A 57287-nucleotide genomic window follows, 5' to 3' on the forward strand; every position below is an offset into this window, starting at 1 on the left:
GCGAGCGCAGCTCGCGATGCGCCGCGTGGGCGGCGCTCGGTCTCGTCGGCGCAGAAAACGCTGTGGCGAACACAAAAAAACCCTGAGCAGGCAGGCCTGCACAGGGTTCTCCCTAGCAGCAGAATTACTTCTGCTTGACGCCTTCCAGGCTGATATCCAGATCCAGCGTCTGCGAAGTCGGGCCTGGACCTTTGATGCCGAAGTCGTTCAGGTTCAGCGTGGTCTTGGCGTTGAAACCGGCGCGCTCGCCGCCCCATGGATCTTTGCCTTCGCCATTGAAGGTGGCCTTGAAGGTCACCGGCTTGGTCACGCCGTGCAGGGTCAGGTCACCGGTGACATCAGCGGTCTTCTCGCCGGTGGACTTGACGCTGGTGGAGACGAATTTGGCATCCGGGTACTTGCTGACATCCAGGAAGTCCTTGCTGGCGATGTGCTTGTCACGCTCGGCATGGTTGGACCACAGGCTGGCGGTTTTCAGGTCAACGTTGATCTTGCTGGCCTCAGGCTTGGCGCTGTCCCAGCTGAAGTCGCCACTGAAGTCCTTGAACGTGCCGTGGATGAAGCTGTAGCCCAAGTGGCTGATCTTCCAGTCGACGAACGCGTGCTGGCCTTCCTTGTCGATCTTGTACTCGGCGGCCATGGCCTGGCCTGCGGACAACAGGGCGGTACCGAGGGCCAGGGCGGCAAAAGTCTTTTTCAACATCCTTACTTCCTTCCTTTGCAATTGAGGTTGAGAATCAAGCTTTGCGGCCCAGCATGCGCTTGAGGGTCGCGTCACGGTCGATGAAATGGTGCTTCAAGGCAGCCAGGGCATGCAATACGGCGAAGATCACCAAACCCCAGGCCAACCACAAGTGGATCACCCCGGCCACATCGGCCTGGTCGGGCAGGTCGCTGATCAGCGCCGGCACTTCGAACAGACCGAATACCGGAATGCCAACGCCGTCGGCGGTGGAGATCAGGTAGCCGGCGATCATCACTGCGAACAATCCCAGGTACAGCGCCAGGTGACCCAACTTGGCGGCAACGCGGGTGAAGGCGCCATGGCTGGCAGGTGCTGGCGGAGCCGGGCTGATGAATCGCCAAAGCACACGCAACACCATCACCGCCAGCAAGGTCAGGCCTATGCTTTTGTGCAGATCGGGGCCCGCCTTTCGCCAGGGGTCATAGTAGTCGAGACCGACCATCCACAAGCCCAGGCCAAACAACCCGAATACAGCGAGTGCAACCGCCCAGTGCAGGGCGATGCTGACCGCACCATAACGTGAAGGTGAATTGCGCAATTGCATGATGAGCGTGTTTCCCCGTGAAAGCTGTGCACAGACTAACGCCAAACGTATCGAAATAAAGCTTAAAAAATTGCTTCGGATAATCGAGAAATCCGATAGTTAGTGTGTGTGCTTCCTATTAAGGAAACGTTAACGATAGTCGGGGAATTAAACGCTGTCACGGTTGCGCCGGCATGGCGACGGCATGCGCCGCCGCCATGAGGCGCTGACCGCTGATCAGTTGGCCTTGGCTTGCGTATTGGCCGCCGGTTTTTTCGCAGGCTCGGTCTTGACCGTGGCCTTCTTCGGCTGCGCTGGCTTATGCGCAGGTTTCGCCGCAGGTTTGTGCGCAGGTGCAGGCTTGGCTGCAGGCGTCTTGGCCGAGGCAGTCTTGGCCGGCGCTTGCTTGACCACGGCCGCCGGCGCAGGGGCCGGAGCAGGCGCCGCTACTGGTGCTGGGGCTGGGGCTGAAGCCGGGGCCGGGGCCGGGGCCGCCTGCTCAGCCTGGGTCAGCACCGCTGGCTTCGCTTCAGCTTTGTCGGCGCTCCCGAACAGGCGCGAGAAGAACCCGCCACTGTCCTTCTTCGCCGCCACCGCACCCGTCGCAGCAGCTGCCGCGACGGCCGTGGCGCTGACCGGGTCGAACGACTTGCCGGCCAGCAGCTCCTGCACTTGTCCGGCGGCGCGCTGACCGCTGCGCAAGGCGCCTTCGAGCGTCCCTGGATACATCGCGTCGGTGTGTTCCCCGGCGAAGGCTACGCGTTGCACCGGCCGCTCCCAGAGGCGCCAGTACTTGCTGATCTGGCCCGGGCCATAGGCCAGATAGGCGCCGCCGGTGCCGGCGTCGACGCTGTAGCGCTTGACCTCATAGCCCGTGAAGGCACCGCGGGCCTGTGGATAGAAGGCGTGCAGGCGGATCAGCACCTGATCGACCATTTGCTTGTCGCCGAAGGCCTGCAGCAGCCGCGCGTTGTCACCAGACAGGTTGACTACCACGTTGGCGCCCCCCTTGAGCGCAGGTTCGATCCACAGCATGCCAAGCCCGGTATTGCTGAAGATCTCGCCCGACATGCGCGCCCGGCTTTCCCAAACCGGCTGCTTGAACTTCAGCATCAGCTGGTCGCGCCAGCCGTAGTTGGTCCCGCGCAGCGCCGCCACATGCTTGGTGTCGAGCATCGGGCTCATCTGGATCTTGGCCAGCGCCCGCAGCGGAACCGCCACCACTGCATAATCGGCCTTGTAGTCAGTGGTACCGGCCTTGACCGTTACCCCGTCCTTGTCCTGCACGATGGCCGTGACCGGTGCGCTGGTCTTGATGGTCTTCAACTGCTTGACGAACGCCTGGGCCAGCACCGGGCTGCCGCCTGGCAGTCGCGCGGCACGCAGGTCGCGGTCGCTGACGCCGCGATAGACACGGCTCTGCTGGGCGAAATACAGCAGCGAGAGGCGGGACGGCTCATCGTAGCGGGTACGGATCTGCTGGTTGATCAGCTGGCGGGCAGTGGCCGGCAGCTGCAGTTTGTCGAGCCAGCTGGACACGTTGATCTGGTCGAGCGCGAACAGCGTACTGGTCGCCTGCGGGTTGAGCGGGTCGTCGATCGAGCGGGCCAGGTCGTCGAGGGTCTTCTCATAACGCTTGAGCGCTTCAGCGGTCGCCGGTTGCTTGGTCGCCAGATCGCTGGCACTGAAGTACTCGCCGTCGATCAGGTAGCTCGGGGTGCGCACGAATTCTGGCGCGGGCAGCGTCTCAAGCTTGAAGCGGTCGATGTACTGATTGAGCACCGGCTGCACCTTGGCGTTGCCGATCCACTCGCTGGTGGCCAGGCCCGAACGCCCGCCCATGCCTGACTTGGCCTCCAGCAAAGTGACCTGCCAGCCCTTGCTCTGCAGTTCGTAGGCTGCGGTGAGGCCCGCCAGTCCACCGCCTACCACGATTGCCTCAGGTGTCTTGTCCTTCGCCAGCGCGGCGCCGCTGGACACACCGATCAATACCAACGCGCACAGGCGCACCCAAGCAGCAGCCATGTCGGCGAACTCCGAGTTGAAATTACGGGGATGGGAGAGGCAAGGCTGCCCCTGGAGACGATGCGTTAAGAATACGTCAGGTCTCAGGACCCTGCCACCACAGTGATATCAAGTGCTTCACGCAACTGGCATTTTTACCAGTAGCCAGGCCTATTGCCACCAAGCGAAGCTAGCGGAGGTCGTCGATAAAACCGACAGAAGGAGCTGCGCATGACCTATGAAGAGCATTTCGATCAGGTGGTGCCGCAGTTTTTGCACCCCAGGCAGACCATGACGACGCCGTCGGGTTTGCAGATATCGGCCAATGGCACCTGCTGGATCAGACAACGGGAGGCGGCGACGGGCGAGTCAGGCGCGGAACTGGTGATTAACGAGCACAGCGATGTGCAAATCAGCTTCAGCCATGAGATCGCCAGCCTGCGCCTTGAATACTACGTGCAAAGCCAATGGCCTGTTGCTCAGCAACCGCTGCCGGAGGGGCAAAAAACCGGTATGAGCGTGGCCGCTGAGCGGCGCAGTGTCTATTGGCTGACCCTCTCGGGCAGTGGATTCACCGACTTCAAGCCCGGCCCGCTCGCCAGCGAGCCTTCTCACCAGGTGCTGGCCGGGCCATTTCGCCGCTTGACCATCTCCACTTCCGAGGCCGGCAGTGTGCATGTGCGCAAGCTGCAATGGACGCGCACCAATCGCCATTGACGCACTGGCGGTTGTCCTGCCCCCTGGCATTGCTTAGGCTTACGCGGTCAACGCACGCTGCAAAGCCAGGAGAAGTACCGATGGGCCTCAACGATCAGTGGATGCAACGCGACCTCAAGGTCCTGTGGCACCCCTGCACCCAGATGAAAGACCACGAACAACTGCCGCTGATACCGATCCGCCGCGGTGAGGGCGTGTGGCTCGAGGACTTCGACGGCAAGCGCTACCTGGATGCCGTCAGTAGCTGGTGGGTCAATGTGTTCGGCCACGCCAATCCGCGCATCAACCAGCGCATCAAGGACCAGGTCGACCAGCTGGAGCACGTGATCCTGGCCGGCTTCAGCCATCAGCCGGTGATCGAGCTGTCCGAACGCCTGGTGGCCATGACCCCAGCCGGGCTCGATCGGGTGTTCTACGCCGACAACGGCTCCTCGTGCATCGAGGTGGCGCTGAAGATGAGCTTTCACTACTGGCAGAACATCGGCAAGCCGGCCAAGAAACGCTTCGTCACCCTGAGCAACAGCTACCACGGTGAAACCATCGCGGCAATGTCGGTGGGCGATGTGCCGCTGTTCACCGAGACTTACAAAGCGTTGCTGCTGGACACCATCAAGGTGCCCAGCCCCGACTGCTACCTGCGCCCGGAGGGCATGAGCTGGGAGGAGCACTCGCGCAACATGTTCGCCGCCATGGAGCAAACCCTGGCCGAGCACCACGAAAGCCTTGCGGCGGTGATCGTCGAGCCGCTGATCCAGGGCGCCGGTGGCATGCGCATGTATCACCCGGTCTATCTCAAGCTCCTGCGCGAAGCCTGCGATCGCTATGACGTGCACCTGATCCACGACGAAATCGCCGTGGGCTTCGGCCGCACCGGCACGATGTTCGCGTGCGAGCAAGCCGGCATCCGCCCGGACTTCCTGTGCCTGTCCAAGGCACTGACCGGTGGCTACCTGCCGCTGGCAGCGTGCCTGACCACCGACAAGGTGTACCAGGCTTTTTACGACGATTACCCGACCCTGCGCGCGTTTCTGCATTCGCACAGCTACACCGGCAACCCACTGGCTTGCGCGGCGGCCCTGGCGACCCTGGATATCTTCGAGCAAGACAACGTGATCGAGGCCAACAAGGCCCTGTCGGCGCGCATGGCCAGTGCCACTGCCCATCTGAGCGAGCATGCCCACGTCGCCGAGATCCGCCAGACCGGCATGGCCCTGGCCATCGAGATGGTCAAGGACAAAGCCGGCAAGGTCGCCTACCCCTGGCAGGAGCGCCGCGGCCTGAAGGTCTTCGAGCATGCGCTGAGCCGCGGCGCATTGCTGCGCCCGCTGGGCAGCGTGGTGTACTTCCTGCCGCCCTACGTGATCACCCCGGAGCAGATCGACTTTCTGGCCGAGGTTGCCAGCGAAGGCATCGACATTGCCACCCGCGACAGTGTCAGCGTGGCAGTACCAGCCGATTTCCACCCCGACTTCCGCGATCCGGGCTGAATCCAGCGCAAACGCCAGTCCCCGTAAGGGACCCTGCCCATTTCACATGCCGAGCTGAACCATGAGACTGTCCCGCTTTTTCATCGACGCGCCCCTGAGCCTGGGTGAACATGACCTGCCTGAAGCCCAGGCCCACTACATTGGCCGTGTCCTGCGCATGGCCCCTGACGATGCCGTGCAACTGTTCGACGGCAGCGGTCAGGAATACCTCGGCCGGTTGCTCGAAGTCGGCAAGAAGACCGTGCGCGTCAGCCTCGACCAAGCCCTCCCCGGCCAGCCGGACTCACCCCTGCACGTCCACCTGGGCCAGGGTCTGTCGCGCGGCGAGCGCATGGACTGGGCCATTCAGAAAGCCACCGAGCTCGGCGTCGATGCGATTACCCCCATCGTCAGCGAGCGCTGTGAAGTCAGGTTGAAAGACGAGCGCGCCGACAAGCGCCTGGCACACTGGCGCCAGGTGGCGATCAGTGCCTGCGAACAGTGCGGCCGCTCGACCCTGCCGCAAATTCATCCGCCAGTGACTCTGGCCGAATGGCTCGAGCGCAGCGACGCCGACCTCAAGCTGGTGCTGCACCCGGTCGCCGAGCCACTGACCAGCCATGCCAGGCCGACGACGCTGGCGTTCCTGATCGGCCCCGAGGGCGGTTTGAGCGAGGCCGAAGTGCAACAGGCCAAGGCCGCGGGCTTCCATGCAGCACGGCTGGGTCCGCGGGTGTTGCGCACCGAAACCGCACCGGTGGTGGCGCTCGCGGTGGCCCAGCAGTTGTGGGGCGATTTCTAACGCACGTACAGTGAAACCGCCACGAAGTGCATGAGGCTGCCGGCGATGACGAACAGGTGCCAGATGCCATGGGCGTGGCGAAGGCGGCTGTCCAGCGCGAAGAAAATGATGCCGATGGTGTACAACACGCCACCGCCGGCTAGCCAGATGAAGCCGGCGCTGCCCAGCTTGTGCAGCAGCGGCCCGACCGCCACCAGCACGATCCAGCCCATCACGGCGTAGATGACGATCGAGAGAATGCGCGCCTCGGAGCGTGGCTTGATCTCCTGCAGCATGCCGATCACCGCCAGGCCCCACACCACGCCGAACAGGCTCCAGCCCCACGGTCCGCGCAGGCTGACCAGGCAGAACGGTGTGTAGCTTCCGGCAATGAGCAGGTAGATGGACAAGTGATCGAGCTTGCGCATGATCACTTTCGCCCGCCCGCGGGTGCTGTGATAGAGGGTGGAGGTGCTGTACAGCAGCATCAAGGTGCCGCCATAGATGGAAAAGCTGACGATTTTCCAGGGATCGCCCTGCAACCCGGCACTGACGATCAGCCAGCTGGCCCCGATACAGGCCAGCACAGCGCCCACCAGGTGGGTCCAGGCATTGAAACGTTCACCGTAGTACATGGAAAAGCAGACCGCGCGAGGCGCGGCAAGTTTCAAGCGGCGAGCTGCAGCTGCCGCTCAGAGCTGCTGCTGGCGTACCAGTCTTTCCAGGCCGGCCAGGTCGGGGACGCGGGCAACCTGCTCGCCGACCTGCACGGCAGCCAGCTCCAGGCTCGCCAGCGGCACATCGACGTAATTGAGCTGGCTGTCCAGCTTGCACGAACGCGGGATGTCCTGCAGCAGTACCGCCAGGTAGCGCAGCCCGGTGTCACCGAGTGCGTTGAGCACCACGATGCGCGCGCGCTCACCGCACGCTGTCACGCCGCCGCAGGCCGCCTCGAAGCCAATCAGCGGCAGCCGTTGCTGGCGCCAGTCGATCCAGCCCAGGTGCCAGGCCGGATCGCCCGGTTCGCAATGCAGGTTACGCTGGCCGATCAACTCGACCACGGCGACATTCGGCAGCACCAGCGTGCGGTCGCCCAGCGGCAACAGCAGCCCCGTCAGACTGCTGCGTTGTCCGGCGATCAGCTCAAGCATGGATCTGGCTCCAGTGGGCGATGCTCTGCAACAGCACCGACTCCTGATAAGGTTTGCCCAGGTAGTCGTTGACCCCGATGGCCATGGCCCGGTCGCGGTGCTTCTGCCCGGTGCGCGAGGTGATCATGATGATCGGCAGGTCTTGCAGGCGCGGGTCTTGACGGATGCGCGTGGCAACCTCGAAGCCGTCCATGCGCGGCATTTCAATGTCCAGCAACAGCACGTCGGGCCGGTGTTCCTGCAACTGGGCCATGGCATCGACCCCGTCCTTGGCGGTCAGTACGCTCATGCCGTGGCGCTCCAGCAGGCGGCTGGTGACCTTGCGCACGGTCACCGAGTCGTCCACGACCATCACCAAGGCCGCGCGGCGCGGTGCCGGGCCAAGCAGGCCGCGCTGCGGAGCGTTGCCGCCTGGCAACCGTGCCAAGCGCCGCTGTTGACCGCGCAGCTGGCCCAGCAGGTCGAGAATCAGCACCACCCGCCCGTCACCGAGCAAGGTCGCCCCGGATAACCCGGCCACCGCAGCGAACTGCGGCCCCAGGCTCTTCACCACGATCTCCCGGCTCTGCGACAGGCTGTCGACCTGAATGGCGAAGGACTGCTCCTGCGAATGCACCAGCAGCACCGGCAGCGGTACGCTTTGCCCCAGCAATACAGGGCGCGGCGAGCCCTGCAGCAATTCGCCGAGGTAGCGCAGTTCATAAGCATGGCCGGCATACACATAGCGAGGAACAGCCTGCTCATAGCAGGCAGCCAGCTCCGCTGGCGGTACCCGCACGATACCCTCGATGGTATTCAGGCCGATGGCGTACTGCTCCTCGCCAAGGTGGACCATCAAGGCGCGGTTGATCGACACGGTGAACGGCAGGCGAATCAGAAAGCGCGCCCCCTTGCCCTGGGCAGACTCGATGGTCATCGAGCCGCCCAACTGCTTGACCTCTTCATGGACCACGTCCATGCCCAGGCCGCGTCCGGAAATCTGCGTGATCTTCTGCGCGGTGGAGAAGCCAGGACGCAGGATGAACTGCAGAATCTCGTGATCGCTCAGCTGCGCCTGCGGGTCCAGCAAGCCGCGTTTGATCGCCTTGCGCCGTACCGCCTCCAGGGGCACGCCCGCGCCGTCATCGGACATTTCGATGACGATGTCGGCACCCTCATGAAGCAGGTTCAGATGAATCGTGCCCTGCTCCGGCTTGCCAGCGGCCAGGCGCACATCGCGCGCCTCCAGACCGTGGTCGACGGCATTGCGCAACATGTGTTCAAGGGGCGCGACCATGCGTTCGAGCACGCTGCGGTCCAACTCGCCCTCGGCATTGCCGACCACCAGTTCGACCTGCTTGCCCAGCTCGCTGGCGACTTGGCGCACCACGCGCTGCAAACGCGGCACCAGGCGTTCGAACGGCACCATCAAGGTGGCGGTCAAGCCTTCCTGCAACTGGCTGTTGACCCGCGCCTGCTGCTGCAACAGGCTGTAGGCCTCCTGGGCGCGCTGGGTCAGCGTTTCCTTCAGATCGAGCAGGTCCGACGCGGACTCGAACAGGCCTCGCGACAGCTGTTGCAGTTGGGAATGGCGGTCCATCTCCAGCGGATCGAAGTCCTCATAGGCATCGCCTTCGAGCGCCTGGCGGCTGCTGACGCGCCCTTGGGTCTCGATGTCCAGGCGCAGCAACTGATCGCGCATGCGCTCCAGGGTCGTTTCCATCTCGTTGAGGGCGAACTGGGCGTCGTTGACCTGCTGCTCGATACGCCCGCGAATCACCGAATGCTCGCCGGCCAGGTTACCCAGGTCGTCAAGCAGCTCGGCATCGACCTTGACCATGTCGCCGGGGGCACGCTCTGGCGCCGTCGCCGGCACCTCGACGGCTGATGCCTCGAGGGTCGGCTGGCCGGCGGCGCTGTCGGTCAGGGCGGCGCTGCTGAAATTGCGAATGTAGTCGATCAGCGCCGTGGCAGCGTGCAACGGCTGGCCCAGGCGCACGGCATCGAGCATGTGCGCCAGGCGGTCGTGACAGTTCTGCAGCAAGGCGAACAACGCCGGGCTGGGCGGTAGGCGCCCAGCGGCGAGCAGCTCGTAGAGAAACTCCAGTTCATGGGCCAGGTCGCCGATTGCGGCGATCTCGACCATGCGCGCACCGCCTTTGAGGGTATGCAGGTCGCGCAGCAGGTTGTCGACCTCGGCGCCATTGCGTGGCTCGGCCTGCCAGCGCGCCAGGGACTCGGCGGCGCTTTCGACGATGTCGGAGCTTTCTTCGAGAAAGACCTCCAGCAGCTCTCGATCGCCCGGGCTTTGCGCCTCTTCATCTTCATCGGCCAAGTCAGTGAGCGGGGTCACGCCATCACGGCTGACCACGCCCATGGCGTCGCCGGCCAAGGCGCCCTCCAACAGGCCGCGCAAGGCGTCCAGGCAATCCTGCCGGGGGCTGACCTGCTGTCCGGCGGCCACTTGGTCGAGCATGTCGAGCAGGGCTTCATGGGCGAGTTGCGCCACGTTGAAAAATGGCGTGCTGGCGCCCAGGCTTCCCTCTTCGACTGCACCATAGAGGTCCAGCAATGCCTCACACACGGCGTCCATCTGCCACAAATCGGCCAGATGCGCGGCGTGACCGAGGTGGGTCAATTCGTCGAGCAGGCTGTCCAAGGCATCGCGCTGGTGCGGCTGCTGCTGCCAACGTGCCAGCAGCGATTCAGCGTTCGACAGGCTATCCATTGCCTCGGCCAGAAACCGGGCGGTCAGCTGCGGATCGCGCTTGCCCTGACGCGCAGCCTGCGGCTCGGCATGCAGGCTGGCCAGGCGCAGGTCCACGGCTTGGCTGACCTGCTCGATCAACTGCGCGGCGCCAGCGATGGCCGCCAGCGGGGTGCTGGCCAGCTGCTCCAGGCCACGGCAAAACAGCGCATGTGCACTGTGCAACCAGTGCAGTTCTGTGTCTTGCAGGGGTAGCTGGTGGTCCCGGTACTCACGCACCAGGCGATCGAAGGCCGTGGCCAGTTCGGCGATCGGCATGACACCGGCCATCGCCGCGCTGCCCTTGAGGGTGTGCAAGGCCCGTTGCAGCTCGTCGCTGACCTCGCTGCCCTGGCCGTCGGCGCCGTGCAGAAAGGCAGCCAGGCTGGCGAGGTGCTCTTGCGCCTCGGTGCTGAAAATGTCCAGCAGCTGCGGGTCGAGCCGATCGTCGTCGCCGCCCTCACTGCCTGGCTGTGGATCGAGTGGATCGCCAGGGCAGCTGCGCACGCCGAGCGCGACCAGGCTATTGCGCGCGAGGTCGAGAAAACGCTGAGCGTCAGCCAAGGGGTCAGCCACTCGCCACTGCAGGTAACATTCAGCGGCACTGAGCGCGTCGCCCAGGTGGTCGAGCTCTGCTGTCGGCGGCTGCAGTTGGGGCTGTTGCAGCCAGCCCTGCACATAGTCTGCACAACCGGCGAAGACCTCGGCGGCGGCCGGCAGCATCAGCATGGCCAAGGCCCCGCGCACTTGCAGCAACAGCCCAGGCAGCGGTTGCAGGTGCTGGCGCGGCCAGCCCGATTCCAGGCAATCGCCGGTGAGGTCCTTGGCCTGCTGCAATACCACCAGGCATTCATTCAGCACCAGCTGGCGGATCTCGCCGAGATCGGAGCCGGGCATCGGCCCCTGCGCGCTTTCTTCGAGCGGCAGGACCATGCCGTTGAGGGTGGCCTCCACGTACAACAGCGCGCCGGCGACATCCATCAGCACCGCGTCGGCGACCACCCGCTCGCCCTGCGCCAGGGCTTGCAGCGCCAGCACCTGATCGATGATCACTCGGCGCGGCTGCTGAAATCCCAGCACCGCCAAGGTGTCGGCAACGTGGCGCAGCGGCGCGAGCAACTCATCCAGGTCTTCGTTGTGCTGGCGATCGCCGCGCACGAACTGATCCAGACGCTCCTTGATTCGCATCAGGTCGTCGCACAGGGCAGTGATCACCGAGCGCAGGGCATCCCGGCCGGGCCCGGCTTGCATCTGCTCGCGCCAGTTACCCAGCGACAGATCGAGATTCGCCAGGTCCGCGGCGCCGGCCAAGCCCTGCGTGGCGTCGCTGATCAGGCTGGCCTGGGCCAACGGCTCGACGCCGCGGCAGGCACGCAGTTGGTTGAGCAGCGGCAGCATCACCAACGGCAGGTCGTGGCGAGCACCGCGCAAACGCTCCAGGTACGCAGGCAACTGCTCAAGGCCACGAAACAGCGGCCCCAGGCAGTCGCCACGCGGGCTGACCTGGCCATCGGCCAACGCCTTGGCCAGCAGTTCCAGCTCTTCGGCCAGGCGCGTGGCACCGCGTAGCTGCAGCATGCGCAAGCAGCCGTGCACCTGGTGCAGGTTATCCACAACGAAGGCCAGCATCGACACATCGCCAGTATCGCCAGCAAAGCGCTCCAGGGCCTGACGGGCCTGGCTCAGGCAGTCGAAAATCGCCGCGCGGGTCCAGGCCAGGGCCACGGTATCGTGGCGCTCGGGGCTTATTACGGCTGAAGCCATGGGGTCATCCTCAACTGCGCTCGGCAGGGGCCGGCAGGGTGAAGCCCGAGACCGAGCGCCGCATCTCGCTGGCCATGCGTGCCAGATGGCGGATGCTGTCGGCGGTAGCGCCGGAGCCTGCAGAGGTCTGCGCGGTGATCTGCTGGATCACCGCCATGGTGTGGGAAATCTGCCCTGCCGAAGACGTCTGCAGCTGGGCAGCATCAGAGATGCTGTGGATAAGTTCAGCCAGGTTCTGCGACACCCCTTCGATCTCGGCCAGGGCTACCCCGGCATCCTGCGCCAGCCGCGCACCGCGCACCACTTCGGCGGTGGTCTGCTCCATGGAGATCACCGCTTCGTTGGTGTCTGCCTGGATGGTGCGCACCAGGGCCTCGATCTGCCGGGTGGCTGACGACGAACGTTCGGCCAGGCGTTGCACCTCGTCGGCGACCACGGCGAAACCTCGTCCGGCCTCGCCCGCCAACGATGCCTGAATCGCCGCATTGAGGGCGAGGATGTTGGTCTGGTCGGCAATGTCGTCGATCAGGCTGACGATGTCGCCGATTTCCTGGGAAGACTCGCCCAGGCGCTTGATCCGCTTGGCGGTGTCCTGGATCTGCTCGCGAATGTTGTCCATCCCGTCGATGGTGTTGTGCACCACCTCGTTACCTTTGTTGGCGATGGCCACCGAGCGCTCGGCGACCTTGGCCGACTCATAGGCGTGGGCAGAAACCCGGTCGATCGATTCGACCATGTCACCGACCGCCTCGGAAGCCTCGCTGATCTGTTCGGCCTGATGCTCCGACGCCTTGGCCAACTGGCGCGCGGTGTTCTGCGTGTCCTGCACGGCCGCCGCGACCTGCTCGGCACTATGATTGATGGTGGCCACCAGATCGCGCAATTGGTCGACCGAGTAGTTGATCGAATCGGCGATGGCCCCGGTGAAGTCCTCGGTCACCGACACGGTGACGGTCAGGTCACCATCGGCCAACTCTTCGATCTCATCGAGCAGGCGCATGATCGCCTGCTGATTGCGTTCGTTCTTTTCGGCGGTTTCGCGCAACTGCCGGTGGGTGGTGCGTACCATCACCAGGCCGATCAGGATGATCGAAGCCAGCGCCAGCAGGCCCAGCGCATAACCACCCGCGGTATCCAGCGTGCGCCCCCCGGCCAGGTTCTCGAAACCGTTGGCCAGGTGCGAAGCCTCGTCGAGCAGGGTCTGCGACAGGCTGAAGATGTTGCCCGCCGCCTCTCTTACGCGGAACAGCTCGGGCGAGGTTTCGAGAATTTCGTCGACCGAGCCAGAGACGAACTGGAACAGCTCGGCGATCTCCGCCAGTCGTGCACGGGCATCGGCATCCTCGACGCGGGTCACCTGGATCGCCGGGTTGCCGCCGAGCATGCCCTCGAGCACCTGGCCGAAGCGGCTGGCGTCGCGGCCGAAGGTGTCGGCCGCCTGGGCCGCGCTGTCATCGCCGGCCAACACCGTGTTGACCGAGCCGAGAATGCGTTCGGCCAGCAGCAACTGGCGCTGGGCGACCACCACCTGGTTGGCCGGGGCACCGCTTTGCAGCAGAATTTCGACCACTTTCTCGTATTCGACCTGTAACTGCGGCACGGTCTCGGCCAGGGTCGCCGCGACCTGGTGCAACGACAGCACGGTCTGCTCGCTGGCAACGATGGTATCGGTGTTCTTGCGCAGGTTTTCCCAGTCCTGGCCGACCGCTTGCATTTCGTCGCGTACCGCAGCCGGCGCGGCCGGCAGGCCCGTGGACGGGTCGCCTTCACACAGGTAGCTCCAGCGCCGTTCGAAGTCGTTGCGCGCATCGGCCAGCAGCTTGAACGCCAGCGCCTTGCCTGCCGCCGCTTCGGTGGCGTTCTTGGCGATGCGCTGGGACAACACGCGCAACTCGCCGGCGTGGCCGATGTATTGCTTGTCGTGGTTGGCCTGGGTGTTGAGGTAGGCGAAGTTGGCGAACAGCAGGATGATCGACAGGATCAGGATCACGAACAGCACGGTGATCTGCACGATGCTGCGCGTGCGCGGGGTCATGCTGGCGGGGGCGACGGGGATGGCCGGCTGGTTCACGTTGCAGAGTCCTATAGCGCCACGTCAAGAAACCCCGGCGCCTGGGCCAGGGCGAAGGGGCTGAAGATCGCCCAGTTGCGCTCGCGCGGGAAATGCCCCTGCACGTAGCGCGTGGCGGCTCGCAGTAACGGCTGCGGCGGCGCCAGTTGCAGGCTGCTGAGGTCGAAATGCTGCAGGCCCAGCACCTCGTCGACCAACAGGCCGACGAACAGGTCTTCATGGTCGAGCACCAGTACCCGGCGCTGTTTGCCAGGCGCCGCCGGACCTAGACCGAAAAAACTGCTCAGGTCCATCACCGGCAACAGCCGACCGCGCAGGTTGGCCACGCCACAGACCCACGGCTGGACGCCCGGCACCCGGCTGCTGCGCGGTTCACGCAACACCTCGGCGACCTCACCCATGGGCGCGACGAACCATTGCCCGGCGATGCGAAAACCAATGCCGCTCCACTGCTGCAGGCGAGTGTCCTGGGGCGGCTGGTCGGCGACCAGCAGGCGGCAGCGCCGGTCGATGTCCAGCAACAGCTCGAAGGCGGTCAGCGACGCGCCTTGCGGGCGCGTGGTCAAGCGCCCAGCACCTCTTTGAGCTTGGCGATCAGCGCGTCTTCTTCCACCGGCTTGGTGAGGAAGTCCCGCGCACCTTGGCGAGTGGCCCAGATGCGGTCGGTTTCCTGGTCCTTGGTGGTCACCACCACCACGGGAATGGCGCTGGTTTCCGGGTCTTTGCTCAACTGGCGAGTGGCCTGGAAGCCGTTCATGCCGGGCATCACGATGTCCATCAGTACCGCGTCGGGGCGTTCCTGGCGGGCCAGGGCGACACCGTCGGCACCATTGTTGGCCTTGAGCACCTGGTGACCATGCTTCTCCAGCCATCCGGTCAATCTGTACATCTCTGTCGGCGAGTCGTCGACAATCAGAACTCGGGCCATGCTGTTTCCCCATCAGGCAATTGAGGCCGCGCCAGCGTAGCGCGGTCAGGGTGCGGATTGTTCGGGCACGGCGAAACCGGGCACGTGGGCCCTGATCGCGTCGAGCAGTTCTTGCTTGCTGAATGGTTTGGTCAGGAACTGATCGGAACCGACCACCCGGCCGCGAGCCTTGTCGAACAGGCCATCGCGCGAGGACAGCAGAATCACCGGAATGTCCTGGTAGGCACTGTTGTGCTTGATCACCGCGCAGGTTTGATAGCCGTCAAGACGCGGCATGAGTACGTCGACGAAAATGATCTGCGGCTGGTGATCGACGATCTTGGCCAGGGCATCGAAGCCATCACTGGCGGTGATCACCTCGCAGCCCGCTTCGCCGAGCAACATCTGCGCGGTGCGGCGGATCGTGCGGGAATCGTCGATCACCATCACCTTCAGAGGTTGTTCCATAGAGCCCTACCCGTCAGGATCGTCGTTGGCGCTGCAAGCTGCAAGCTTGAAGCGCCAAGCGATAAGCTGCAAGAAAAATCCGCTGCGGACGCCGCCCCGCTTTTTCTTGCAGCTCATCGCTTGCCACTTGCCGCCTGGGGCCCCCCGGCCCTTGACCGGTGGCGCGGACAGCGCCACCCTGAGCCACTTTTCTTTCGATTCACTGCGGCCAACGGCCGCCAAGAGGAACTCCCCATGAGCGTTCGCCTCGGCATTGTCATGGACCCGATCGGGTCCATCTCCTACAAGAAGGACAGCTCGCTGGCCATGCTGCTGGCCGCCCAGGCCCGCGGCTGGGAGCTGTTCTACCTGGAGCAGCGTGATCTCTACCTGGGCGCAGGCCAGGCGCGTGGGCAGATGCGTGCGCTGAAAGTCTTCGCCGATCCGGCGCGTTGGTTCGAGCTGGGCGAGGAGCAGGACGCCGCCCTGGCGGAGCTGGACGTGATCCTGATGCGCAAGGACCCGCCCTTCGACATGGAATTCGTCTACAGCACCTACCTGCTCGAGCAGGCCGAGCGCGAGGGCGTGCTGGTGGTCAACCGACCACAAAGCTTGCGCGACTGCAACGAGAAGCTGTTCGCCACCCAGTTTGCCCAGTGCATGGCGCCCACCCTGGTTAGCCGCCGGGTCGATATCCTGCGCGAGTTCGCCAACAGCCGTGGCGACGTCATCCTCAAGCCGCTGGACGGCATGGGCGGCGCCTCGGTGTTCCGTCACCGCAAGGACGACCCGAACCTCTCGGTGATTCTCGAGACCCTGACCCAGCACGGCACCCAGCAGATCATGGCGCAGGAATACCTGCCGCAGATCGTCGATGGCGACAAGCGCATCCTGATGATCGACGGCGAGCCGGTCGACTACTGCCTGGCGCGTATCCCGGCCAGCGGCGAAACCCGCGGCAACCTGGCCGCCGGCGGGCGCGGCGAAGCACGGCCGCTGACCGAGCGCGACCGCTGGATCGCCGCCCAGGTCGGCCCCGTGTTGCGCGAGAAGGGCCTGCTGTTCGTGGGCCTCGACGTGATCGGCGACTACCTCACCGAAATCAACGTCACCAGCCCGACCTGCATCCGCGAAATCGACGCGGCCTATGACACCGACATCGGCGGCAAGCTGATGGATGCCATTGATCGCCAGCTCAAGGCCCGCTGACCACCGACCCACGGCAACCCTGCCAGAGTGAGGTATGATGCCCAGCCCACAAGCTGCAAGCCCGCGTGCCGGCCCAGGCCGCGCTGTCGGTACTTGCAGCTTCAAGCTTGCAGCTTGCAGCTTGTAGCTCGAACACCCTGGATACTTGATGACGCTGCCCGCCGACATCCCCGCCGACCTGTTGCCACCGCGCGTACGCCCGCTGGACCGGCTCGGCTTCGCCTTGTTCCTGGCCGCGCTGGCGCACCTGGCGCTGATCCTCGGCGTGGGTTTCAGCGTGGTCAAACCGGCCGAAGTGCGCCAGACCATGGACATCACCCTGGCCACCTTCAAGAGCGAAAAGGCACCGGAAAAAGCCGACTTTCAAGCCCAGGACAACCAGCAGGGCAGTGGCACCCTGGAAAAGAAAGCGGTGCCCACCACCACCGAGCTGGCGCCGTTCCAGGACAGCAAGATCAACAAAGTCACCCCCCCACCCGCGCTGAAGCCTGAAGTCGCCCCACCACCCAAGCCCGAGAAGTCCGCCGTGGCGAGCAAGGCGCCGAAAGCGCAGAAGGTAGAACCCAAGCCCAAGGAAAGCAAGGCGCAGCCCAAGCCCGCGGCCACCCCCGAATTCGACAGCTCGCAGCTGTCCAGCCAGATCGCCAGCCTCGAGGCGGAACTCTCCAACGAGCAACAGATGTATGCCAAGCGCCCGCGCATTCATCGCCTCAATGCGGCCTCGACCATGCGCGACAAGGGCGCCTGGTACAAAGAGGAGTGGCGCAAGAAGGTCGAGCGGGTCGGTAATCTCAACTACCCCGACGAAGCGCGCCGCCAGCAGATCTATGGCAACTTGCGGATGATGGTGTCGATCAACCGTGATGGTTCGCTGTATGAGGTACTGGTACTGGAATCGTCCGGCCAGCCGGTACTGGACCAGGCGGCGCAGCGTATCGTGCGACTGGCTGCACCGTTTGCGCCGTTCACCGGCGATCTGGCCGAGTTCGATCGCCTGGAGATCATCCGTACCTGGCGCTTCGCCCGTGGTGATCGGCTGTCCAGCAACTGATCAGTCACAGGCAATCACTGCCTGGCCGAATCCACCCGGGTCGGGGCAAACGTCAACATCGACTACACGCATCCGCAGCTTGTCAGCCCGGCCACCTGGCGCCACACTATCCCCCATGAAAAACCTCACCCCGAGCTACCTCAAGCATCAGTTTCTGATCGCCATGCCGCACATGGCCGATCCGAACTTTGCCCAGACCCTCACGTACATCGTCGAGCACAACGCCAATGGCGCCATGGGCCTGGTGGTCAATCGCCCGCAGGAGCTCAACCTGGCCGACATTCTCGAGCAGTTGCGCCCTGACGAAGTGCCGGCGGCCAGCACTCTACAAGTGCCCATCTACCAGGGCGGGCCGGTGCAGACCGACCGCGGGTTCGTCCTGCACAGCAGTGAGTGCACCTACCAGGCCACCGTCGAGCTGCAGGGGCTGTCGCTGTCGACCTCGCAAGATGTGCTGTTCGCCATCGCCGAGGGCGTCGGGCCACGACAGAGCTTGATCACCCTGGGTTACGCCGGGTGGGAAGCCGGCCAGCTGGAGGCCGAGCTTGCCGACAACGCCTGGCTCAACTGCCCGTTCGATCCCGACATTCTCTTCGCCATGGACAGTGAGCAGCGCCTGGGCGCGGCGGCACGCAGCCTGGGCATCAACCTGAGCCTGCTCACCAGCCAGGCAGGGCACGCCTGATGGCGCCGCTGCGCCTGTTGCTGGGCTTCGACTATGGCAGTAAACAGATCGGCGTCGCCGTGGGCCAGGTCATTACGGGTCAGGCCCGCGAGTTGTGCACCCTCAAGGCGCAGAACGGCGTGCCGGACTGGGCCCAGGTCGAACGCCTGGTCGCCGAATGGAAACCCGATGCGATGGTGGTCGGCCTGCCGCTGAACATGGACGGCACGCCGAGCGAAATGAGCGCCCGCGCCGAGAAATTCGCCCGCCGTCTCAATGGCCGCTTCAACCTGCCGGTGCATACCCACGACGAACGCTTGACCACCTTCGAAGCCAAGGGCGAGCGCCTGGCCCGTGGCGGTCAGCGCGGCAGTTACCGTGACAACCCGGTCGATGCCATCGCCGCGGCCCTGCTGCTGCAAGGCTGGCTGGAGGCCAACACCTGAATTCCCGCGTTTACCGGGGCATCCCCCTACCCCGGCGCCCTCCTGGAGACACGCAATGAGCCTACCCAATCCCGCCGAGCTGATCCGGCAGATGGCCGTCGACCTTCGCGCCCACCTGGCCCGCCGCCATATCGACCAGCCGCGTTTCATCGGCATTCGCACCGGCGGCGTCTGGGTTGCCCAGGCCTTGCAACAGGAACTCGCCGACCAAAGCCCGCTGGGTAGCCTGGATGTGTCGTTCTACCGTGATGACTTCAGCCAGAACGGCCTGCATCCACAAGTTCGGCCTTCGGAGCTGCCCTTCGAGGTCGAGGGCCAGCACCTGGTACTGATCGATGACGTGCTGATGAGCGGTCGCACCATCCGCGCTGCCCTCAACGAGCTGTTCGACTATGGCCGTCCGGCCAGCGTGACCCTGGTCTGCCTGCTCGACCTGGATGCCGGCGAACTGCCCATCCGCCCCAACGTGCTGGGTGCCACCTTGTCGCTGGCGCCCCATGAACGGGTAAAATTGACCGGACCCGCGCCGCTCGCCCTCGAGCGCCAGGACCTCGCCACCGCTTCTGCCCTTTAAGAGTCCCCCGCGATGACGCCTACCGACGCCAAGCGCCCGCTGCAGCTCAATGATCAGGGCCAGCTGCGCCATTTTCTCTCGCTCGACGGTTTGCCCCGCGAACTGCTCACCGAGATCCTCGATACTGCCGACTCGTTCCTCGAGGTCGGCGCCCGGGCCGTGAAGAAGGTTCCGTTGCTGCGCGGCAAGACCGTGTGCAACGTGTTCTTCGAGAACTCGACCCGTACCCGCACCACCTTCGAGCTGGCGGCCCAACGCCTGTCGGCCGATGTGATCAGCCTGAACGTCTCGACTTCCTCGACCAGCAAGGGCGAGACCTTGTTCGATACCCTGCGCAACCTGGAAGCCATGGCGGCAGACATGTTCGTCGTGCGCCATTCCGATTCGGGCGCGGCGCATTTCATCGCCGAGCACGTGTGCCCGGATGTCGCCGTGATCAACGGCGGTGATGGCCGCCACGCGCACCCGACCCAAGGCATGCTCGACATGCTGACCATCCGCCGCCACAAGGGCAGCTTCGAGAACCTGTCGGTGGCCATCGTTGGCGATATCCTGCATTCGCGCGTGGCCCGCTCCGACATGCTGGCGCTCAAGGCGCTGGGCTGCCCGGACATCCGCGTAATCGGTCCGAAGACCCTGATCCCGATTGGCATCGAGCAGTACGGGGTGAAGGTCTACACCGACTTGGCCGAAGGCCTGAAAGACGTTGACGTGGTGATCATGCTGCGCCTGCAGCGCGAGCGCATGGCCGGCGGCCTGCTGCCCAGCGAGGGCGAGTTCTACCGCCTGTTCGGCTTGACCACGGCGCGCCTGGCCGCGGCCAAGCCCGACGCCATCGTCATGCACCCGGGCCCGATCAACCGTGGCGTGGAGATTGAATCGGCAGTGGCCGATGGCAAACATTCGGTGATTCTCAACCAGGTCACCTACGGCATCGCCGTGCGCATGGCCGTGCTGTCCATGGCCATGAGCGGGCAGAACGCGCAACGTCAATTCGAGCAGGAGAACGCCCAGTGACCATCAGCATTCTTGGCGCTCGGGTCATCGACCCCAACAGTGGCCTGGACCAGGTCACCGACCTGCACCTGGACAGTGGCCGCATCGTGGCGATCGGCGCCAGCCCCGCGGGCTTCAGCGCCGGCCGCACGATTGACGCCAGCGGCCTGGTAGCCGCCCCTGGCCTGGTCGATCTGGGCGTATCGCTGCGCGAGCCCGGCTACAGCCGCAAAGGCACCATCGCCAGCGAAACCCGCGCAGCGGTGGCTGGCGGGGTCACCAGCCTGTGCTGCCCACCGCAGACCAAGCCGGTGCTCGATACCTCGGCGGTCGCCGAACTGATCCTCGATCGCGCCCGCGAAGCCGCCAACAGCAAGGTCTACCCGATCGGCGCCTTGACCAAGGGCCTGGAGGGCGAGCAACTGGCTGAATTGGTCGCCCTGCGCGATACCGGCTGCGTGGCGTTCGGCAACGGCCTCAAGGAGATCCCCAACAACCGTACCCTGGCCCGCGCGCTAGAGTACGCGGCCACCTTCGACCTGACCGTAGTGTTCCACTCCCAGGACCGTGACCTGTCCCAGGGTGGGCTGGCCCACGAAGGAGCAATGGCAAGCTTCCTCGGTTTGCCGGGCATTCCGGAAACCGCTGAAACCGTGGCCTTGGCGCGTAACCTGCTGCTGGTGGAGCAAACCGGCGTACGTGCTCACTTCACCCAGATCACCAGCGCCCGTGGCGCGCGCCTGATCGCACAGGCGCAGCAGCTAGGCTTGCCGGTGACGGCCGACGTCGCGCTGTATCAGCTGATTCTCACCGATCAGTCGCTGCGCGAATTTTCCAGCCTGTACCACGTACAACCGCCGCTGCGCACCGCGGCAGACCGCGATGGCCTGCGCGAGGCGGTGAAGTCTGGCGTGATCCAGGCAATTTCAAGTCACCATCAGCCCCACGAGCGCGATGCCAAGCTGGCGCCGTTCGGCGCTACCGAGCCCGGTATCAGCAGTGTCGAGCTGTTGCTGCCGCTGGCCATGACCTTGGTCGAAGAGGGTTTGCTCGACCTGCCGACCTTGCTCGCTCGCCTGAGCAGTGGCCCGGCCCAGGCCCTGCGTCTGCCAGCCGGCGAGTTGAAAGTCGGCGCCGCCGCCGACCTGGTGTTGTTCGACCCGCAAGCCTCGACCGTAGCTGGCGAGCGCTGGCACTCACGCGGCGACAACTGCCCGTTCATCGGCCACTGCCTGCCGGCCACGGTGCGTTATACCCTGGTCGACGGGCACATTTGCCACCAGGCCTGAGACCCGGCTGCAAGCTTCAAGCAAAAGCCTGATCTGCTTTTGCTTGCAGCTTGCATCTGCTTTTCCTACCGCTCGTAGCTTCAAGCTTGAAACTCTTCATCCTTCCCCCCATATGAGTCTGCATCAGGCAATTTTGCCCCGCTGCGTGGAGACTCTCCCTTGACCACCATCGTTTCTGTCCGCCGTAACGGCAAAGTCGTCATGGGCGGCGACGGCCAGGTATCACTCGGCAACACCGTGATGAAAGGCAACGCGAAAAAAGTTCGGCGCCTGTACCACGGCCAGGTCATCGCCGGCTTCGCCGGTGCCACCGCCGACGCCTTCACCCTGTTCGAGCGCTTCGAGGGGCAGTTGGAGAAACACCAGGGCCACCTGATTCGCGCCGCCGTCGAACTGGCCAAGGAATGGCGCACCGACCGTTCGCTGAGCCGCCTGGAGGCCATGCTGGCGGTGGCCAACAAGGACGCCTCGCTGATCATCACCGGCAACGGTGACGTGGTCGAGCCAGAAGACGGCCTCATCGCCATGGGCTCCGGTGGCGCCTATGCCCAGGCCGCTGCCCGCGCCCTGCTCAACAAGACCGATCTGTCGGCGCGCGAAATCGCCGAAACCGCCTTGAATATCGCCGGTGACATCTGCGTGTTCACCAACCACAACCTGACCATCGAGGAGCAGGACCTGGCCGAGTGATCTGCTGTTCTGGCGTCCCGCCCACGGCGGGACTTTTCCACGCCGAACACTCCGCTTCAGGACCGTACTGACCATGTCCATGACCCCCCGCGAGATCGTCCACGAACTCAACCGTCACATCATTGGCCAGGATGACGCCAAGCGCGCCGTGGCCATCGCCCTGCGCAACCGCTGGCGGCGCATGCAGCTGCCTGCCGAGCTGCGCGCCGAAGTGACGCCGAAGAACATCCTGATGATCGGCCCGACCGGCGTCGGCAAGACCGAAATCGCCCGCCGCCTGGCCAAGCTGGCCAACGCGCCGTTCATCAAGGTCGAAGCGACCAAGTTCACCGAGGTCGGCTATGTCGGGCGTGATGTCGAGTCGATCATCCGCGACTTGGCTGACGCTGCGCTGAAGATGCTGCGCGAGCAGGAAATCATCCGCGTGCGCCACCGTGCCGAGGACGCCGCCGAAGACCGCATCCTCGACGCCCTGCTGCCCCAGGCGCGGGCCTCGAGCTTCAACGAGGAAGCCGCGCAGACCAGCAGCGATTCCAACACCCGCCAGCTGTTCCGCAAGCGCCTGCGCGAAGGCCAGCTGGACGACAAGGAAATCGAGATCGAGGTGGCTGACAATGTCGGCGTCGAGATCGCCGCGCCGCCCGGCATGGAAGAGATGACCAACCAGCTGCAGAGCCTGTTCGCCAACATGGGCAAGGGCAAGCGCAAGACCCGCAAGCTGAAGGTCAAGGAAGCGCTGAAGATGGTGCGCGACGAAGAAGCCGGTCGCCTGGTCAACGAGGAAGAACTCAAGGCCAAGGCACTCGAAGCGGTGGAGCAGCACGGTATCGTGTTCATCGACGAGATCGACAAGGTCGCCAAGCGCGGCAATGTCGGCGGCGCGGATGTCTCGCGCGAGGGCGTGCAACGTGACCTGCTGCCGCTGATCGAAGGCTGCACGGTCAACACCAAGCTGGGCATGGTCAAGACCGACCACATCCTGTTCATCGCTTCCGGCGCTTTCCACCTGAGCAAACCCAGCGACCTGGTACCGGAACTGCAGGGTCGCCTGCCGATCCGTGTCGAACTCAAGGCGCTGACCCCGGAAGACTTCGAGCGGATCCTGCGCGAGCCGCACGCGTCGCTGACCGAGCAATACAGCGCGCTGCTCAAGACTGAAGGCCTGAACATCGAGTTCGCCGCCGACGGCATCAAGCGTCTGGCCGAGATCGCCTACCAGGTCAACGAGAAAACCGAGAACATCGGAGCCCGTCGCCTGCACACCCTGCTCGAGCGTCTGCTTGAGGAGGTGTCGTTCAGCGCCGGCGACCTGGCCAGCAGCCACGACGAAGCGCCAATCAGCATCGACGCGGCCTACGTCAATAGCCACCTGGGCGAACTGGCGCAGAACGAAGACCTGTCGCGGTACATTCTCTAAGTTGCAAGTTATAAGCTGCAAGTGACAAGCTGATCCTCGTCGCTTGCAGCTTCAGAGAGAGAATTAGGACCATGGCGCGTCTGCCCACCGCGATCAACCTGCACAAAGCCTCCAAGACCCTCAGCCTTACCTACGCGCCCGGCGAGGTCTATCACCTGCCTGCCGAATTTCTGCGCGTGCACTCCCCATCTGCCGAGGTCCAGGGCCATGGCAATCCGATCTTGCAAGTCGGCAAGATCAATGTCGGCCTGGTCGGCCTTGAGCCTGCTGGCCAATATGCACTGAAATTGACCTTCGACGACGGCCACGACAGCGGACTGTTCACCTGGGAATACCTCGAACAGCTCTGCCTGCGCCAACAGCAGCTGTGGGCTGACTATCTCGATGAACTGCACAACGCCGGAAAATCCCGCGACCCGGCCGAATCAGTGGTCAAACTCATGCTCTAGCTCAAGCCTTGCAGGTTTTAGAGCGCATTTTCTAATCTCATCTGTTTGAATGCCTTACAGACAGCCCCTGGAAGGGTTGTCTTGCGCATTACATGAAAGTCGGGTAACCAATGGAACTGGCAAGCTCCCTGCATCGCCTTGCAGGCAGGCACTGGCTGGTGTGTCGAGGTCGCGAGCGAAAGCAGGCAGTCTTTACCCATAACCTTCGCAGCTCATCGCCCACGCATCCGGCCCGCAGCACCGCTGTTCCTTATCACTGGTCACCCGAGTAGCAGTACCGGGCTGTCGACTGTGCACTGGCCACAGCAAACCGGTACTCGTCTCAGGACAACGGAGCGTCGCAGATGAGTAACAAGAACAACGATGAGTTGCAGCGCCAGGCCTCGGAAAACACGCTGGGCCTGAACCCGGTCATCGGCATCCGCCGCAAGGACCTGCTGAGCTCGGCGCGCACCGTGCTGCGCCAGGCGGTGCGCCAGCCACTGCACAGCGCCAAGCATGTCGCGCATTTCGGCCTGGAGCTGAAGAACGTGCTGCTGGGCAAGTCCAGCCTGACCCCGGAAAGCGACGACCGCCGCTTCGCCGACCCGGCCTGGAGCCAGAATCCCCTGTACCGCCGCTACCTGCAGACCTACCTCGCCTGGCGCAACGAATTGCAGGCGTGGATCGGCGACAGTGACCTTTCGCCACAGGACATCAGCCGTGGCCAGTTCGTCATCAACCTGATGACCGAAGCCATGGCGCCGACCAATACCCTGTCCAACCCGGCTGCGGTCAAGCGCTTCTTCGAGACCGGCGGCAAGAGCCTGCTCGATGGCTTGTCCAACCTGGCCAAGGACATGGTCAACAATGGCGGCATGCCCAGCCAGGTCAACATGAATGCCTTCGAGGTCGGCAAGAACCTGGGCACCAGCGACGGCGCGGTGGTCTTTCGCAACGACGTGCTCGAACTGATCCAGTACAGCCCGATCACCGAACAGGTGCATGCCCGCCCTTTGCTGGTCGTGCCGCCGCAGATCAACAAGTTCTACGTATTCGACTTGAGCCCGGAAAAGAGCCTGGCACGCTTCTGCCTGCGCTCCCAGCAGCAGACGTTCATCATCAGCTGGCGCAACCCCACCAAAGCCCAGCGCGAGTGGGGCTTGTCGACCTACATCGATGCCTTGAAAGAAGCCGTGGACGCGGTCCTGGCGATTACCGGCAGCAAAGACCTGAACATGCTCGGCGCGTGCTCCGGCGGGATCACCTGCACGGCGCTGGTCGGTCACTATGCGGCCCTTGGCGAGCAGAAGGTCAACGCCCTCACCCTGCTGGTCAGCGTCCTGGACACAACCCTCGATACCCAGGTGGCGCTGTTCGTCGACGAGCAGACCCTGGAGGCGGCCAAGCGCCACTCCTATCAGTCAGGGGTGCTCGAAGGCAGCGACATGGCCAAGGTATTCGCCTGGATGCGCCCCAACGACCTAATCTGGAACTACTGGGTCAACAATTACCTGCTGGGCAACGAACCGCCGGTGTTCGACATCCTGTTCTGGAACAACGACACCACGCGCCTGCCCGCTGCGTTTCACGGCGACCTGATCGAAATGTTCAAGAACAACCCGCTGACCCGCGCCGACGCGCTGGAGGTCTGCGGCACCCCCATCGATCTGAAGCAGGTCCAGTGCGACATCTTCAGCGTGGCCGGCACTGCCGATCACATCACCCCTTGGCAGTCGTGCTACCGCTCGGCGCACCTGTTCGGCGGCAAGATCGAATTCGTGTTGTCCAACAGCGGCCATATCCAGAGCATCCTCAATCCACCCGGCAACCCCAAGGCACGCTTCCTGACCGGTGCCGATCGCCCAGGTGATCCGATTGCCTGGCAGGAAAACGCCGACAAGCACGCCGATTCATGGTGGCTGCATTGGCAACGCTGGTTGGGCGAACGCGCAGGCGACTTGAAGAAGGCCCCCACGCGCCTGGGTAATCGTGCCTACCCTGCCGGCGAAGCAGCCCCTGGCACCTACGTACACGAGCGCTAAGTTGCAACGCCGTGGCCGCGCGGTGCGTGCCACGGTGCATCCTCCAGCCACAGAGCCACGCGCATGCCGCTACCCTACGTTTTTCGCACCGTCGAACTGGACGAACAATCCATCCGTACCGCAGTGCGTCCAGGCAAGCCGCACCTGACGCCGCTGCTGATCTTCAATGGCATCGGGGCCAACCTGGAGCTGGTCTTCCCGTTCATCGAAGCCCTGGACCCAGACCTGGAAATCATTGCCTTCGACGTGCCCGGCGTCGGCGGCTCGTCGACCCCGCGCCACCCGTATCGCTTCCCCGGTCTGGCCAAGCTCACCGCGCGCATGCTCGATTACCTGGACTACGGCCAGGTCAACGTCATCGGCGTGTCCTGGGGCGGCGCGCTGGCCCAGCAGTTCGCCCACGATTACCCCGAACGCTGCAAGAAACTGGTGCTGGCGGCCACCGCTGCCGGCGCAGTCATGGTACCTGGCAAACCCAAGGTGCTGTGGATGATGGCCAGCCCAAGGCGCTATGTGCAGCCTTCGCATGTGATGCGCATCGCTCCGCTGATCTATGGCGGCGGCTTTCGCCGCGATCCCGAGCTAGCCATGCATCACGCCGCCAAGGTGCGCTCCGGCGGCAAGCTGGGCTACTACTGGCAGCTGTTCGCCGGGCTCGGCTGGACCAGCATTCACTGGCTGCACAAGATCCAGCAGCCGACCTTGGTGCTGGCCGGTGACGACGACCCGCTGATTCCGCTGATCAACATGCGCCTGCTGGCTTGGCGAATTCCCAATGCCCAGCTACACATTATCGACGACGGCCACTTGTTCCTGATTACCCGGGCCGAGGCCGTCGCGCCCATCATCATGAAATTCCTCCAACAAGAACGTCAGCGCGCGGTCATGCACCCCCGCCCGGCTCCGGGTGCGTGAAGGTGAGGTGAAAGCAGCGGCAGCGCTGCACAGGGTCAGACAAGGAGTGTTGCCATGCAAGACCACCCGGGCAAGGGAGCGCCGACGCATCCCGCCACCCACAGCGATGCGCACCAGGCCATTCTCGGCGTGCGTGGCCGTGACCTGTTGTCGACCTTGCGCAGCGTGGGACGCCACGGCCTGGGCAATCCGCTGCCCACCGCCCGCCACCTGCTGGCCCTGGGTAACCAGCTGGGGCGGGTGATGCTTGGCGATACCCCGTACCAACCCAGCGCCCGCGATAACCGCTTCGCCGATCCAACGTGGCGCCAGAATCCGTTGTACCGGCGTAGCCTGCAAGCCTACCTGGCCTGGCAGAAACACACCCGCCTGTGGATCGACGAAACTCACCAGAATGCCGATGACCGCGCCCGCGCGCACTTTGTGTTCAACCTGATCAATGACGCCCTGGCGCCGAGCAACTCGCCGCTCAACCCGCTGGCGGTCAAGGAGCTGTTGAATACCGGTGGGCAGAGCCTGGTGCGCGGTATCGGCCATCTACTCGATGATCTGCGCCATAACGATGGCTTGCCACGGCAGGTGGACGAGCGTGCGTTTCAGGTGGGCGAAAACCTGGCGGCCAGCCCTGGCGCGGTGGTGTTTCGCAACGAACTGCTGGAACTGATCCAGTACCAGCCGATGAGCGAAAGACAACACGCCCGGCCCGTGCTGGTGGTGCCGCCGCAGATCAACAAGTACTACATCTTCGATCTGCAACCGACCAACAGCCTGGTGCAGTACATGCTCAAGAACGGCCTGCAGGTCTTCATGATCAGCTGGCGCAACCCCGATCCGTGTCATCGCGAGTGGGGCCTTTCACGCTATGTACACGCCTTGGAAGAAGCGCTCGACGCCTGTCGCAGCATCAGCGCCAGCCGCGACCCGCACCTGATGGGCGCCTGCGCAGGCGGGCTGACCATGGCCGCGCTACAGGGCCATCTGCAGGCCAGGCAGAAGCTGCGGCGGGTGCGCAGTGCCACCTACCTGGTGAGCTTGCTCGACAGCCAGTTCGATAGCCCGGCGAGCCTGTTCGCCGACGAGCAGACCCTCGAGGCGGCCAAACGCCGGTCGTATCAGCGCGGGGTGCTGGACGGTGGCGAGGTGGCGCGTATCTTCGCCTGGATGCGGCCCAATGACCTGATCTGGAACTACTGGGTCAACAACTACCTGCTGGGCAAGACACCGCCGGCATTCGACATCCTTTACTGGAACGCCGACAGCACGCGACTGCCGGCCGCTTTGCACCGTGACCTCCTGGACTTTTTCAAACTCAACCCGCTGACTCGTGCCGCAGGCCTGGACGTGTGTGGTACGCCCATCGATCTCGGCCAGGTCGACCTGGACAGCTTCACCGTAGCCGGCAGTAATGACCATATCACCCCTTGGGACGCGGTGTACCGCTCGGCCCTGCTGCTCGGCGGCGACCGGCGCTTCGTGCTGGCCAATAGCGGGCACATCCAGAGCATCATCAACCCACCCGGCAACCCCAAGGCGCACTACCTGGAAAACCCCACATTGGCGAGTGATCCACGGGCCTGGTTGCACGACGCACAACGCCGCGAGGGCAGTTGGTGGCCAGCATGGCTGGAGTGGATCAAGCCACGTTCAGGGCCGCTCAAGGCGCCACGCAGCGCGTTGGGCAATGCCCGTTATCCTGCACTGGGCCCCGCACCGGGCACTTACGTGCTGAGCCGATGAGAAGCCTGACTGATGAAGACCCGCGACCGCATCCTCGAATGCGCCCTGCAGTTGTTCAATCAGCAGGGCGAGCCAAACGTCTCGACCCTGGAGATCGCCAATGAGCTGGGCATCAGCCCTGGCAACCTGTACTACCACTTCCATGGCAAGGAGCCTTTGATCCATGGGCTGTTCGAGCGTTTCGAGGATGCGCTGATGCCGTTGCTCGACCCGCCTGTGCACGTGCGGCTGGATGCCGAGGACTACTGGCTGTTCCTGCACCTGATCGTCGAGCGCATGGCGCAATACCGCTTTCTGTTCCAGGACCTGTCCAACCTCAGCGGGCGCCTGCCCAAGCTGGCACGCGGCATGCGCGGCCTGATCAACGCACTCAAGCGCACCTTGGCGGCCTTGCTGGCCAGTCTCAAAGGCCAGGGCCAGGTGGTCAGCGGCACCCAGGCACTGGGGCAGCTGGTCGAGCAGATCACCTTGACCCTGTTGTTCTCGCTGGATTACCAGCGCGTACTGGGGCGCGAGGGGGATGTGGGCGTGGTGGTCTATCAGGTGATGCTGCTGGTCGCGCCGCATCTGCACGAACAAGCGCGCGACGCGGCGCAGGCGCTTGCGATGCGGTATCTGGAGGTTTGAAGCCGGCGCTTCGCGGGGCGATCCTGGCTAGCCCGCGAAGCGCCCCCAGCCGCTGTCAAATCAGCGTGCCGGTGCCGCTTGGCGCCGATGGCGCGGTGCTGGCCGAAGCTGCAGATGACGTCTGCTCAGCGCTGGCAGCATCACTGCCAGAGGCGGCCGCCGGCTTGCGTGGTGCCTTCTTGGCGGCGGGCTTGGCGGCGGCTCTCTTCGCTGGCGCGGGCTTGGCCGGCGCCTTGGCGGCTGGCTCGGCTGCTGCCGACTTGCTCGCTGCCGATTTGCTGGCTGCGGGTTTGGCCGCTGCCGATTTTGCCGCAGGCTTGGCCGCGCTCTTGGCCGCGCTCTTGGCTGCAGGTTTGGCCAACGGCTTGGCCGTCGCGTTGGCGGAGGCAGGTTTTTTCGCAGCCGGCGTCGACACAGGGGTCACCGATGCACCGGTCAGTTTCTCGATCTGCCTGGTCAGGGTGTCGACCTGCTGGTGCAAGGCCTTGATCTCGTTACGGCTCGGCACACCGAGGCGCGAAATGGCGCTGTTCAGGCGCTTGTCGAAGGCTTCTTCGAGTTCGCTCCATTTGCCCAAGGCACGGTCCTTGACCCCCGCTACACGCGATGAAGTCGAGGACTTGGCGGTGTCGGCCACCTCCTCTGCGGTCTGCTTGGCCTGTTTCTCGGCCTTCTCACCGTCCTTGACCAGTGAGTCGAACAGCTTGGAGCCGTCCTGGTCGATTTTCGAGTAGATACCCAGCCCTGCCAGCCAGATCTTGCGGGAGTACTTCTCGACCCCGCCGACCCAGGAGCTGCCGTCTTTATCGGACTTTTTCTTGCCAGCCATCCTGCTCTCCTTATGGTTTGTGCGCGACGCGCTCAAGCAGCTGATGCAGCTGTTCAAGCTTGATGGACAACGCCTCAACGTCATGTTTAGACGGAATGCCAAGGCGATTCAAGGCGCGACCTACCCGTGCGTCGAAAGCTTTTTCGATCTTTTCCAGGCCAGTTTCGACGTTACCCCGCACTCGGCTGATTTCAACGCTTGCCTCGTCGATGTGCTGATTGGCCGCGTCGAGTTCTTCGTCGATGCGCTGTTTGCCGCGTTTCTCGACACCTTCGCCGGCCTTGACCAACGCGTTGAAGTAATCGGCGCCATCCTGCCCGACCCGAGCGTAGGCGCCGATGCCGGCCAGCCAGATCTTGCGCGCATAGCCGCGCACTTCGCCCAGCGTGCCGGGCGCGTCGTCTTTTTTCTTCACAGTCACTTTGGCCATGCTCTGTACCTCATGCTCATCAGTGGAGGGAAACTGCCCGTAGAAACGGATTGAACACACGGTAGGGAAGAAAATTAGAAACTGCACCCTAGCGCAAAGCGGGATTTATCTACCTCTGCTGCCTGGGGCGTTCGACTTAGGGTCGCGGGTCACCTCAAGCGGAGCCCAACCATGCACCCTTCCCGACTTTCCTCCGTAGTGCCGGCCAGGCAACAGGTAGCGGCCTGTTTCGCCGGGCGCCCGACGTTGCGCCAGACCGTGGCCAAAGAAGGCTTCAGCGTGCTGCAGGCCAGATGCCCATGGATCAGCCATCACTTTCCCCGCGTGCAGTCGCTGGAGCACATCTGGCTGATGCCAGCCCACCAAACGCCTGCCGTCGCCTTGGTAGATACATTGCTCGAGCATTGGCTGACCCACCAACCCTTGCGCCTGGCCGCCGATTCGCAGCTCAGTATGGCGCCTCCTGAACCCTTACGCGCGCCTGAGCATCCTGCAGGCGAGCATGCATTTGCTGACAACGTCATGCCGATGGAGCAGCTCAGTGCCGACTTCAATGTGTTTCTGGAAGCATTGGTCGAGGTGTTTCAACGGGCACAGGTCAGCTACTGGACCGGCAGCGAACCCGGCTCGGACATCTCGCGTCTGCACTGGGTGGCGCAACTGCTCAAAGGCATCCTGCTTGCAAACATCGAGTATCAAGGCCTGGCCGACGACGAGAAGGAGCTGCTGTACGCCCTGAGCGAGGGCGGTGCGCAGGCACCGAGGGTTTCTGCCCTGCAGATCACGCTGCTCGATCAGGGCATCACCCATGAGCGGAATCTCCCTGACCTGCTGGTGCACGTCGAGCGCGGCGGTCGGCAGACGCTGCTGTGGTGCAACCCCTGCGCAACCGTTCGCAGCTTCAACAGCCTCGAGGCCTTCGGCACGGCACTGGACGGCTTTCTGTCGCAGATCTATCGCTTCGACGCGATGACCTGGGCCTGTCAGAAGCTCGAGGAGGATCCGTTCGCCTACCTGGCCATGCAACTGCTGAACGGGGTGCTCGACAGCCTGGGACGGCTTTGCCGCGAGGATGTTACCGAGGTTTCGGTGCTCGAAACGCTGTACAGCCTGTTGAGCGACCCCTCGTGGGTGTTCTGCGACAGTGAAGTGGCCCCTGCCGTCACGTTCCATGCCGCGCTGCCCGCCTGGCTTGACCAAGCCAGCGCCACCGATCGCTTCGAGTATCAACAGGTACTGTTCGAGCTGGCTGCGCGCCAGGCCCTGAGCAAGGGCGGCGCATCGACGAGCGATATCGACAGCCTTGAGCAGTATGCGGCGCGGCGCCTGAGCGAGCAGATGCGGCTGGACCACCCGGACAGCCCAGCGCTGGATCCGGACGCGTTGCAAGTGTCGATCGCCCAGGTGGTACAGGTGTCTTCCACAGGCCCGGCACGCCTGGAACCGCTGCGCACGGAGAGCCTGACCGCGTTGGCGATCGCGCGGCTGCGCGGCAGCGACAATGAGGCGCTCACTGGCGTGACCGATAGCGATTCAGGCAGCGTGCCAGCCTGGATGAATCCGGACTATGTCCAGCAGATGGTCTACACGCTGGATATCGGCGGCCAGTATCCGCTGTACGTCAAAGCCCGACTCGACGAGGCTGCCAGCCACCCGCAGCGTCTGCAGGCGTTCGCCGTCGAGTGGCGAACTGCGCTGTTGCTCAACGCCCTTCGTGCCAGAATCGAGCGACGCCTGAGCGAAAACGCATGGTACGCCTTGTCGGGTTTCTGCCGCACCCGCTCGAGCGAGGCGACGGACATTCAGATGGCCCCGCTGGCGTTTCGCTGCACCCCGCAAGCCTCGGCAGCCAACACTGTCCACTACACGTTTCTGCTCAGATTCGTCGCCCTGGACTGCTGGGTGCTGTATCGACCGCTGTTGATCGACGACGCCATCAGGCAATACGACAATCTCGGTCAGTTGATGGCTGACATTCGCGCCGAAGGCGAACTTCAGCAGAACATGCTGGCGTGGCTGGACGACGATGCCCGGGACATCTACGCCGACGGCGGCTTCGCCAAACCCAACCTGCATCGCGACCTCGCCGAACTGGCACACCTGCTGGGGGGGGCTCCGGGCATTCTGGACGCATTGCTGCGAGCGCAGCGAGTGCCGGCGAGCATTTCATTCACGGCCTGGCAGGGCGACCTGGACAACCCCATGTTCCAGGCCCGGGGACAAGCACTGACATTGCTCGCCTCGCGGCAAAGCCCCTCCAATGCACAACTGCGCTGGAGCATGATTACGCAATTGGCCTGGCTCGCGTTCGATACCCTCGTCGCCTTGTTACCGGGGCCAGTGGCGAGCGTGCTGTGGCTGCTGGGCAGTCTCAAGGCCATCAAGCAGGATATGGCGGCGCTCACTGACGGCGGCCAGGGCGAGCGCGTGCTAGCTGGCGTCGATCTGCTGATCAATCTCGCCATGTTGCTAAGCCATCGGCATGGCGCGGGCGAGGTCGACACCGCCGCCTCATCATCCATCGAACCCAAGCTGCTGGGCGTTCAGAAGCGCCAGGCAGAAACCACCTTCGCCTGCGAGGAACCCCGACAAGTTGCCTGGAAACCCGTCGAGCAGCTGCCACAGGCACCGCTCAACGTCACGCGCTGGGCCGACACGCAGCGGCTTGGCAACCTCTCGGCTGAGCAACGTCAGCGCCTGAACGGACTGCGCGCAGCCATAGACCTGCGCGGCAGGCAGCCAGAACCGCATGGCCGTTTGCGTGGGCTGTTCAAGGTGGAGGGCCGTTACTATGTCGACCTTCAGGGCAGTGCCTTCGAGGTTCAGGAAAGCTGGTCAGGTCTGCACATCATCGGGCCTGAGCAATGGCGTAGCGAATGGTCCAGCCAATGGGGCGGTAACCCAGACGGCTATTACATCGCCGGTCGCGAGCGCAGCGTGGGTCCATGGGTCACGCGCTGGAACGGCCAGTGGGCGCTTGGCCTGAACCTCGCAGGAGGCATGCCCAGGACCCGCCAGGCCATCAGCGAGGCGAATCACAAAGCTTACCTGGCACTCAAGGAGACGACCAAGGCCAACAATGCCGCCTTGGTCAAACTCGATGACCTGGCGCGGCCCAACACCGCCCGCATGATCCCGTATGAAGAGGCTACGCAGGCACTCAGGCAGGACATCGAGCGCTTGCCTGAAGATCAGGCAGGCACTTTGCCTGACGAGCTCAAGGCGCGGCGTGATGCCCTGACGCAAATGCGCCGCGAGCTGCATCCGCACATCCATATGCTCGCGTTGCTGCGCGAAAAGCAGGCGGCCTACCTGGTGGCCAACATCGACTTGTACACACAGCTGTGCGAGCCTCGCTTCGCCCGCTTCGACCCCATCGAAACAGCGCGATACGCCCGTGGGCAGTGGTCCGAGCAGCTGCTGGACAATGACATGTACCTGTTCCATCGCCTGCTCGAAAGCAACGACTACGACAGCATCAAGACCAGCTCCAACACCCTGGCGAAGCTGGAGTGGGGCGAGGAGCAAGCGTCGCTCTATGCCAGCTACCGTGAGCGCCTGGGCAGTGCGCTGGACGTGCATCGCCGGCTATTGGTGGTCAGTACACGCCTGGACGAAAACCTCACGGCCTTCATGGGCGATGCGCAGGTGCAGTTCGACAACAAGGCGCAGAAGATCAACCGCTATGTCGATCAGCGCTACTATTCGACTCTACTGGTACGGGGCCAGATCGTCAGCGACCTGGCCCACCTGACCCTTGACCGCGATCTGTTGACGCTGGAGAGCTTCGACGAACTGCTGCGCCTGCAGGCCGGGCTGCATGACAGCGACCTGCAGCGCGCGATACTCAGCCATGATGGCCTGGCCACCGCCGAACTGCCCGCTGATCAGCAAGCAGAGATATTGAGCAACGTCGTGCGTGAATACGACCGCTCGCTCGCCGTGGCCAACTATATGCTGGCCGTCGAGGATCCGGCGATCAACGCAGCCAGGCTGACTGAATACAGCACCAGCCTGTCGGCCATCAAAGCCCTGGCCGAGCGGGACCTGAGCCATCGCTTGAAGGAGCAGGCCAGCGGTGTCGCCGCGCCACTGCGCGCGCTGCCGTACCGGCCCAAGCCCGGCAAAGCCAAGTTGATCCGGACCGCACGCGGCAAGGCGGTGCTGGCGCAGCAGGGCTCGAATGAGGACCATGCCGTCCAGCGCGACCCGATCACCCGGCAGTCGGTGGCGCGCTTTGAGCTGCGCGGTGATCGCTGGTACGAAGTGTCCGCCCCAGCGGCTGAAAAAAGCGCCACGGCGTTGCGCAACATCGGTACCGGACTGTTGGCGCGCAAGGAGCAACAGCTCGCCCTGGCCGCCCGCTACACCAGCGAGCCGAACAGCCTGGCCGACCTGTTGGACTGGCATATCAATGACATGACTGAAATCGCCAGCCAGCTTGAGGCAGGCCCCGATAATGGCCACGCGCTGGCCGGGCGCCTGCGCCTGGCAGCCGAGGAGATGGAGCGCGAAAAAAACCGCCTGCTCACCGCGGCCTACATCGACACGCGCCACCCGGACAGTACGGCGCTGCGCTACCTGCTGGCACGGGGCGAGGTGGACATCACCCTGGCAAAATCGCGCAAGCGTCTGGGTGATGGCGATTTTCTGGATGTCTATGCCATCGACCGGATATCGCCGCGGCGTAAACTCTGGGAGGCACACTTCCATTACACCGATGCCGGGGCCGCACCGCAGGCCTTCGCCAAGGGTCACTTGAAGTTCTGGGAGCCCCGTTCACTGAACCGTGACGAGCAACTGCAACGTTCGACGACCCCCGCCGAGCGCATTCGCATCTACCGCGGCGACCTGAGCCACAAAGAGGCAGCGGAGCTCATCCCCTTCCTCGATTCATAAGCGCGAAAGGCCCTGCGCCTCAGGCCAGGGCCTTGTCCAACGCTCGCTCGATTTCACCCTTGATCGTGCCGCTCATCATCGACAGCATCAGGCCAAGCTTCAGATCCACGCGGATGCTGTCATCGGCGATCTGCACGCTACCCTTGGCGCCGCTGCGCGCCACATCGACGCGGTCGCCATCCCAGGTGGCCTTGAGGTCGTACTCGCGGGTCAGCTTGTCGACCAGCGCCTCGGCCTTGGCACGAGCGGCTTGGCGGCCGAGAGTGTGTTTGCGTTCGACGCTGATCTGGGTCATGCAGGTGTTCCTGGGTATCTAGACATAATCTGCATTATGCCCGCCCCCGCACCCCGGCACACCCTGCCAAGACAAATCCGCTGGTTGGCCCTAGAATGGCGGTAATTTTTTTCGGTGAAGCGATATGAACGACCAGCGCAAAGGCGACCACGCCGAACCCACCACCCATTTTGGCTACAAGGACGTCCCGGAAAGCCAGAAAGCCAAGAAGGTCGCCGAGGTGTTCCACTCGGTGGCGGCCAAGTACGACCTGATGAACGACGTGCTCTCAGGCGGTATGCACCGTCTGTGGAAGCGCTTTACCATCGAGCTGTCGGGCGTGCGCCCCGGTAACCGGGTGCTGGATATCGCAGGCGGCACCGGTGACCTGGCGGCCAAGTTCTCGCGCCTGGTCGGCGTCAACGGCCAGGTGGTACTGGCCGACATCAACGCCTCGATGCTCAAGGTCGGCCGTGACCGTCTGCTCGACCGTGGCGTGGCCGGCAACATCGAGTTCGTGCAGGCTGACGCCGAGCAACTGCCCTTCCCGGACAACCACTTCGACTGCGTGACCATCGCCTTCGGCCTGCGCAACGTCACCCACAAGGATCAAGCGATCCGCTCGATGCTGCGTGTGCTCAAGCCAGGCGGGCGTTTGCTGGTCCTGGAGTTCTCCAAGCCGACCAACAAGCTCATGTCCAAGGCCTACGACGCTTATTCGTTCGCCTTCATGCCCCTGGCCGGCAAGCTGATCACCAACGACGCCGACAGCTACCGCTACCTGGCCGAGTCGATTCGCATGCACCCTGACCAGGAAACCCTCAAGAGCATGATGGTCGAGGCCGGCTTCGACCGCGTCACCTACCACAACATGACCAGCGGTATCGTTGCCGTGCACCGGGGAATCAAACCCTGATGCTGCTGGCCGGGCTGCTCGCCAGTGTCGAACATGGCCTGAACCGTGTCCTGCGCATGGACAGCACGGCCATGCCGCGGCTGGCCGCGCTGGAGGGCAAGGTCATCGAAATCGACTGCCGGCAACCGGCCATGCAGGTGTTCATCTTGCCCGATGACGAAGGCCTGATGCTCGCTGCCCACTGGGAGGGCGAGGTCGCCTGCAGCCTGCGCGCGCCGGCAACCAGCCTGGCGCAGCTGGCCCTGGCCAAGGACAAGACCGCGGTGCTGCACGGCCCGCAGGTCGAGCTGCACGGCGACAGCGCCGCGCTGCTCGATCTGTTCGGCGTGCTGCAGGACCTGGAGGTGGACTGGGAGCATGAGTTGCAACGCTGGCTCGGCCCGGTTGCCACGGCGCTGCTCGCTGGCCACATCCGCCTGCGTGCGCGCTGGACCCGCCAAGGCCTGGCACGCTTCAGCCAGAGCCTGTCCGACTACCTGGCCGAAGAATCGCGTACCCTGGTGGGCAAGCGCGAAGCCGAGGCCGCGTTCAGCGAACTCGACACCCTGAAACTCGACATCGAACGCCTCGAGGCACGCCTCAAGCGCCTTTCCCGATCCCTTGATACCAGCGATAACGCATGAAGCTGCTCGCCGTACGCCGTCTTTTCCGCATCCAGCGCGTGGTCATTCGCTACCGTCTCGATGACTTGCTGTTCGACCAGCCTCTACCGTGGTGGCTGCGCAGCGTGCGCCTGCTGATGCCGTGGCGCTGGCTGCCGCGCAAGGCCTCGCCGCTCACCCGTGGAGCCCGCCTGCGCATGGCCCTGCAGGAACTGGGGCCGATCTTCATCAAGTTCGGCCAGTTGCTGTCGACCCGTCGCGACCTGCTGCCCAACGACATCGCCGATGAACTGATGTTGCTGCAAGACCGGGTTCCGCCATTCGACCCCAAGCAAGCCGTGGCATTGATCGAAGCGCAGCTGGGCGCGCCGGTGGCGCAGCTGTTCAGCCGCTTCGACGTCGAGCCGCTGGCGTCCGCGTCGGTGGCCCAGGTGCATGCCGCACGGCTGAAGACCGGCGAAGAAGTGGTGGTCAAGGTCGTGCGTCCAGGCCTGAAACCGATCATCGCCCAGGACATGGCGTGGCTGTTCCAGATCGCCAAGGTCGCCGAACGCGCCTCGGCCGACGCCCGTCGCCTGCACCCGGTCGAGATCGTCAACGATTACGAAAAAACCATCTACGACGAGCTCGACCTCTTGCGCGAAGCGGCCAATGCCAGCCAGCTGCGGCGCAATTTCGAAGGCTCCGAGCTGATGTACGTACCCCAGGTCTACTGGGACCTGTGCCGGCCCAAGGTGTTGGTAATGGAGCGCATCTATGGCGTGCCGGTGACCGACATGGCCACCCTGGCCGACCAGCGCACCGACATGAAGCTGCTGGCCGAACGCGGCGTCGAGGTGTTCTTCACCCAAGTATTCCGTGACAGCTTCTTCCACGCCGACATGCACCCAGGCAACATCTTCGTCAGCACGGTGAAACCCTGGAGTCCGCAGTACATCGCCATCGACTGCGGAATCGTCGGCAGCCTCACCGCCGAGGACCAGGACTATCTGGCACGCAACCTGATCGCGTTCTTCAAGCGCGACTACCGCCGCGTGGCCGAGTTGCACATCGACTCCGGCTGGGTACCGGCGCAGACCAAGGTCAATGAGTTCGAAGCCGCGATCCGTACGGTGTGCGAGCCGATCTTCGAAAAACCATTGAAGGATATTTCTTTCGGCCAGGTGTTGATGCGCCTGTTCCAGACCGCTCGGCGGTTCAACATGGAGGTGCAGCCGCAGTTGGTGCTGCTGCAGAAAACCCTGCTCAACATCGAGGGTCTGGGCCGTCAGCTGTACCCGGACTTGGACCTGTGGACCACCGCCAAGCCTTACCTGGAGCGCTGGATGCGCGAACGCATGAGCCCCAAGGCCGTGCTCGGCAACATCCACAGCCAGGTCGAGCAACTGCCGCACCTGGCCGACATGACCCGCGACCTGCTCGAGCGCCTGTCGCAACCCCACCTTGAAGACCCGAAAATGCCGGATCGCCGGCATCGCGGCGACCGCTGGGCCTTGCGCCTGCTCGGCGCCGGGCTGCTGGGCGGCGGCGCGGTGTTGGCCACCGGTGCTGCCGAGGCCGCCAGCCTCGCCGCCCCGGCCGCCTGGCCGGCCTGGTTGATGCTGGCCGCCGGCCTTTACCTGATCGTGCGCCAATAGCCAGCCGCGCTGCTGGCTGGCACACTAGCGCAAAGGGCTCGGTACAGGAGCGGGCCCGATTTGGAGTCGACGATGAAAGACTGGCTGGACGAGATCAAGTGGAACAGCGATGGCCTGGTACCGGCGATCGCCCAGGACCACAAGACCGGACGCGTTTTGATGATGGCCTGGATGAACCGCGAAGCGCTGGCACTGACCGCCGCTGAAAATCGCGCCATCTATTGGTCGCGTTCGCGTGGCAAGCTGTGGCGCAAGGGCGAGGAGTCCGGCCATGTGCAGAAGCTGCATGAAATGCGCCTGGACTGCGATGCCGACGTGATCATCCTGATGGTCGAGCAGCTGGGTCATATCGCCTGCCATACCGGCCGTGAAAGCTGCTTCTATCGGGTCTTCGAAAACGGCCAATGGACCATCGTCGATCCGGTGGTCAAAGACCCGGACGCCATCTACAGCGCAGGACACTGACATGAGCGAGACCCTCAACCGCCTGGCCGACGTGCTCGAAGAGCGCAAGCATGCAGCGCCCGACAGCTCGTACGTGGCCAGCCTGTATCACAAGGGCTTGAACAAGATTCTCGAAAAACTCGGCGAAGAGTCGGTCGAGACCATCATCGCGGCCAAAGACGCCGCGCTGAGCAAAGATTGCAGCGATGTCATCTACGAGACCGCCGACCTGTGGTTCCATAGCCTGGTCATGCTCAGCGCGCTGGGCCAGCATCCACAGGCCGTGCTCGACGAGCTGGAGCGCCGCTTCGGGCTATCCGGGCACGACGAAAAGGCCGCACGCCAGCCAAGCGCCTGATATATCTCTGGCAGCTGCAGAGCAGCCCTACAAGATTCACTGACAATTTTCCGGAGTACGAAATGGGTATTTTTGACTGGAAACACTGGATCGTCCTGCTGATCGTCGTGGTCCTGGTCTTTGGCACCAAGAAGCTGAAGAACTTCGGCAGCGACCTGGGCGAGTCGATCAAGGGCTTTCGCAAAGCCATGAACGAAGAAGAACACAAGCCTGCCGAGCCTACCCCGCCGCCTGCCCAGCCAGTGCCGCCGGTCACCCCGGTGCAGACCACCGCCCAGCAGCCTCAGGGCCATACCATCGAAGGCCAGGCCCAACCGGTCCAAGAGCCGCAACGGAAAGACTGACCTATGTTCGGCATCAGCTTCAGCGAGCTGCTGCTCGTCGGCCTGGTCGCCTTGCTGGTACTGGGCCCTGAGCGCCTGCCGGGGGCCGCACGTACTGCGGGGCTGTGGATTGGCCGACTCAAGCGCAGCTTCAATGCGATCAAGACGGAAGTTGAGCGCGAAATCGGCGCCGACGACATCCGCCGCCAGCTGCATAACGAGCACATCATGCGCATGGAAGAGGAAGCCAGGCGCATTCTCAACCCACAGGCTCCGCCTGCGCAGCCGCCTGCCGCCACGCCGCCGCCAGCCCCTGCGGTCAGCACACCCGAACCACCCGAACAGCCTCAACCGCCGCGAGCCCCATGAGCGAAAATCCGGAACACGACCAGCCGATGCCGCTGGTCTCGCACCTGACCGAACTGCGAACCCGTCTGCTGCGCTGCGTGGCGGTCATTTTCTTGATCTTCGCCGGGCTGTTCTCTTTCGCCCAGCAGATCTACACGCTGGTTTCCGCACCGCTGCGCGATCACCTGCCGGCCAATGCCACGATGATCGCCACCGATGTGGCCTCGCCGTTCCTGACGCCATTCAAGCTGACCATGATCGTCTCGCTGTTCCTGGCGATTCCGTTCATTCTTCAGCAGATCTGGGGCTTCATCGCCCCGGGGCTGTATCGCCATGAAAAGCGCATCGCCATTCCGCTGCTGGTGTCGAGCATCCTGCTGTTCTATGCCGGCATGGCATTCGCCTACTTCCTGGTGTTTCCACTGATGTTCAGCTTCTTCGCCGCCGCCACCCCAGCCGGCGTGGAGATGATGACCGACATCGCCAGCTACCTCGACTTCGTCATGACCCTGTTCTTCGCCTTCGGCGTCGCCTTCGAGATACCGGTGGCGGTGGTGCTGCTGGTGTGGATCGGCGTGGTCGATGTGAAGTACCTGAAAAAGGCTCGCCCTTACGTGATCATCGGCTGCTTCGTGGTCGGCATGATCCTGACGCCGCCAGACATTTTCTCGCAGACCCTGCTCGCCGTGCCCATGTGGCTGCTTTTCGAAGTCGGCGTACTGTGTGGCAGCCTGATCCGCAAACGTGGCCAGGCCGAAGATGAAGTGAGCGACGACCACAACGACCAACCACCTGCGACTCAGCCGTGAACCTGCTACTGCTCGAAGAGGCCGACTTCATCGCGGCCGACCGCGTGGTGCTGGCTGACCGGCGCTTCACTCACATGCAAGACATTCACCGCGTGGCGGTGGGCGATACCCTGCGCGTTGGTCGCCTCGGCGGCCTGATGGGCAGTGCCGTGGTCACGCGCTTGCAGGCCCATGAAGCCGAGTTGCAGGTGACGTTCGACCAGGCGCCTCCGGCCAAGCTGCCGCTGACCCTGATCCTGGCCGTGCCGCGCCCGAAGATGCTGCGCCGGCTGTTCCAGACCGTCGCCACCCTGGGTGTCGAACGGCTCATCCTGGTCAACAGCTACAAAGTCGAGAAGAGCTTCTGGCAAACGCCGTTCCTGCACGCTGAGAGCATTCGCGAAAACCTCATCCTAGGCTTGGAACAGGCGCGCGATACGGTGCTGCCCGAGGTGATCATCGAGAAGCGCTTCAAGCCGTTCGTCGAAGACCGTCTACCGGCCATCGCCGCAGGCACCCTGGGCCTGGTCGGCCACCCCGGTTCGTATCCGCCCTGCCCGCGTGCGGTCGAGGGTGCGGTTACCCTGGCGATCGGCCCGGAAGGCGGCTGGATCCCGTATGAAGTGGAGCTGTTCGGCAAAGCCGGCCTGGCTCCGGTGCAGTTGGGCGAGCGTATCCTGCGGGTGGAAACCGCCGTCACTGCCCTGCTCTCGAGAATTTTCTGACGTAAAGGTCAACTTTTCCCTATCAAGTTTCCATCCCCCTGGCCGATGTTGTTGGCAACACAACAATAATCCGTGCTGCCACACTGCCGGGGGATAGAACATGTATCAGTGGTTAACCCAATCGCTAGGCAACACTAGCGTCAATCGCAAGCTTGGCCTGGGCTTTGGCCTGGTACTACTGCTCACGCTGGCCATTACCTTCACCGGTTGGCAAGGCCTCAATGGCGTGACCGCGCGCGGCGACAAGCTGGGCAACATCTCGGTGATCCACCAATACACCCAGGAGCTGCGCATCGCCCGCCAGCAGTATCAGCGCGACCGCAACGAAGCCGCACTCGGTGAGCTGGACAAGTCATTGGCCAACCTGGAGCGGCAGATCGCCAAGATGCTCGAGCAGATCGAGCAGCCGACCGATCGCCAGCGCCTGCAGCAACAGCAGGTCGCCGTGGGCAAATACCGCCAGGCGTTCAACGACATCAAGCAGGCAGGCCAGCGCCGCGATGCCGCGCGCGGCGTGCTGGGCGACAGCGCCGACAAGGCCGCTGAGTTGATCGCCCGTGTGCAGCAGCGGCTGTTGCAAGGCGGCGACATCAGTCAGTATCAGGCCGCCGTAGCGGTCAGTAGCCTGGTGCAACAAGCGCGCTTCCAGGTCCGCGGCTACACCTACAGCGGTAATGCCGATTACCAGCAGACCGCCCTACAGGCCATCGATCAGGCCCTGGCCGACTTGAAAGCGCTGCCAGCGCGGCTACCGGCCGAGTACGCGGCCAGTCTGGATGATTCAGCCAATGCACTGGCAGCGTACCGCGATGCCGTGACCCAGTTCGGCAACGCCCAGAGCGCCAGCGAACAGGCCCTGCAGCAGATGGCTGAGCAAGGTTCGGTATTGTTGCAGACCAGTGAAGCGATGACCGTTTCGCAGACCGAAGTCCGCGATGCCGGCACCCGCCAAGCCAAGGTCTTGCTCGGCAGTGCCACTGCCCTGGCGCTGGCGCTGGGCCTGCTGGCGGCCTGGATCATCACCCGGCAGATCATCGTCCCGCTGCGCCAGACCCTTGCCGCTGCCGAACGCGTGGCCAACGGCGACCTGCGCCAGGACCTGCCAACCAACCGTCGTGACGAGCTGGGCCAGCTGCAAGCGAGCATGCAGCGCATGACCCAGGGCCTGCGCGAGCTGATCGGCGGCATTGGCGACGGCGTAACCCAGATCGCCAGTGCTGCCGAGCAACTGTCGGCCGTCACCGAGCAGACCAGCGCCGGGGTCAACAATCAGAAGGTCGAGACCGATCAGGTCGCCACCGCCATGAACGAGATGGCCGCTACCGTGCATGAAGTGGCGCGCAACGCCGAACAAGCTTCCGAGGCCGCAGCGATGGCCGACCAGCAGGCCCGTGAAGGTGATCGGGTGGTCAGCGAAGCGGTCAACCAGATCGAGCGCCTGGCCAGCGAAGTGGTCAACTCCAGTGAGGCGATGAATCAGCTCAAGGCAGAAAGCGACAAGATCGGCAGCGTGCTGGATGTCATCAAGTCGGTGGCCCAGCAGACCAACCTGCTGGCCCTCAACGCAGCGATCGAAGCAGCACGCGCCGGAGAGGCCGGGCGTGGTTTCGCCGTGGTCGCCGATGAGGTGCGCAGCCTGGCCCAGCGCACCCAGCAATCCACCGAAGAAATCGAAGAGTTGATTGCCGGCCTGCAAAGTGGCACCCAGCGGGTAGCCAGCGTCATGGACGCCAGCCGCCAGTTGACCGACAGCAGCGTCGAGCTGACCCGGCGCGCCGGCTCCTCGCTTGAGACGATCACCCACACGGTATCGTCCATCCAGGCGATGAACCAGCAGATAGCCACTGCGGCAGAGCAACAGAGCGCCACCGCCGAGGAAATCAATCGCAGCGTGATGAACGTGCGTGACATTTCCGACCAGACCTCGGCGGCGAGTGAAGAAACCGCCAGCTCAAGCGTCGAACTGGCACGCTTGGGGACGCACCTGCAAGGCCTGGTCGGGCGCTTCAGGCTCTGAAGCGGGTCGGCCCGCGCCCGGTGGCCGCTGTCGCCGGGTAACTTTTCCTACAGCCGCTTGGGAAGCGTCCTACCTGATTATCAGGTCAAGTCCTACAGTCTCTGCGCCGATGACACGGGATGGACTGCCGGCCATGTGCCAGCACTTCATCCTTTTCATATGGACGGAGACTCACCATGTTCAGCTACCTCAACCGCAGGCTCGGCAATGTCGGCGTGGCCCTCAAGCTCGCCTTGGGCTTCGCCATCGTGCTGGTGCTCACCCTGGCCACCACCATCAGCGGCTGGCGGGCCCTGGATGACGCCATCATCCGCTCCGAACAGCTCAGCGAGATTGGCCAGCTCACCGACTTCGTCAAGGACATGCGCGCAGAACGCATCACCTTTCGGGTATTGGGCGATGACGTCAGCAAAGCGCGCATCCAGAAAATCATTGGCCAGTTGGACAGTATGCTGAGCATGATGCAGCAGCGCTCCACGGTCGAGGAGTCGCGCAAGGCCATCACCGCCAACCTGGAACTGGTCGAGCGGCTGCGCGAAGACTTCGTTGAACTGCAGAAAGTCGTGGCCAACCGCAGCGCCCTGCGCGACACGATGCTGGCCCAGGCGCAGAAGCTGGTGAAGGTCATCGACGACCTGCAAACCCAAGCGTTGCTGAAAATGCCCGCCGATGCCCAAGGCAATGTGCTTGGGATGATGGATTCGCTCAGCCGCCATGTTGACGCTGCCAGCCAGCAGAGCCAGATGCCGGCCTACAGCTTCGAGCCCGTCGAGTCTTTCGCCAAGGTCGGTGATGCGGCCCTGGACGCCGCCGATGCCAGCCTTGGCCAGATGCTCAAGGGCCTGGCCGGGCTGGGCTTGTCACGCGCCCTGACAGAGCAGCCCGGCGTCGAACTGGCCAAGTATCGCGCCAGTCTCGAGCAATACCGGCGGGTCGCGGTACGTGCCGAGCAATTGCAGATCGAGATGGAAGGCATCGGCGACCGGCTCAACACCCTGACCCTGCAATTGGGCGAGCGTAAAGTCGAACAGCGCGATAGCGAAGCGGTAGCGGCGCGCTCGTTGCTGACCACAGTCGCCCTGCTTGCCCTGCTGGTCGGGGTGATCGCGGCCTGGTTGATCACCCAGCAGATCACGCAGCCGCTGCGCCAGACCCTTGCACAAGCTGCGCGCATCGCCAAGGGCGACCTGAGCCAGGTCGATGAAGTGCATCGGCATGACGAAATGGGCCAGCTGCAGTCCAGCATGCGGGAAATGACCCTGAGCCTGCGCGAGCTGATCGGCGGGATCGATCATGGCGTGGGCCAACTGTCGCAGGCGGCCTCGCAACTGGCAGCCAACAGCGAGGACACCAAGCTGCGCATCAACCAGCAGCGCGAGGAAACCGACCAGGTCGCCACGGCCATGAACCAGATGAGCGCCACCGTCCAGGAAGTGGCGCAGAACGCCGAACAAGCCTCGTTCGCCGCTACTACTGCCGATAGCCAGGCGCAGCTTGGTGACCAGGTGGTGGGCGAAGCGATCGGCCGTATAGAGCAATTGGCCGGGCAGATGGACCACTGCCTGGCGGCCATGCAGCACCTCGCCGGTGAAAGCCAGCGCATCGGCAGCATCTTGGATGTGATCAAGTCGGTATCCGAGCAGACCAATCTGCTGGCCCTCAACGCCGCGATCGAGGCGGCGCGCGCCGGTGAAGCGGGCCGCGGCTTCGCGGTGGTGGCCGATGAAGTACGGGGGCTGGCCCAACGCACTTCATCGGCCACCGAAGAAATCGGCCAGCTGATCGACAGTCTGCACAGCGGTACCGACGAGGTAACGCGCCTGCTCGACAGCAGCAAGAACCTGACCGAGCAGAGCGTCGAATTGAGCCGCAAGGCCGGCGATGCGCTGAGCCAGATCACCGATACGGTGTCGAGCATCCAGGGCATGAACCAGCAGATCGCCACGGCCAGCGAGCAGCAGAGCGTGGTCGCCGAGCAGATCAACCGCAGCGTGATCAGTGTCCGTGACGTGTCGGACCAGACCAGTGCGGCGAGTGAACAGACAGCGCACTCCAGCGGCGAACTGGAGCACTTGGGTCAGCAATTGCGCGGGATGGTCGGGCGCTTCAACCTTTGACCCAGGTGTGCAGCAGGGCGAGTGTACCCTCGCCCCATTGCCTGGGCGCCGCTATAGCACCTGGCGCAGGAACGCTTGGGCGCGGGGGTCCTTGGGTGCGGCGAAGAATTGCGCGGGGGGCGAGTCTTCCAGCAACTTGCCGTGATCGAAGAACAACACCCGATCGGCTACTTCGCGGGCAAAGCCCATCTCGTGGGTGACGCAGACCATGGTCATGCCTTCCTGGGCCAAGGTCTTCATCACATCCAGCACCTCACCGACCATTTCCGGGTCGAGCGCCGAGGTGGGTTCGTCGAACAGCATGACCTTGGGTTCCATCGCCAGGGCTCGGGCGATCGCCACACGCTGCTGCTGGCCTCCGGAAAGACGCGAAGGGTATTCGTTGGCTTTCTCGGCGATGCCGACTTTTGCCAGCAACGCACGCGCCTTGGCCTCGCGCTCGGCCTTGTTGCGCTTGCGCACCACTTTCTGCGCCAGGCACAGGTTTTCCAGCACGGTCATGTGCGGGAACAGGTTGAAGTGCTGGAATACCATGCCCACCTCGCGGCGGTAGGCATTGATGTCGGTCTTGGCATCGGCCAGCTGCAAACCGTTGATGGCCACGTGGCCCTGGTCGAAATGCTCCAGGCCATTGAGGCAGCGCAGGAAGGTCGACTTGCCCGAGCCGGACGGGCCGAGTACCACCACCACTTCGCCCTTGGCCACCTGGGTGGTGACGTTATCCACAGCGCGCACCACCTGCCCGCGGGTGTCGAAGACTTTGAGCAGATCCCGGACTTCAATCACTTTGCGCAAGCCTCCGCTCGAGCCGACTGGCGATATGCGACAGCGGCAGGTTGATCAGCAGATACAGGCCTGCCACGCAGAACCAGATCTCGAACGTCGAAAACGATGTGGTAATGGCCTCGCGACCACTTTTGGTCAGCTCGGTGATGGCGATCACCGACACCAGCGAGGTGTCCTTGACCAGGCTGATGAACTGACCGGCCAGCGGTGGCAGCACACGCTTGAACGCTTGCGGCAGGATCACATGGCGCATCGACTGGCCCGCATTGAGGCCCAGCGAGCGAGCCGCTTCGTTCTGCCCCTTGGCGATCGACTGTACCCCTGCACGGACGATTTCTGCCACATAGGCGCCCGTGAACAAGGCCAGCGCAGCCACCCCGGCAAACTCGCGCGAAAGGTTGAGCACCGTGCCGATGAAGAAGTAGAAGATGAAGATCTGCACCAGCAGCGGCGTGCCGCGTACCAGTTCGACATATACCGTCGACAGGTCGCGCAAGGTCGGGTTACCGGACAACCTGCACAATCCGGCGAACAGGCCGATCACCAGCCCCAGCGCGCCGGAAACCACCGAAATCCACAGCGTGGTCCACAGCCCCCAGGCCAACGGGCCCGCCGCCCAGTGTCGGGTCACACCGATCTGGTCGCCCTCGGAGACGTCATCGCCACGGCTCAGTTGCAGGCTGTCCGCCGCCACGTCGAGCACCTGTTGCTCGCCGTTTTCATCCTTGAGCGTGACCTGCGCGGTATCACCAGACACCACGATCTCCTGCACGCTGCCGTAGTTGGCAGCGCGTTGCACTTCTTCGGCCTTGTAGGCGAAATACTGGGGAACGCGGTTCCAGCGCCACTCGTAGGAAATCATCGAGGTAGCCATGTACAGGCTGACCGCCAGGCCCACCAGGACCAGCGCCGTCAAACCATGCCAGGGCCACTGGGCTTTGTTGTGTTTGATCACGGGGTAACTCCAGAAAGCGGCAAGCCGCAAGCTACAAGCCATCCGCCAAAGCGCAACCGTTACCGGTCCGCCGTTGCAGGTGGCTTGCAGCTTGCGGCTTGAAGCTGCCTTTTATTCCATTTCTTTGAGCCAGTCTTTGTTCTTGAACCACTTGTCGTGAATACGATCGTAGGTCCCGTCATGCTTGATCTGGTGCAGGAAATTGTTGATGAAGTTGATGCTGTCGTAATCGCCTTTCTTCAGACCGAAGGCCAGCGGTTCGTAGGTGAAGGGCTCTTCGAGGAACGCCAGCTTGCCGGCACCGGCCTTCTCGACCGCTACCACGTTGTAGGGGGCATCATAAACAAAGGCATCGGCCTTGCCGTTGACCACGTCCATCACCGCTTCCTGCTCGTTGTCGTAGCCATGATACTTGGCCTTGCCGATCAACTTCTTGGCGACCATCTCACCGGTGGTGCCGAGCTTGGAGGTCAGGCGGTACTTCTCGTTGTTCAGGTCTTTGTAGGTCTTGATCTCGCCCGCCAGCTCCTTGCGGATCAGCAGGGTCTGGCCGACCACGATGAACGGTTCGCTGAAGTTCAGGCGCAGGTTGCGTTCCTGGGTCAAGGTCATGCCGCTGCCGATGATGTCGAACTTGTCGGTCAGCAGGGCTGGGATGATGCCGTCATACGCCGTGGATACCGCCTCGAACTTGACGCCCATGGACTTGGCCATGGCTTTGAGGATGTCGACTTCGAAGCCGATGATCTCGCCGCGCTTGTTGGTCATCTGGAACGGCATGTAGGTGGGGTCCATGCCGACCCGCAAGGTGCCGCGCTTGACCGCCTCATCGATGGCGCCAGCCTGCGCCGCAGTCACGGCGACCAGGGCGGTGACACCGACCAGCAGCCGCGAAAGGTATTTCTTGATCATCACCAAGTCCCCTAGCAAGAAAAGAGCGAATCTTATTGTGTTGGCACGACCGTACCGGCCGATGCGTCGTATCGGAGAGGGATGCTAACGCATGGCGGCCCGGGGACCTAGAGCCGGGGGGGACTTTGTTGGCCAAAATCCATCATGCGGGGACATTGCTGGCGAGGGTTCGACTCTGAGTTCCCGACGCAAGGCCGCTGCTACAAGGCAGTGCATATCCCTGTAGGAGCGGCCCTAGGGTCGATCAGGCGCCGGCGAGTGTCGGTTGGCCTTGATTCTCCGGGTGCAGTGGCAGCAGCGGAGCGTGGGGATCGTTGCTGATCGACGCGCGCCACACATCGATCCAGGCTGCATTGTGCTGGGCCCATACCTGCTCGTGCAGGCGGCTCAAGGCCACCGGGTCGCTGAGCAAGGCCAGGCGCGTCGCCAGGTCCAGCCCTTGCGGCCCGACCTCAAGGGCCTTGGCCACGCGCTCGGCGCGCATGGCTTCGATCGGTGCGGCATGACCGTGCCGGGCGGTGGCCATGGCGCAGGCCAGGGCATTCTGCCGCGGGTCGACCACTGCCCGCACGAAGCCGTCGTGCAGGGCGTGCCAGCGGTTTTCGTGGGTGTACTGGTCGGTGGCCAGCAACTCCTGCGGAGTGGCGTATTCCTCGGGGATCAGGAACAGCTTCTCGTCCTTGGCCGCCAGGCCCAGGCGCGTGCGACTGGAGATCACCGACACCGGGATCGACAGCAGCAGCGAGCCGACGATCGGTGCCAGCCACCACAGGAAGCTCGGGTTCAGCCACGCCACCAATGCTGCCCAGGCAAAGCCCAGCAAGGTCTGCGGACCATGGCGGCGCACCGCCTCACTCCACGGCGTGGAGTCGTCGTCACGCTGCGGCGAGTTCCAGGTTGCAGCCCAGCCAAGAAACGCCGCCAGCACGAAGCGGGTGTGGAAGATCATCCGCACCGGTGCCAGGAGCATCGAGAACAGCATCTCCATCAGCATCGACAGGGTGACCTTGATCCGCCCACCGTATTCGACCGCACCCTTGGCCCAGATCAGAATGACGCTCAGCAGCTTGGGCAGGAACAGCAGGACGATGGTGGTCGAGAACAGCGCCACGGCTTTTTCCGGGTGCCATTGTGGCCACAGCGGATACAGCTGGTAGGGCTCGATGAAATACTGCGGCTCCATCAACGTGTTGGTCGCCAGCAACGCGGTGGACAACACCAGGAACAGGAACCACAACGGCGCCGACAGGTAGGACATCACGCCGGTCAGGAACACCGCACGGTGCACCGGGTGCATGCCCTTGACCAGGAACAGGCGGAAGTTCATCAGGTTGCCGTGGCACCAGCGCCGATCGCGCTTGAGTTCATCGAGCAGGTTCGGCGGCAATTCCTCGTAGCTGCCTGGCAAGTCGTAGGCGATCCACACCCCCCAACCGGCGCGCCGCATCAAGGCGGCCTCGACGAAGTCATGGGAAAGAATGGCACCGGCGAATGCGCCTTTGCCCGGCAGCGGCGCCAATGCGCAATGCTCGATGAAGGGCTTCATGCGAATGATCGCGTTATGGCCCCAGTAGTGCGATTCACCGAGCTGCCAGAAATGCAGGCCGGCGGTGAACAGCGGCCCATAGACGCGCGTAGCGAACTGCTGCATGCGCGCATACAGGGTGTCCATGCCCGAGGCCTTCGGCCCGGTCTGGATGATGCCGGCATCCGGATTGGCCTCCATCAGGCGCACCAGGCTGCTCAGGCATTCGCCGCTCATGACGCTGTCGGCGTCGAGCACCACCATGTACTTGTAGTCGCCACCCCAGCGACGGCAGAAGTCGTCGAGGTTGCCGCTCTTGCGCTTGACCCGGCGCCGCCGGCGGCGATAGAAAATCCGGCCAAAGCCTTTGGTCTCGCGGCAGACGTCCAACCAGGCCTGCTGTTCGGCCACGGCGATGTCGGTGTCGTTGGTGTCGCTGAGCACGAAGAAATCGAAGCGGTCGAGGTTGCCGCTGGCGGCCACCGACTCGAAGGTCGCCCGCAGGCCTGCGAACACCCGTGGTACGTCCTCGTTGCAGATCGGCATCACCAGCGCGGTGCGCGCCTCGGGGGCGATCGGCTCGTTACCGGCACTGCTGCCGGAAATCTTGTACTTGTCGCGCCCGGTGAGCAGCTCGAGAAAGCCCATCAGGGCCGTCCAGAACCCTGCCGAAACCCAACAGAAGAGTATCCCGAACAATATCAGGATCGACGTCTGCAAGGCATATGGCCAAACCTGCACGACCGTGTCCCACAGCGGCTGGTTGACGATTTCGCTGAAATCGACGAACGACCAGCCCTGGTACGGCAGGATGCCCTTCATGTACCAACCGGCGACGATGGTCTGGCCGATCATCAAGGTGAGCAGGATGTAGCGGCGGATCGAACCCACGGTGCGCCAGCGCGCGGCCGGTAGCTCGCGCTTGGGCGGCTGTGGCGCGTTCGGGCGACCGGTCAGGCGCCGCCACATGCGGATCAGCACGTTGGTGCGCCATGGCTCGGGCACGACCTTGGTGCGTTTGATCGGCGGGGCGATCTTCAGGCACAGCCGGCCGTTGCCGTCGACGCCGAGCATCTCGGCGTCCTCGAGCTCGGCGGCGCTGCCCACGGTCAGGCGCGGGCCGACCGAAGCCTGCACGGCCTCGGTGGGGTGGGCAGCCGGGCGGGCTGCCAGGCGTTGGTGCAGCTCACCGAACGACGTGCAGCTGGCGAGTTCCGCGCGCTGCTCATCGCTCAGGGGGAGGTGGGCCAGATATTCGCCAAGCGATTCTGGCCGTGCGCTTGAGTTACTCATCGGCAGGCAACTGATAGCTCCAGGTCTCGGTCAGCACTTGCTCAGTGGTGGCCGGGGCCCCGTTGGTGGACGCCGCATCGGCGGCAGGTTGTTCGGCCTCGGTAGCAGGAGCCTTGGCGATCTTGTCGTGCTTGGCATGCTTGGCCGCAGCCTTTTCCTGCTTGGCCTCGGCGGCAGGCTTGGCAGCTTCGACCGGCACGTCACGCACCAGGGCTGCGCGCATTTCAGTCGACTTGTTGGATTCCTTGACCTTCAACCGCAGGGTCAGGCGCCAGCCCTTGGTTTCTGGGTTATAGCGCAGGTTGTTCTCGACCACCTCGGCGTTGTCGCCGACACTGATCTGGCTACGCACGGCGGTGTCTTCCGGCAACGCCGCCAGGGCTGGGCCGGCGAAGTCGACCAGGAAGGCAACGCTGCCGTCAGGCTGACGAATCAGGTTGGACTGCTTGACGTCACCGGTCGAACGCAGGGTCTGCTTGACCGAACCCAGGTCGGCGGCCTGGAATGGCGCCTCATTGATGGTCCAGTGCAGACGGTAGGCATACTCGAACGGCTTGCCAGGCTCAGGCAGTTTCTCAGGGCTCCAGAACGCCACGATGTTGTCGTTGGTCTCATCGGCGGTCGGAATCTCGACCAGGTCGACGGTGCCTTTACCCCAGTCGCCCTTCGGCTCGATCCAGGCGCTTGGACGCTTCTGGTAGTTGTCGTCCAGGTCTTCGAAGTCGCTGAAGGCGCGCTGACGCTGCATCAGGCCGAAGCCACGGGGGTTTTCCACGCTGAAGTTGCTGACCGCCAGGTGTTTCGGGTTGTTCAGCGGACGCCAGATCCACTCGCCGTTGCCCGCATGAATGGACAGGCCTTCGGAGTCGTGCAGCGCTGGACGGTAGTTCAGCACCTTGGACGGCTGGTTGGGGCCGAACAGGAACATGCTGGTCAACGGCGCGATGCCCAGGCGGCTGACTTGCTCGCGCAGGAACACCCGCGATTGCACATCCACCACCGTGTCGCTGCCCGGACGCAGGATCAGCTTGTAGGCACCGGTGGAACGTGGCGAGTCAAGCAAGGCGTAGATCACCAGGTGCTTGTCGGTTGGCTTGGGCTTCTCGACCCAGAATTCGGTGAAGCGCGGGAATTCTTCACCCGACGGCAACGCCGTGTCGATGGCAAGGCCGCGGGCCGACAAACCGTACACATGGCCCTTGCCGACCACGCGGAAATAGCTGGCGCCAAGCAGGGTCATGATCTCGTCCTGCTTGTCGGCCTTGTTGATCGGATACAACACGCGGAAGCCGGCGTAGCCAAGGTTCTTGGTGGTTTCCGGATCATGGGGCACGTCACCGAACTCGAAGCGGCTCGGGTCGTACTTGATTTCCTCGACCTTGGTGGCGGTCACTTCGTTGATTTTCACCGGCGTGTCGAAGTGCATGCCCTGGTGATAGAAGGACAGCTTGAACGGGGTCTTGTCCTGGGCCCACTCGGCCTTTTCCTGCAGGAAGTGGATCTTCTGGTAGTCGGCGAACTTCATGTCGCGGAACACCGCCGGCAGATTGCTCTTCGGTGCTTCGTACTTTTGGCCGGCCAGATCCTTTGCCTTGGCTGCAACATCGTCAAGATTGAATGCCCACAGCTGGCCCGCGCTCATCAGGCCGAGCAATGCCACACTGGCCATCAGGGCCTTGCGCAGACCGCTGCCGGGGATTCTTGATGCTTTTTGGGGACTAACAATCACGAGCAACCCTCGCCGAAAACAGATCATGAAACCAACGGCCAGCGACAAATGCCGGGTTGGCGAGCACTGTTCGGACCCCATGAGGGCGTAATGATTCCCCAAACAGGTCCTGGTAGTGCTCGAGTCAGAGTGAAACGAACCTGCGAATGCAGGCTCACGCAGCGCGCGATTATCCAGCAGGTCGCGTTACAACGCATCAGGCTGGACCAACTATTTATCGTACAAAACCCCTTGTTTTCCTACTTACAAGGGGTTTTTCGACCTCATATTTGTAACAAGAATGTCACAGGGCCATCATTGACCAGGTGCACCTGCATGTCCGCGCCGAACTGCCCGCTGGCAACCACCTCATGCTGGCCCTGCGCCTGGGCCAGTAGATAGTCGAACAATTCGGCGCCCAGCGCCGGTGGCGCTGCGCTGGAAAAGCTTGGGCGCATGCCGCTGCGGGTGTCGGCGGCCAGGGTGAACTGCGAGACCAGCAGCAAGCCGCCCGCGACATCCTTGAGCGACAGGTTCATCTTGCCCTGAGCATCGCTGAACACCCGGTAGTTGAGCAGCTTGTGCAGCAATTTGTCGGCGTGCTCGCGGGTGTCCCCAGGCTCGACCGCGACCAGCACCAACAGGCCCTGGTCGATGGCGCCGACGACTTCACCGGCGACTTCCACCCGTGCGCTGCGTACCCGTTGCAGCAAGCCCTTCATGCTTCTTCCAGAGGCAGGTCGAGCAGACGCCGGGCCATTTGGTCGGCAGCGCGGACCAGGGCGTCGGTAATGCCAGGCTCGGAAGCGGCGTGGCCTGCATCACGAATCACCTTCAGTTCGCTGTTGGGCCAGGCCTGATGCAGCTCCCAGGCGTTATCCAGCGGGCAGATGACGTCATAGCGACCGTGCACGATCACCGCCGGCAGGTGGGCGATGCGAGGCATGTCGCGAATCAACTGGTCCGGCTCCAGGAACGCATTGTTCATGAAGTAGTGACACTCGATGCGGGCAATCGACAACGCGCGCTGCGGCTCGGAGAAGCGATCGACCACCAGCGGATTCGGCCGCAGGGTCGCGGTGCGCCCTTCCCAGGTGGACCAGGCCTTGGCCGCGTGCATCTGGGCGATCTGGTCGTTGCCGGTCAGGCGCTTGTGGAACGCCTTGACCAAGTCGTCGCGCTCGTCGGTCGGGATCGGCGCAATGTAGTCCTGCCAGTAGTCGGGGAACATGCGGCTGGCGCCGGCCTGATAGAACCACTCGATTTCCTGCGGGCGGCACAGGAAGATGCCGCGCAAGATCAGGCCGTGGACGCGCTCGGGGTGAGTCTGGGCGTAGGCCAGGGCAAGCGTCGAGCCCCACGAACCACCGAACAGCACCCACTTGTCGATGCCCAGGTGCTGGCGGATGCGCTCGAGGTCTTCGACCAGGTGCCAGGTGGTGTTGTTTTCCAGGCTCGCATGGGGCGTGGAGCGGCCACAGCCGCGCTGGTCGAAGGTGATGATGCGGTACAGATTGGGGTCGAAGTAGCAGCGGCTCTGGGCATCGCAGCCCGCCCCCGGTCCGCCGTGGATGAATACCACAGGCAACCCTTCTGGCGAGCCGCTTTCGTCGACATACAGCACATGCGGCGCTTCTACGGCCAGATCGTGCCGGGCGTAGGGTTTGATCTGCGGGTAGAGGGTCTGCATCGCGCACTCCGTGTGAGGTTGGGTCGGCCGTGGGCCATCATAAACCTGAATTGCGCTTTGAGCATGCGTCTGCGCAAGATCATCTTATGTGCAGCCGGTGCAGGCAGCTCAATAGCATCGGGCAATCCCCTGCCAAGAGATTGCCCGATGTTCGATCATGCCAAACCTGTAGCCCGCGACATTGATCCCCGCCAACGCCTAGTCAGCAGCAAAGTCCCCGACTGGCTGACTACCCTTGAACCTGAACATCGGCAACTGATGCGCCAGTCGAGCGATCAGCGCGACCGGCAACTGGAAGCTGCTTGCCTGGCCAATCCCGACGTGGCCAAGGCCTTGATGAGCACATACGCCGAACACTTGCACGCCGAGGCCGCGCTCAAGGCGCTGCTGGCCAGCGTACCCGCCCTGGAGCCATACGCCACGGGCTTGCTGACGGCGGCCTTGGAGCAACGCTTCGAGCTGAAGCTTGATGTGTCGAACACTTACTTGATGAACCTGAGCCGTGCCGCCTCGTTGAAAACCGCACTGGGCAGCCCGGGCGACGATCCCTTCGCCACTTCGGCCCGCGCCTTGCAGCTGGCGACCCAGTCCTTGCTGCACAGCGCCCTGCAGAACTTCGAGGCCTCCGAAGCCCAGCCGGACGGCTTGAAAGCCGGCGACCAGGCCTCGTGCCTGCTCGACAGCAACGATGTCAGCCTGTTATCCACAGCCACGCCGCTGGCCATTGCCGCCGAAGACTTCGCCGCCCTGGCACGCGAGCTGGATCTCGGCGGCAAGTACCAGCTCATCCTCGATGCCGTCGACCCACCTGCCGGGCACGCCGATGCCGAGGCTGTACGCGAGGTGTTCAGCGCAGCCGAACGTTCGGCGTTCAAACTGCAGGTGCACCTCGCCCTGCTGCGCGGCAAGATCGACCCGTTGATCCACGACAGTTTGCTCCGGCTCGGCGGCGACGAGCCGGTCAAGCTCAACGGGCGCTCGCTGTTGTGCGGTGCCATCGAGCTGCTGCACACCACTCTCACCGGCGCGATGACCATCGGCATCGATGCGCGCATCCCCAGTGGTGGCGGGCGCTTCCCGCCTGGGCCGACCTACCCCTATGACGGCTGGGTGGTGCTGTACTTGCCTGGCATGCCTGAGCCTCTGACGCAGCATGGTTCCAGGGACGAAGCTGAGGCTTTCCTGACCCGGCAGCTGCCAGCGCTCAAGCAGCCCGGCGCCCCTGGACTGCTGCCCGACCGCGACCGAAGCACTTTTCTGGGAAAGCTCGCCGATACGCTCGAACCCTATACCTGGGACGAAACGGGTCAATTCAAGGTGCGCAGGCCCGACGTCAATGCCCGAGTACGGCTGCACGTGCATCCCTTCACCAAGCCGAGATTGGAAGAACGCACCACCCAGCGGCAAAAGCGCTTGCGCGATGATGGGCTGTTTCATGCAGTGCCCACCGCTGCCCAGGATCAGCAGACCGCGCAAAGGCACCTGGCCTACTTCGAGGCCATCGCGCTCAACGTACTCAACGTCGCCGGGATGTTCCTGCCACCCTTGGGCGCCGTAATGCTCGGTGTCACTGCCGTGCAGCTGGCCAACGAAGCGTTCGAGGGCATCGACAGCTGGCTGGACGGTGATCGCCAGCAGGCCCTGGCTTACCTGATGGACGTGATCGACAACCTCGCCCTGATGGCGGCTCTGGCAGGCGCTGGCCAGGGCGGCGAACGGCCGGTGGTCGAACACATCCCGGTAGAAACCCCGTCATTCATCGAGGCGCTCAAGCCCGTTGTATTGCCTGATGGCGAGCAGCGGCTGTGGCAGCCCGACCTCGCGCCCTTCGCCCATGACCACGTGCTCCCTGCAGGCCTGGCGCCGGATGCATCAGGCCTGATCCATCATGCCGGCAAGACCTGGCTGCCCGTGGAAAACCGAGTCTATGCAATCAACAAGAGCGCCGCCGGCTATCGGCTGGAGCACCCCACTCGGACCAACGCCTATCAGCCCGAGGCCTTGCACAACGGTGCCGGCAGCTGGGTCCTGGAGAGCGAACAGCCGCGCACCTGGGACGGCCCGAGGCTGATGCGGCGTATGGGCCATCTCAGCGCGCAGTTCGACTCGCAGACGCTGCAACAGATCCTGGACGTATGCGACATCCACGAAGACGTACTGCGCCGCGCGCTGGCAGATAACCTGCGCCTGCCAGCCTTGCTCGAAGACACCTTGCAGCGCTTCGGGCTCCACAGCGCCATCGAGGCGGCGAATCCGCACGGCTCGACCGCTCAGCTCAATGCCGAATTCTTGCGCCAGTATCGTTCGCTGCCCGCTAGCCAG

At 63.7% G+C, this 57287-nt stretch carries 49 protein-coding genes and 3 pseudogenes (1 of these 52 running past the window's edge); 32 read left to right on the top strand and 20 right to left on the bottom strand.

What is annotated here, in order from left to right:
• Window positions 1-124 precede the first annotated feature (124 nt).
• From ACLEJW_RS10455 to ACLEJW_RS10465, 3 genes are all read right to left on the bottom strand, one after another.
• Window positions 125-703, bottom strand: a complete 579-nt coding sequence (locus ACLEJW_RS10455) for a YceI family protein (RefSeq protein WP_313299309.1) — start codon at window positions 701-703, stop codon at window positions 125-127.
• 34 nt (window positions 704-737) lie between these two features.
• Window positions 738-1289, bottom strand: coding sequence for a cytochrome b (locus ACLEJW_RS10460; protein WP_313299305.1), 552 nt, complete (start codon window positions 1287-1289; stop codon window positions 738-740).
• Window positions 1290-1505: 216 nt separating this feature from the next.
• The gene (locus ACLEJW_RS10465; protein ID WP_440777508.1) at window positions 1506-3293 is read right to left on the bottom strand and encodes an FAD-dependent oxidoreductase; all 1788 of its coding nucleotides are present in this window, start codon (window positions 3291-3293) and stop codon (window positions 1506-1508) included.
• A gap of 210 nt (window positions 3294-3503) precedes the next feature.
• Here ACLEJW_RS10465 and ACLEJW_RS10470 point away from each other — a divergent pair, with 210 nt between their 5' ends.
• The 3 genes from ACLEJW_RS10470 (at window position 3504) to ACLEJW_RS10480 (ending at window position 6257) form a co-directional block, all read left to right on the top strand.
• Entirely contained in the window at window positions 3504-3989 is a 486-nt protein-coding gene (locus ACLEJW_RS10470) for a hypothetical protein (protein ID WP_440777509.1), read from the top strand.
• An 80-nt stretch (window positions 3990-4069) separates the two neighbouring features.
• The gene (locus ACLEJW_RS10475; RefSeq protein WP_440777510.1) at window positions 4070-5476 is read left to right on the top strand and encodes an adenosylmethionine--8-amino-7-oxononanoate transaminase; all 1407 of its coding nucleotides are present in this window, start codon (window positions 4070-4072) and stop codon (window positions 5474-5476) included.
• Window positions 5477-5537: 61 nt separating this feature from the next.
• Window positions 5538-6257 carry a 16S rRNA (uracil(1498)-N(3))-methyltransferase gene (locus ACLEJW_RS10480; RefSeq protein ID WP_440777511.1) on the top strand — a complete coding sequence of 240 codons (720 nt, stop codon included), beginning with the start codon at window positions 5538-5540 and terminating at the stop codon, window positions 6255-6257.
• Here ACLEJW_RS10480 and trhA read toward each other — a convergent pair.
• The 7 genes from trhA to ACLEJW_RS10515 are packed head-to-tail and all read right to left on the bottom strand — an operon-like array spanning window position 6254 to window position 15322.
• Window positions 6254-6871: a PAQR family membrane homeostasis protein TrhA gene (gene trhA / locus ACLEJW_RS10485; RefSeq protein WP_313299291.1), complete on the bottom strand. Its 618-nt coding sequence runs from the start codon at window positions 6869-6871 to the stop codon at window positions 6254-6256. The two genes, ACLEJW_RS10480 and trhA, sit on opposite strands and share 4 nt — an antisense overlap.
• 57 nt (window positions 6872-6928) lie before the next feature.
• Window positions 6929-7387: a chemotaxis protein CheW gene (locus tag ACLEJW_RS10490; RefSeq protein WP_145189726.1), complete on the bottom strand. Its 459-nt coding sequence runs from the start codon at window positions 7385-7387 to the stop codon at window positions 6929-6931.
• Window positions 7380-11876 carry an Hpt domain-containing protein gene (locus ACLEJW_RS10495; RefSeq protein ID WP_440777512.1) on the bottom strand — a complete coding sequence of 1499 codons (4497 nt, stop codon included), beginning with the start codon at window positions 11874-11876 and terminating at the stop codon, window positions 7380-7382. The genes ACLEJW_RS10490 and ACLEJW_RS10495 overlap by 8 nt, the downstream gene beginning before the upstream one ends.
• 10 nt (window positions 11877-11886) lie before the next feature.
• Window positions 11887-13911: a methyl-accepting chemotaxis protein gene (locus ACLEJW_RS10500; protein WP_440777576.1), complete on the bottom strand. Its 2025-nt coding sequence runs from the start codon at window positions 13909-13911 to the stop codon at window positions 11887-11889.
• Between the two features lie 47 nt (window positions 13912-13958).
• The gene (locus tag ACLEJW_RS10505) at window positions 13959-14513 is read right to left on the bottom strand and encodes a chemotaxis protein CheW (protein WP_145189717.1); all 555 of its coding nucleotides are present in this window, start codon (window positions 14511-14513) and stop codon (window positions 13959-13961) included.
• Complete coding sequence (gene pilH, locus ACLEJW_RS10510; protein WP_145189714.1) at window positions 14510-14875, bottom strand: twitching motility response regulator PilH; 366 nt, start codon at window positions 14873-14875, stop codon at window positions 14510-14512. Before pilH ends, ACLEJW_RS10505 begins: the two co-directional genes overlap by 4 nt.
• Window positions 14876-14920: 45 nt before the next feature.
• Window positions 14921-15322: a response regulator gene (locus ACLEJW_RS10515; protein ID WP_145189711.1), complete on the bottom strand. Its 402-nt coding sequence runs from the start codon at window positions 15320-15322 to the stop codon at window positions 14921-14923.
• Between the two features lie 234 nt (window positions 15323-15556).
• On the opposite strand from ACLEJW_RS10515, the gene gshB reads away from it, so the two are divergent.
• From gshB to ACLEJW_RS10585, 14 genes are all read left to right on the top strand, one after another.
• Window positions 15557-16510 carry a glutathione synthase gene (gene gshB / locus ACLEJW_RS10520; RefSeq protein WP_440777513.1) on the top strand — a complete coding sequence of 318 codons (954 nt, stop codon included), beginning with the start codon at window positions 15557-15559 and terminating at the stop codon, window positions 16508-16510.
• Window positions 16511-16658: 148 nt separating this feature from the next.
• Window positions 16659-17561, top strand: a complete 903-nt coding sequence (locus tag ACLEJW_RS10525) for an energy transducer TonB (protein ID WP_313459307.1) — start codon at window positions 16659-16661, stop codon at window positions 17559-17561.
• 115 nt (window positions 17562-17676) lie between these two features.
• Window positions 17677-18246, top strand: a complete 570-nt coding sequence (locus ACLEJW_RS10530) for a YqgE/AlgH family protein (protein WP_145189700.1) — start codon at window positions 17677-17679, stop codon at window positions 18244-18246.
• On the top strand, window positions 18246-18671 hold the full coding sequence (gene ruvX, locus ACLEJW_RS10535) for a Holliday junction resolvase RuvX (protein WP_145189697.1): 426 nt from the start codon (window positions 18246-18248) through the stop codon (window positions 18669-18671). The genes ACLEJW_RS10530 and ruvX overlap by 1 nt, the downstream gene beginning before the upstream one ends.
• A gap of 55 nt (window positions 18672-18726) precedes the next feature.
• Window positions 18727-19245: a bifunctional pyr operon transcriptional regulator/uracil phosphoribosyltransferase PyrR gene (gene pyrR / locus ACLEJW_RS10540; protein WP_145189694.1), complete on the top strand. Its 519-nt coding sequence runs from the start codon at window positions 18727-18729 to the stop codon at window positions 19243-19245.
• A gap of 12 nt (window positions 19246-19257) precedes the next feature.
• Window positions 19258-20262: an aspartate carbamoyltransferase catalytic subunit gene (locus tag ACLEJW_RS10545; protein ID WP_145189692.1), complete on the top strand. Its 1005-nt coding sequence runs from the start codon at window positions 19258-19260 to the stop codon at window positions 20260-20262.
• A complete protein-coding gene (locus ACLEJW_RS10550; RefSeq protein WP_440777514.1) occupies window positions 20259-21530 on the top strand; it encodes a dihydroorotase in 1272 nt (423 codons plus the stop codon). The genes ACLEJW_RS10545 and ACLEJW_RS10550 overlap by 4 nt, the downstream gene beginning before the upstream one ends.
• A gap of 159 nt (window positions 21531-21689) precedes the next feature.
• Window positions 21690-22220, top strand: coding sequence for an ATP-dependent protease subunit HslV (gene hslV / locus ACLEJW_RS10555; protein ID WP_023533032.1), 531 nt, complete (start codon window positions 21690-21692; stop codon window positions 22218-22220).
• Window positions 22221-22293: 73 nt separating this feature from the next.
• Window positions 22294-23637 carry an ATP-dependent protease ATPase subunit HslU gene (gene hslU / locus ACLEJW_RS10560; RefSeq protein WP_145189688.1) on the top strand — a complete coding sequence of 448 codons (1344 nt, stop codon included), beginning with the start codon at window positions 22294-22296 and terminating at the stop codon, window positions 23635-23637.
• 71 nt (window positions 23638-23708) lie between these two features.
• Window positions 23709-24086, top strand: coding sequence for a gamma-butyrobetaine hydroxylase-like domain-containing protein (locus ACLEJW_RS10565; protein WP_145189686.1), 378 nt, complete (start codon window positions 23709-23711; stop codon window positions 24084-24086).
• Between the two features lie 344 nt (window positions 24087-24430).
• Window positions 24431-26110, top strand: coding sequence for a class II poly(R)-hydroxyalkanoic acid synthase (phaC, locus tag ACLEJW_RS10570; RefSeq protein ID WP_145189684.1), 1680 nt, complete (start codon window positions 24431-24433; stop codon window positions 26108-26110).
• A 63-nt stretch (window positions 26111-26173) separates the two neighbouring features.
• A complete protein-coding gene (gene phaZ / locus ACLEJW_RS10575) occupies window positions 26174-27025 on the top strand; it encodes a poly(3-hydroxyalkanoate) depolymerase (RefSeq protein ID WP_145189682.1) in 852 nt (283 codons plus the stop codon).
• Window positions 27026-27079: 54 nt separating this feature from the next.
• On the top strand, window positions 27080-28762 hold the full coding sequence (phaC, locus tag ACLEJW_RS10580) for a class II poly(R)-hydroxyalkanoic acid synthase (RefSeq protein WP_440777515.1): 1683 nt from the start codon (window positions 27080-27082) through the stop codon (window positions 28760-28762).
• Window positions 28763-28774: 12 nt separating this feature from the next.
• Window positions 28775-29389 carry a TetR/AcrR family transcriptional regulator gene (locus tag ACLEJW_RS10585; protein WP_145189678.1) on the top strand — a complete coding sequence of 205 codons (615 nt, stop codon included), beginning with the start codon at window positions 28775-28777 and terminating at the stop codon, window positions 29387-29389.
• Window positions 29390-29444: 55 nt separating this feature from the next.
• Here ACLEJW_RS10585 and ACLEJW_RS10590 read toward each other — a convergent pair whose 3' ends face one another.
• Both ACLEJW_RS10590 and ACLEJW_RS10595 read right to left on the bottom strand, forming a co-directional pair.
• On the bottom strand, window positions 29445-30218 hold the full coding sequence (locus tag ACLEJW_RS10590; RefSeq protein ID WP_313459292.1) for a phasin family protein: 774 nt from the start codon (window positions 30216-30218) through the stop codon (window positions 29445-29447).
• A 10-nt stretch (window positions 30219-30228) separates the two neighbouring features.
• Window positions 30229-30648, bottom strand: a complete 420-nt coding sequence (locus tag ACLEJW_RS10595) for a phasin family protein (protein ID WP_145189673.1) — start codon at window positions 30646-30648, stop codon at window positions 30229-30231.
• 171 nt (window positions 30649-30819) lie between these two features.
• Here ACLEJW_RS10595 and ACLEJW_RS10600 point away from each other — a divergent pair, with 171 nt between their 5' ends.
• On the top strand, window positions 30820-35547 hold the full coding sequence (locus tag ACLEJW_RS10600) for a hypothetical protein (RefSeq protein ID WP_440777516.1): 4728 nt from the start codon (window positions 30820-30822) through the stop codon (window positions 35545-35547).
• A 19-nt stretch (window positions 35548-35566) separates the two neighbouring features.
• Here the strand turns inward: ACLEJW_RS10600 and ACLEJW_RS10605 are convergent, their stop codons facing one another.
• Complete coding sequence (locus ACLEJW_RS10605; protein ID WP_145189667.1) at window positions 35567-35842, bottom strand: polyhydroxyalkanoic acid system family protein; 276 nt, start codon at window positions 35840-35842, stop codon at window positions 35567-35569.
• A 124-nt stretch (window positions 35843-35966) separates the two neighbouring features.
• Between ACLEJW_RS10605 and ubiE the strand changes: the two genes are divergently transcribed.
• The 13 genes and pseudogenes from ubiE to ACLEJW_RS10670 all read left to right on the top strand — a co-directional run bounded on the left by ubiE (window position 35967) and on the right by ACLEJW_RS10670 (window position 46096).
• A complete protein-coding gene (gene ubiE, locus ACLEJW_RS10610) occupies window positions 35967-36737 on the top strand; it encodes a bifunctional demethylmenaquinone methyltransferase/2-methoxy-6-polyprenyl-1,4-benzoquinol methylase UbiE (RefSeq protein ID WP_313645997.1) in 771 nt (256 codons plus the stop codon).
• Window positions 36737-37360, top strand: a complete 624-nt coding sequence (locus ACLEJW_RS10615) for a ubiquinone biosynthesis accessory factor UbiJ (protein ID WP_440777517.1) — start codon at window positions 36737-36739, stop codon at window positions 37358-37360. Before ubiE ends, ACLEJW_RS10615 begins: the two co-directional genes overlap by 1 nt.
• Complete coding sequence (gene ubiB / locus ACLEJW_RS10620; RefSeq protein ID WP_440777518.1) at window positions 37357-38976, top strand: ubiquinone biosynthesis regulatory protein kinase UbiB; 1620 nt, start codon at window positions 37357-37359, stop codon at window positions 38974-38976. Before ACLEJW_RS10615 ends, ubiB begins: the two co-directional genes overlap by 4 nt.
• A gap of 72 nt (window positions 38977-39048) precedes the next feature.
• The gene (gene hisI / locus ACLEJW_RS10625) at window positions 39049-39441 is read left to right on the top strand and encodes a phosphoribosyl-AMP cyclohydrolase (RefSeq protein ID WP_145189655.1); all 393 of its coding nucleotides are present in this window, start codon (window positions 39049-39051) and stop codon (window positions 39439-39441) included.
• A 1-nt stretch (window position 39442) separates the two neighbouring features.
• Window positions 39443-39778 (top strand): phosphoribosyl-ATP diphosphatase, encoded by a 336-nt coding sequence (locus ACLEJW_RS10630; protein ID WP_145189652.1) that lies wholly within the window; start codon window positions 39443-39445, stop codon window positions 39776-39778.
• A gap of 62 nt (window positions 39779-39840) precedes the next feature.
• On the top strand, window positions 39841-40122 hold the full coding sequence (locus ACLEJW_RS10635) for a twin-arginine translocase TatA/TatE family subunit (protein WP_145189649.1): 282 nt from the start codon (window positions 39841-39843) through the stop codon (window positions 40120-40122).
• A gap of 3 nt (window positions 40123-40125) precedes the next feature.
• Window positions 40126-40464: pseudogene (tatB, locus tag ACLEJW_RS10640) on the top strand (Sec-independent protein translocase protein TatB); the annotation flags it as partial.
• A 2-nt stretch (window positions 40465-40466) separates the two neighbouring features.
• On the top strand, window positions 40467-41258 hold the full coding sequence (tatC, locus tag ACLEJW_RS10645) for a twin-arginine translocase subunit TatC (RefSeq protein WP_145189644.1): 792 nt from the start codon (window positions 40467-40469) through the stop codon (window positions 41256-41258).
• Entirely contained in the window at window positions 41255-41962 is a 708-nt protein-coding gene (locus ACLEJW_RS10650; RefSeq protein ID WP_440777519.1) for a 16S rRNA (uracil(1498)-N(3))-methyltransferase, read from the top strand. The genes tatC and ACLEJW_RS10650 overlap by 4 nt, the downstream gene beginning before the upstream one ends.
• Window positions 41963-42062: 100 nt before the next feature.
• Window positions 42063-43124: pseudogene (locus ACLEJW_RS10655) on the top strand (methyl-accepting chemotaxis protein); the annotation flags it as partial.
• 141 nt (window positions 43125-43265) lie between these two features.
• Window positions 43266-43979 carry a methyl-accepting chemotaxis protein gene (locus ACLEJW_RS10660; protein ID WP_440777577.1) on the top strand — a complete coding sequence of 238 codons (714 nt, stop codon included), beginning with the start codon at window positions 43266-43268 and terminating at the stop codon, window positions 43977-43979.
• Window positions 43980-44155: 176 nt separating this feature from the next.
• Window positions 44156-45349 (top strand): annotated as a pseudogene (locus ACLEJW_RS10665) (methyl-accepting chemotaxis protein); the annotation flags it as partial.
• A gap of 42 nt (window positions 45350-45391) precedes the next feature.
• Window positions 45392-46096, top strand: a complete 705-nt coding sequence (locus tag ACLEJW_RS10670) for a methyl-accepting chemotaxis protein (RefSeq protein ID WP_440777578.1) — start codon at window positions 45392-45394, stop codon at window positions 46094-46096.
• Between the two features lie 51 nt (window positions 46097-46147).
• Here ACLEJW_RS10670 and ACLEJW_RS10675 read toward each other — a convergent pair whose 3' ends face one another.
• From ACLEJW_RS10675 to pip, 7 genes are all read right to left on the bottom strand, one after another.
• Window positions 46148-46882 (bottom strand): amino acid ABC transporter ATP-binding protein, encoded by a 735-nt coding sequence (locus ACLEJW_RS10675; protein WP_145190289.1) that lies wholly within the window; start codon window positions 46880-46882, stop codon window positions 46148-46150.
• Window positions 46875-47837, bottom strand: coding sequence for an amino acid ABC transporter permease (locus ACLEJW_RS10680; protein WP_313299235.1), 963 nt, complete (start codon window positions 47835-47837; stop codon window positions 46875-46877). Before ACLEJW_RS10680 ends, ACLEJW_RS10675 begins: the two co-directional genes overlap by 8 nt.
• A gap of 111 nt (window positions 47838-47948) precedes the next feature.
• Window positions 47949-48746: a transporter substrate-binding domain-containing protein gene (locus ACLEJW_RS10685; RefSeq protein ID WP_145190287.1), complete on the bottom strand. Its 798-nt coding sequence runs from the start codon at window positions 48744-48746 to the stop codon at window positions 47949-47951.
• Window positions 48747-48993: 247 nt separating this feature from the next.
• The gene (gene mdoH, locus ACLEJW_RS10690; protein WP_313299232.1) at window positions 48994-51567 is read right to left on the bottom strand and encodes a glucans biosynthesis glucosyltransferase MdoH; all 2574 of its coding nucleotides are present in this window, start codon (window positions 51565-51567) and stop codon (window positions 48994-48996) included.
• Entirely contained in the window at window positions 51560-53236 is a 1677-nt protein-coding gene (locus ACLEJW_RS10695; RefSeq protein WP_409520951.1) for a glucan biosynthesis protein G, read from the bottom strand. Before ACLEJW_RS10695 ends, mdoH begins: the two co-directional genes overlap by 8 nt.
• A gap of 323 nt (window positions 53237-53559) precedes the next feature.
• Complete coding sequence (gene dtd / locus ACLEJW_RS10700) at window positions 53560-53997, bottom strand: D-aminoacyl-tRNA deacylase (RefSeq protein WP_145189626.1); 438 nt, start codon at window positions 53995-53997, stop codon at window positions 53560-53562.
• Window positions 53994-54965, bottom strand: a complete 972-nt coding sequence (pip, locus tag ACLEJW_RS10705; RefSeq protein ID WP_145189623.1) for a prolyl aminopeptidase — start codon at window positions 54963-54965, stop codon at window positions 53994-53996. Before pip ends, dtd begins: the two co-directional genes overlap by 4 nt.
• 147 nt (window positions 54966-55112) lie before the next feature.
• On the opposite strand from pip, the gene ACLEJW_RS10710 reads away from it, so the two are divergent.
• Window positions 55113-57287 carry the beginning of a dermonecrotic toxin domain-containing protein gene (locus ACLEJW_RS10710; RefSeq protein WP_440777520.1) on the top strand. It continues 2427 nt past the right edge of the window, so only the first 2175 of its 4602 coding nucleotides appear in the window; it begins with the start codon at window positions 55113-55115; the stop codon falls past the right edge of the window.

Source organism: Pseudomonas sp. SMSB3 (assembly GCF_052041965.1).
Lineage (GTDB): Bacteria > Pseudomonadota > Gammaproteobacteria > Pseudomonadales > Pseudomonadaceae > Aquipseudomonas.

Excerpts from the sequence above, each read along its gene's own strand:
- ACLEJW_RS10695 (WP_409520951.1), bottom strand. The coding sequence starts at position 53,236 with ATGGCCAGTGTGGCATTGCTCGGCCTGATGAGCGCGGGCCAGCTGTGG.
- phaC (WP_145189684.1), top strand. The coding sequence starts at position 24,431 with ATGAGTAACAAGAACAACGATGAGTTGCAGCGCCAGGCCTCGGAAAAC.
- ACLEJW_RS10480 (WP_440777511.1), top strand. The coding sequence starts at position 5,538 with ATGAGACTGTCCCGCTTTTTCATCGACGCGCCCCTGAGCCTGGGTGAA.
- dtd (WP_145189626.1), bottom strand. The coding sequence starts at position 53,997 with ATGAAGGGCTTGCTGCAACGGGTACGCAGCGCACGGGTGGAAGTCGCC.
- phaC (WP_440777515.1), top strand. The coding sequence starts at position 27,080 with ATGCAAGACCACCCGGGCAAGGGAGCGCCGACGCATCCCGCCACCCAC.
- ruvX (WP_145189697.1), top strand. The coding sequence starts at position 18,246 with ATGGCGCCGCTGCGCCTGTTGCTGGGCTTCGACTATGGCAGTAAACAG.
- ACLEJW_RS10615 (WP_440777517.1), top strand. The coding sequence starts at position 36,737 with ATGCTGCTGGCCGGGCTGCTCGCCAGTGTCGAACATGGCCTGAACCGT.
- ACLEJW_RS10660 (WP_440777577.1), top strand. The coding sequence starts at position 43,266 with ATGAACGAGATGGCCGCTACCGTGCATGAAGTGGCGCGCAACGCCGAA.
- ACLEJW_RS10595 (WP_145189673.1), bottom strand. The coding sequence starts at position 30,648 with ATGGCCAAAGTGACTGTGAAGAAAAAAGACGACGCGCCCGGCACGCTG.
- ACLEJW_RS10515 (WP_145189711.1), bottom strand. The coding sequence starts at position 15,322 with ATGGAACAACCTCTGAAGGTGATGGTGATCGACGATTCCCGCACGATC.
- ACLEJW_RS10495 (WP_440777512.1), bottom strand. The coding sequence starts at position 11,876 with ATGGCTTCAGCCGTAATAAGCCCCGAGCGCCACGATACCGTGGCCCTG.
- hisI (WP_145189655.1), top strand. The coding sequence starts at position 39,049 with ATGAAAGACTGGCTGGACGAGATCAAGTGGAACAGCGATGGCCTGGTA.
- hslU (WP_145189688.1), top strand. The coding sequence starts at position 22,294 with ATGTCCATGACCCCCCGCGAGATCGTCCACGAACTCAACCGTCACATC.
- ACLEJW_RS10530 (WP_145189700.1), top strand. The coding sequence starts at position 17,677 with ATGAAAAACCTCACCCCGAGCTACCTCAAGCATCAGTTTCTGATCGCC.
- ACLEJW_RS10455 (WP_313299309.1), bottom strand. The coding sequence starts at position 703 with ATGTTGAAAAAGACTTTTGCCGCCCTGGCCCTCGGTACCGCCCTGTTG.
- ACLEJW_RS10605 (WP_145189667.1), bottom strand. The coding sequence starts at position 35,842 with ATGACCCAGATCAGCGTCGAACGCAAACACACTCTCGGCCGCCAAGCC.
- ACLEJW_RS10600 (WP_440777516.1), top strand. The coding sequence starts at position 30,820 with ATGCACCCTTCCCGACTTTCCTCCGTAGTGCCGGCCAGGCAACAGGTA.
- ACLEJW_RS10460 (WP_313299305.1), bottom strand. The coding sequence starts at position 1,289 with ATGCAATTGCGCAATTCACCTTCACGTTATGGTGCGGTCAGCATCGCC.
- trhA (WP_313299291.1), bottom strand. The coding sequence starts at position 6,871 with ATGTACTACGGTGAACGTTTCAATGCCTGGACCCACCTGGTGGGCGCT.
- ACLEJW_RS10670 (WP_440777578.1), top strand. The coding sequence starts at position 45,392 with ATGAGCGCCACCGTCCAGGAAGTGGCGCAGAACGCCGAACAAGCCTCG.
- ubiB (WP_440777518.1), top strand. The coding sequence starts at position 37,357 with ATGAAGCTGCTCGCCGTACGCCGTCTTTTCCGCATCCAGCGCGTGGTC.
- ubiE (WP_313645997.1), top strand. The coding sequence starts at position 35,967 with ATGAACGACCAGCGCAAAGGCGACCACGCCGAACCCACCACCCATTTT.
- pip (WP_145189623.1), bottom strand. The coding sequence starts at position 54,965 with ATGCAGACCCTCTACCCGCAGATCAAACCCTACGCCCGGCACGATCTG.
- ACLEJW_RS10590 (WP_313459292.1), bottom strand. The coding sequence starts at position 30,218 with ATGGCTGGCAAGAAAAAGTCCGATAAAGACGGCAGCTCCTGGGTCGGC.
- ACLEJW_RS10475 (WP_440777510.1), top strand. The coding sequence starts at position 4,070 with ATGGGCCTCAACGATCAGTGGATGCAACGCGACCTCAAGGTCCTGTGG.
- pyrR (WP_145189694.1), top strand. The coding sequence starts at position 18,727 with ATGAGCCTACCCAATCCCGCCGAGCTGATCCGGCAGATGGCCGTCGAC.
- ACLEJW_RS10585 (WP_145189678.1), top strand. The coding sequence starts at position 28,775 with ATGAAGACCCGCGACCGCATCCTCGAATGCGCCCTGCAGTTGTTCAAT.
- ACLEJW_RS10565 (WP_145189686.1), top strand. The coding sequence starts at position 23,709 with ATGGCGCGTCTGCCCACCGCGATCAACCTGCACAAAGCCTCCAAGACC.
- ACLEJW_RS10490 (WP_145189726.1), bottom strand. The coding sequence starts at position 7,387 with ATGCTTGAGCTGATCGCCGGACAACGCAGCAGTCTGACGGGGCTGCTG.
- pilH (WP_145189714.1), bottom strand. The coding sequence starts at position 14,875 with ATGGCCCGAGTTCTGATTGTCGACGACTCGCCGACAGAGATGTACAGA.
- ACLEJW_RS10630 (WP_145189652.1), top strand. The coding sequence starts at position 39,443 with ATGAGCGAGACCCTCAACCGCCTGGCCGACGTGCTCGAAGAGCGCAAG.
- ACLEJW_RS10470 (WP_440777509.1), top strand. The coding sequence starts at position 3,504 with ATGACCTATGAAGAGCATTTCGATCAGGTGGTGCCGCAGTTTTTGCAC.
- ACLEJW_RS10545 (WP_145189692.1), top strand. The coding sequence starts at position 19,258 with ATGACGCCTACCGACGCCAAGCGCCCGCTGCAGCTCAATGATCAGGGC.
- ACLEJW_RS10525 (WP_313459307.1), top strand. The coding sequence starts at position 16,659 with ATGACGCTGCCCGCCGACATCCCCGCCGACCTGTTGCCACCGCGCGTA.
- ACLEJW_RS10635 (WP_145189649.1), top strand. The coding sequence starts at position 39,841 with ATGGGTATTTTTGACTGGAAACACTGGATCGTCCTGCTGATCGTCGTG.
- gshB (WP_440777513.1), top strand. The coding sequence starts at position 15,557 with ATGAGCGTTCGCCTCGGCATTGTCATGGACCCGATCGGGTCCATCTCC.
- tatC (WP_145189644.1), top strand. The coding sequence starts at position 40,467 with ATGAGCGAAAATCCGGAACACGACCAGCCGATGCCGCTGGTCTCGCAC.
- ACLEJW_RS10500 (WP_440777576.1), bottom strand. The coding sequence starts at position 13,911 with ATGACCCCGCGCACGCGCAGCATCGTGCAGATCACCGTGCTGTTCGTG.
- ACLEJW_RS10465 (WP_440777508.1), bottom strand. The coding sequence starts at position 3,293 with ATGGCTGCTGCTTGGGTGCGCCTGTGCGCGTTGGTATTGATCGGTGTG.
- mdoH (WP_313299232.1), bottom strand. The coding sequence starts at position 51,567 with ATGAGTAACTCAAGCGCACGGCCAGAATCGCTTGGCGAATATCTGGCC.
- phaZ (WP_145189682.1), top strand. The coding sequence starts at position 26,174 with ATGCCGCTACCCTACGTTTTTCGCACCGTCGAACTGGACGAACAATCC.